The organism is Chromobacterium sp. CV08 (assembly GCF_051129845.1).
In the GTDB taxonomy this organism is placed as follows: domain Bacteria; phylum Pseudomonadota; class Gammaproteobacteria; order Burkholderiales; family Chromobacteriaceae; genus Chromobacterium.
In genome coordinates, this window is the sequence record NZ_CP150453.1 from 1,185,193 (window position 1) to 1,240,170 (window position 54,978).

At 66.8% G+C, this 54,978-nt stretch carries 58 protein-coding genes (2 of these 58 cut by a window edge); 36 read left to right on the forward strand and 22 right to left on the reverse strand.

What is annotated here, in order from left to right:
• Positions 1-219, forward strand: the 3' portion of a protein-coding gene (gene rpsT / locus WNM05_RS05560) for a 30S ribosomal protein S20 (RefSeq protein WP_101706965.1). The gene continues 45 nt to the left of window position 1, outside the view; the window shows 219 of its 264 coding nt (coding positions 46-264); its start codon lies beyond the left edge, outside the window; it ends in the stop codon at positions 217-219.
• Between the two features lie 223 nt (positions 220-442).
• Positions 443-1,516 (forward strand): phospholipase A, encoded by a 1,074-nt coding sequence (locus WNM05_RS05565; RefSeq protein WP_434633215.1) that lies wholly within the window; start codon positions 443-445, stop codon positions 1,514-1,516.
• A gap of 1 nt (position 1,517) precedes the next feature.
• Here the strand turns inward: WNM05_RS05565 and WNM05_RS05570 are convergent, their stop codons facing one another.
• The 3 genes from WNM05_RS05570 to fabI are packed head-to-tail and all read right to left on the reverse strand — an operon-like array spanning position 1,518 to position 4,412.
• Positions 1,518-2,672, reverse strand: a complete 1,155-nt coding sequence (locus tag WNM05_RS05570; RefSeq protein WP_434633218.1) for an acetate/propionate family kinase — start codon at positions 2,670-2,672, stop codon at positions 1,518-1,520.
• Entirely contained in the window at positions 2,669-3,604 is a 936-nt protein-coding gene (locus WNM05_RS05575) for a phosphate acetyltransferase (RefSeq protein WP_434633219.1), read from the reverse strand. Before WNM05_RS05575 ends, WNM05_RS05570 begins: the two co-directional genes overlap by 4 nt.
• A 10-nt stretch (positions 3,605-3,614) precedes the next feature.
• The gene (gene fabI / locus WNM05_RS05580) at positions 3,615-4,412 is read right to left on the reverse strand and encodes an enoyl-ACP reductase FabI (protein ID WP_434633221.1); all 798 of its coding nucleotides are present in this window, start codon (positions 4,410-4,412) and stop codon (positions 3,615-3,617) included.
• 219 nt (positions 4,413-4,631) lie between these two features.
• On the opposite strand from fabI, the gene WNM05_RS05585 reads away from it, so the two are divergent.
• The 6 genes from WNM05_RS05585 to WNM05_RS05610 all read left to right on the forward strand — a co-directional run bounded on the left by WNM05_RS05585 (position 4,632) and on the right by WNM05_RS05610 (position 10,904).
• Positions 4,632-4,895 (forward strand): FmdB family zinc ribbon protein, encoded by a 264-nt coding sequence (locus WNM05_RS05585; protein WP_434633222.1) that lies wholly within the window; start codon positions 4,632-4,634, stop codon positions 4,893-4,895.
• On the forward strand, positions 4,895-5,572 hold the full coding sequence (locus WNM05_RS05590) for a DUF502 domain-containing protein (RefSeq protein WP_434633224.1): 678 nt from the start codon (positions 4,895-4,897) through the stop codon (positions 5,570-5,572). Before WNM05_RS05585 ends, WNM05_RS05590 begins: the two co-directional genes overlap by 1 nt.
• Before the next feature lie 76 nt (positions 5,573-5,648).
• Positions 5,649-7,442, forward strand: a complete 1,794-nt coding sequence (gene aspS, locus WNM05_RS05595) for an aspartate--tRNA ligase (protein WP_434633226.1) — start codon at positions 5,649-5,651, stop codon at positions 7,440-7,442.
• Between the two features lie 324 nt (positions 7,443-7,766).
• Positions 7,767-8,381 carry a peroxiredoxin gene (locus WNM05_RS05600; RefSeq protein WP_434633227.1) on the forward strand — a complete coding sequence of 205 codons (615 nt, stop codon included), beginning with the start codon at positions 7,767-7,769 and terminating at the stop codon, positions 8,379-8,381.
• A gap of 115 nt (positions 8,382-8,496) precedes the next feature.
• Positions 8,497-9,693 (forward strand): GGDEF domain-containing protein, encoded by a 1,197-nt coding sequence (locus tag WNM05_RS05605; protein ID WP_434633229.1) that lies wholly within the window; start codon positions 8,497-8,499, stop codon positions 9,691-9,693.
• On the forward strand, positions 9,690-10,904 hold the full coding sequence (locus WNM05_RS05610) for a diguanylate cyclase (protein WP_434633231.1): 1,215 nt from the start codon (positions 9,690-9,692) through the stop codon (positions 10,902-10,904). Before WNM05_RS05605 ends, WNM05_RS05610 begins: the two co-directional genes overlap by 4 nt.
• A gap of 232 nt (positions 10,905-11,136) precedes the next feature.
• On the opposite strand, the gene WNM05_RS05615 is transcribed toward WNM05_RS05610, so the two are convergent.
• Positions 11,137-11,733 carry an arylesterase gene (locus tag WNM05_RS05615; RefSeq protein ID WP_434633233.1) on the reverse strand — a complete coding sequence of 199 codons (597 nt, stop codon included), beginning with the start codon at positions 11,731-11,733 and terminating at the stop codon, positions 11,137-11,139.
• Between WNM05_RS05615 and WNM05_RS05620 the strand changes: the two genes are divergently transcribed.
• Genes WNM05_RS05620 through WNM05_RS05630 form a run of 3 tightly spaced genes read left to right on the forward strand, consistent with a single transcriptional unit; the run spans position 11,732 to position 15,453 of the window.
• Positions 11,732-12,430 (forward strand): ABC transporter ATP-binding protein, encoded by a 699-nt coding sequence (locus tag WNM05_RS05620; protein WP_434633235.1) that lies wholly within the window; start codon positions 11,732-11,734, stop codon positions 12,428-12,430. The genes WNM05_RS05615 and WNM05_RS05620 overlap by 2 nt on opposite strands.
• Positions 12,427-14,889 (forward strand): ABC transporter permease, encoded by a 2,463-nt coding sequence (locus WNM05_RS05625; RefSeq protein ID WP_434633239.1) that lies wholly within the window; start codon positions 12,427-12,429, stop codon positions 14,887-14,889. Before WNM05_RS05620 ends, WNM05_RS05625 begins: the two co-directional genes overlap by 4 nt.
• A gap of 42 nt (positions 14,890-14,931) precedes the next feature.
• Positions 14,932-15,453, forward strand: a complete 522-nt coding sequence (locus tag WNM05_RS05630; RefSeq protein ID WP_434633241.1) for a DUF2946 family protein — start codon at positions 14,932-14,934, stop codon at positions 15,451-15,453.
• 28 nt (positions 15,454-15,481) lie between these two features.
• Here the strand turns inward: WNM05_RS05630 and WNM05_RS05635 are convergent, their stop codons facing one another.
• The 7 genes from WNM05_RS05635 to WNM05_RS05665 form a co-directional block, all read right to left on the reverse strand.
• Positions 15,482-16,735: a CynX/NimT family MFS transporter gene (locus tag WNM05_RS05635; RefSeq protein WP_434633243.1), complete on the reverse strand. Its 1,254-nt coding sequence runs from the start codon at positions 16,733-16,735 to the stop codon at positions 15,482-15,484.
• Between the two features lie 12 nt (positions 16,736-16,747).
• Entirely contained in the window at positions 16,748-17,440 is a 693-nt protein-coding gene (locus tag WNM05_RS05640) for a FadR/GntR family transcriptional regulator (protein ID WP_434633245.1), read from the reverse strand.
• A 78-nt stretch (positions 17,441-17,518) separates the two neighbouring features.
• Positions 17,519-18,988, reverse strand: a complete 1,470-nt coding sequence (fliD, locus tag WNM05_RS05645; RefSeq protein WP_434633248.1) for a flagellar filament capping protein FliD — start codon at positions 18,986-18,988, stop codon at positions 17,519-17,521.
• 221 nt (positions 18,989-19,209) lie between these two features.
• Positions 19,210-19,467: a hypothetical protein gene (locus WNM05_RS05650; RefSeq protein WP_434633251.1), complete on the reverse strand. Its 258-nt coding sequence runs from the start codon at positions 19,465-19,467 to the stop codon at positions 19,210-19,212.
• 42 nt (positions 19,468-19,509) lie between these two features.
• A complete protein-coding gene (gene modB, locus WNM05_RS05655; RefSeq protein ID WP_434633253.1) occupies positions 19,510-20,178 on the reverse strand; it encodes a molybdate ABC transporter permease subunit in 669 nt (222 codons plus the stop codon).
• Complete coding sequence (gene modA, locus WNM05_RS05660) at positions 20,175-20,903, reverse strand: molybdate ABC transporter substrate-binding protein (RefSeq protein ID WP_434633256.1); 729 nt, start codon at positions 20,901-20,903, stop codon at positions 20,175-20,177. The genes modB and modA overlap by 4 nt, the downstream gene beginning before the upstream one ends.
• Positions 20,904-21,036: 133 nt before the next feature.
• A complete protein-coding gene (locus tag WNM05_RS05665) occupies positions 21,037-21,675 on the reverse strand; it encodes a hypothetical protein (RefSeq protein WP_434633259.1) in 639 nt (212 codons plus the stop codon).
• Between the two features lie 220 nt (positions 21,676-21,895).
• Here WNM05_RS05665 and mltG point away from each other — a divergent pair, with 220 nt between their 5' ends.
• The 7 genes from mltG to WNM05_RS05700 are packed head-to-tail and all read left to right on the forward strand — an operon-like array spanning position 21,896 to position 26,955.
• Positions 21,896-22,888 (forward strand): endolytic transglycosylase MltG, encoded by a 993-nt coding sequence (gene mltG, locus WNM05_RS05670; RefSeq protein WP_434633262.1) that lies wholly within the window; start codon positions 21,896-21,898, stop codon positions 22,886-22,888.
• Positions 22,885-23,529, forward strand: coding sequence for a dTMP kinase (gene tmk / locus WNM05_RS05675; RefSeq protein WP_434633265.1), 645 nt, complete (start codon positions 22,885-22,887; stop codon positions 23,527-23,529). The genes mltG and tmk overlap by 4 nt, the downstream gene beginning before the upstream one ends.
• Positions 23,529-24,533: a DNA polymerase III subunit delta' gene (locus WNM05_RS05680; RefSeq protein ID WP_434633268.1), complete on the forward strand. Its 1,005-nt coding sequence runs from the start codon at positions 23,529-23,531 to the stop codon at positions 24,531-24,533. Before tmk ends, WNM05_RS05680 begins: the two co-directional genes overlap by 1 nt.
• A gap of 22 nt (positions 24,534-24,555) precedes the next feature.
• A complete protein-coding gene (locus WNM05_RS05685) occupies positions 24,556-24,933 on the forward strand; it encodes a PilZ domain-containing protein (RefSeq protein ID WP_434633271.1) in 378 nt (125 codons plus the stop codon).
• A 57-nt stretch (positions 24,934-24,990) separates the two neighbouring features.
• Positions 24,991-25,761: a TatD family hydrolase gene (locus WNM05_RS05690; protein WP_434633274.1), complete on the forward strand. Its 771-nt coding sequence runs from the start codon at positions 24,991-24,993 to the stop codon at positions 25,759-25,761.
• A gap of 13 nt (positions 25,762-25,774) precedes the next feature.
• Positions 25,775-26,164 (forward strand): hypothetical protein, encoded by a 390-nt coding sequence (locus WNM05_RS05695; RefSeq protein WP_434633276.1) that lies wholly within the window; start codon positions 25,775-25,777, stop codon positions 26,162-26,164.
• 14 nt (positions 26,165-26,178) lie between these two features.
• Positions 26,179-26,955 carry an MBL fold metallo-hydrolase gene (locus tag WNM05_RS05700; protein ID WP_434633279.1) on the forward strand — a complete coding sequence of 259 codons (777 nt, stop codon included), beginning with the start codon at positions 26,179-26,181 and terminating at the stop codon, positions 26,953-26,955.
• A 45-nt stretch (positions 26,956-27,000) separates the two neighbouring features.
• Here the strand turns inward: WNM05_RS05700 and WNM05_RS05705 are convergent, their stop codons facing one another.
• From WNM05_RS05705 to WNM05_RS05720, 4 genes are all read right to left on the reverse strand, one after another.
• Positions 27,001-27,465, reverse strand: a complete 465-nt coding sequence (locus WNM05_RS05705) for a CreA family protein (RefSeq protein ID WP_434633281.1) — start codon at positions 27,463-27,465, stop codon at positions 27,001-27,003.
• 78 nt (positions 27,466-27,543) lie between these two features.
• Positions 27,544-27,849 carry a chorismate mutase gene (locus tag WNM05_RS05710; RefSeq protein ID WP_434633282.1) on the reverse strand — a complete coding sequence of 102 codons (306 nt, stop codon included), beginning with the start codon at positions 27,847-27,849 and terminating at the stop codon, positions 27,544-27,546.
• A gap of 13 nt (positions 27,850-27,862) precedes the next feature.
• The gene (gene trpS / locus WNM05_RS05715) at positions 27,863-28,885 is read right to left on the reverse strand and encodes a tryptophan--tRNA ligase (protein WP_434633283.1); all 1,023 of its coding nucleotides are present in this window, start codon (positions 28,883-28,885) and stop codon (positions 27,863-27,865) included.
• Positions 28,886-29,112: 227 nt separating this feature from the next.
• A complete protein-coding gene (locus tag WNM05_RS05720) occupies positions 29,113-29,523 on the reverse strand; it encodes a nuclear transport factor 2 family protein (protein ID WP_434633286.1) in 411 nt (136 codons plus the stop codon).
• 103 nt (positions 29,524-29,626) lie between these two features.
• On the opposite strand from WNM05_RS05720, the gene WNM05_RS05725 reads away from it, so the two are divergent.
• Complete coding sequence (locus tag WNM05_RS05725; protein WP_434633289.1) at positions 29,627-30,379, forward strand: AraC family transcriptional regulator; 753 nt, start codon at positions 29,627-29,629, stop codon at positions 30,377-30,379.
• Here WNM05_RS05725 and WNM05_RS05730 read toward each other — a convergent pair.
• On the reverse strand, positions 30,278-30,562 hold the full coding sequence (locus WNM05_RS05730) for a hypothetical protein (protein ID WP_434633290.1): 285 nt from the start codon (positions 30,560-30,562) through the stop codon (positions 30,278-30,280). The genes WNM05_RS05725 and WNM05_RS05730 overlap by 102 nt on opposite strands.
• Positions 30,563-30,732: 170 nt before the next feature.
• On the opposite strand from WNM05_RS05730, the gene WNM05_RS05735 reads away from it, so the two are divergent.
• Complete coding sequence (locus tag WNM05_RS05735) at positions 30,733-31,089, forward strand: translation initiation factor Sui1 (protein ID WP_434633292.1); 357 nt, start codon at positions 30,733-30,735, stop codon at positions 31,087-31,089.
• 12 nt (positions 31,090-31,101) lie between these two features.
• Here the strand turns inward: WNM05_RS05735 and ppsR are convergent, their stop codons facing one another.
• Positions 31,102-31,923: a posphoenolpyruvate synthetase regulatory kinase/phosphorylase PpsR gene (gene ppsR, locus WNM05_RS05740; RefSeq protein ID WP_434633294.1), complete on the reverse strand. Its 822-nt coding sequence runs from the start codon at positions 31,921-31,923 to the stop codon at positions 31,102-31,104.
• Positions 31,924-32,202: 279 nt separating this feature from the next.
• On the opposite strand from ppsR, the gene ppsA reads away from it, so the two are divergent.
• Positions 32,203-34,590, forward strand: coding sequence for a phosphoenolpyruvate synthase (ppsA, locus tag WNM05_RS05745; protein ID WP_434633297.1), 2,388 nt, complete (start codon positions 32,203-32,205; stop codon positions 34,588-34,590).
• Positions 34,591-34,657: 67 nt separating this feature from the next.
• Here the strand turns inward: ppsA and WNM05_RS05750 are convergent, their stop codons facing one another.
• The 4 genes from WNM05_RS05750 to WNM05_RS05765 all read right to left on the reverse strand — a co-directional run bounded on the left by WNM05_RS05750 (position 34,658) and on the right by WNM05_RS05765 (position 40,233).
• Positions 34,658-35,311, reverse strand: coding sequence for a redoxin family protein (locus WNM05_RS05750; protein ID WP_434633298.1), 654 nt, complete (start codon positions 35,309-35,311; stop codon positions 34,658-34,660).
• Positions 35,312-35,418: 107 nt separating this feature from the next.
• Positions 35,419-36,744, reverse strand: a complete 1,326-nt coding sequence (locus tag WNM05_RS05755; RefSeq protein ID WP_434633301.1) for a dicarboxylate/amino acid:cation symporter — start codon at positions 36,742-36,744, stop codon at positions 35,419-35,421.
• Positions 36,745-36,886: 142 nt separating this feature from the next.
• Positions 36,887-37,489: a MarC family protein gene (locus tag WNM05_RS05760; protein ID WP_434633303.1), complete on the reverse strand. Its 603-nt coding sequence runs from the start codon at positions 37,487-37,489 to the stop codon at positions 36,887-36,889.
• Between the two features lie 146 nt (positions 37,490-37,635).
• Positions 37,636-40,233 (reverse strand): THUMP domain-containing protein, encoded by a 2,598-nt coding sequence (locus WNM05_RS05765; protein WP_434633306.1) that lies wholly within the window; start codon positions 40,231-40,233, stop codon positions 37,636-37,638.
• A 129-nt stretch (positions 40,234-40,362) separates the two neighbouring features.
• Here WNM05_RS05765 and mutY point away from each other — a divergent pair, with 129 nt between their 5' ends.
• From mutY to WNM05_RS05835, 14 genes are all read left to right on the forward strand, one after another.
• Positions 40,363-41,409 carry an A/G-specific adenine glycosylase gene (gene mutY, locus WNM05_RS05770; protein WP_434635121.1) on the forward strand — a complete coding sequence of 349 codons (1,047 nt, stop codon included), beginning with the start codon at positions 40,363-40,365 and terminating at the stop codon, positions 41,407-41,409.
• 92 nt (positions 41,410-41,501) lie between these two features.
• Entirely contained in the window at positions 41,502-43,706 is a 2,205-nt protein-coding gene (locus tag WNM05_RS05775; RefSeq protein ID WP_434633308.1) for a RelA/SpoT family protein, read from the forward strand.
• A gap of 218 nt (positions 43,707-43,924) precedes the next feature.
• The gene (gene deoC, locus WNM05_RS05780; protein ID WP_434633311.1) at positions 43,925-44,692 is read left to right on the forward strand and encodes a deoxyribose-phosphate aldolase; all 768 of its coding nucleotides are present in this window, start codon (positions 43,925-43,927) and stop codon (positions 44,690-44,692) included.
• Positions 44,693-44,797: 105 nt separating this feature from the next.
• Complete coding sequence (gene deoA / locus WNM05_RS05785; RefSeq protein ID WP_434633314.1) at positions 44,798-46,123, forward strand: thymidine phosphorylase; 1,326 nt, start codon at positions 44,798-44,800, stop codon at positions 46,121-46,123.
• 15 nt (positions 46,124-46,138) lie between these two features.
• Positions 46,139-47,356, forward strand: a complete 1,218-nt coding sequence (locus tag WNM05_RS05790; protein ID WP_434633317.1) for a phosphopentomutase — start codon at positions 46,139-46,141, stop codon at positions 47,354-47,356.
• A gap of 93 nt (positions 47,357-47,449) precedes the next feature.
• The gene (gene deoD, locus WNM05_RS05795) at positions 47,450-48,160 is read left to right on the forward strand and encodes a purine-nucleoside phosphorylase (RefSeq protein WP_434633319.1); all 711 of its coding nucleotides are present in this window, start codon (positions 47,450-47,452) and stop codon (positions 48,158-48,160) included.
• A 376-nt stretch (positions 48,161-48,536) separates the two neighbouring features.
• Positions 48,537-48,965 (forward strand): 50S ribosomal protein L13, encoded by a 429-nt coding sequence (rplM, locus tag WNM05_RS05800; RefSeq protein WP_101707011.1) that lies wholly within the window; start codon positions 48,537-48,539, stop codon positions 48,963-48,965.
• Between the two features lie 15 nt (positions 48,966-48,980).
• Positions 48,981-49,373, forward strand: coding sequence for a 30S ribosomal protein S9 (gene rpsI / locus WNM05_RS05805; protein ID WP_434633322.1), 393 nt, complete (start codon positions 48,981-48,983; stop codon positions 49,371-49,373).
• 136 nt (positions 49,374-49,509) lie between these two features.
• Positions 49,510-50,538, forward strand: a complete 1,029-nt coding sequence (gene argC / locus WNM05_RS05810) for an N-acetyl-gamma-glutamyl-phosphate reductase (protein WP_434633324.1) — start codon at positions 49,510-49,512, stop codon at positions 50,536-50,538.
• A gap of 121 nt (positions 50,539-50,659) precedes the next feature.
• The gene (gene erpA / locus WNM05_RS05815) at positions 50,660-50,992 is read left to right on the forward strand and encodes an iron-sulfur cluster insertion protein ErpA (RefSeq protein ID WP_370448048.1); all 333 of its coding nucleotides are present in this window, start codon (positions 50,660-50,662) and stop codon (positions 50,990-50,992) included.
• A gap of 66 nt (positions 50,993-51,058) precedes the next feature.
• Entirely contained in the window at positions 51,059-51,916 is an 858-nt protein-coding gene (locus WNM05_RS05820; protein WP_434633327.1) for a CheR family methyltransferase, read from the forward strand.
• 105 nt (positions 51,917-52,021) lie between these two features.
• Positions 52,022-53,278: a D-amino acid dehydrogenase gene (locus tag WNM05_RS05825; RefSeq protein ID WP_434633329.1), complete on the forward strand. Its 1,257-nt coding sequence runs from the start codon at positions 52,022-52,024 to the stop codon at positions 53,276-53,278.
• Positions 53,279-53,337: 59 nt separating this feature from the next.
• A complete protein-coding gene (locus WNM05_RS05830) occupies positions 53,338-53,718 on the forward strand; it encodes a group II truncated hemoglobin (RefSeq protein WP_434635123.1) in 381 nt (126 codons plus the stop codon).
• 69 nt (positions 53,719-53,787) lie between these two features.
• Entirely contained in the window at positions 53,788-54,075 is a 288-nt protein-coding gene (locus WNM05_RS05835) for a hypothetical protein (protein ID WP_434633330.1), read from the forward strand.
• A gap of 58 nt (positions 54,076-54,133) precedes the next feature.
• Here the strand turns inward: WNM05_RS05835 and WNM05_RS05840 are convergent, their stop codons facing one another.
• Positions 54,134-54,493 carry a dihydroneopterin aldolase gene (locus tag WNM05_RS05840; RefSeq protein ID WP_434633332.1) on the reverse strand — a complete coding sequence of 120 codons (360 nt, stop codon included), beginning with the start codon at positions 54,491-54,493 and terminating at the stop codon, positions 54,134-54,136.
• 84 nt (positions 54,494-54,577) lie between these two features.
• On the opposite strand from WNM05_RS05840, the gene plsY reads away from it, so the two are divergent.
• On the forward strand, positions 54,578-54,978 hold the 5' portion of the coding sequence (gene plsY / locus WNM05_RS05845) for a glycerol-3-phosphate 1-O-acyltransferase PlsY (RefSeq protein WP_434633333.1). The gene runs 220 nt beyond the window's last position; only the first 401 of its 621 coding nucleotides appear in the window; the start codon lies at positions 54,578-54,580; its stop codon lies off the right edge, out of view.

Below are 54,978 nucleotides of genomic sequence, written 5' to 3' on the forward strand. Positions count from 1 at the left end.
AAGCAGCGCGCGCATAACGCCAGCCTGCGTACTGCGTTCCGTACCGCAGTGAAGAAAGTGCTCAAGGCAATCGAAGCCGGCGACAAGGCCGCCGCTCGCGTGGTGTTCCAGGCTTCCGAGAAAATCATCGATCGCATCGCCGACAAGGGCGTGTTCCACAAGAACAAGGCCGCTCGTCACAAGAGCCGTCTGTCCGCCCAGATCAAGGCCATGGCCTGATCTAGCCAGCCCAGGCTGCAAGAATACGCAAAGGCTCCGCATCGCGGGGCCTTTTGTGTTTCCGACAGGCGGTTCCGGGCGGCGAGCCCGCCGGGCGGCCAGTTGCCGTCCGGCCGGGCCTGGCCTTGAAATCACGAAGCCCCGCGTCTCGCGTCCCGTATCCGGACGGTCCGGCCGCGCCGCTCGACCAAGATTTTGAACAGGCTCTTGCCATGGAGAACGAATGAAATCGGTTTTCCTGCTGTGCCCGCTGCTTGTCGCGCCGGTTCTGGCGCATGCGGCGGAAGAGGGGGCGCTGGCGCCGCTGCGCCAGTGCCGAGACATCGCCGCCGCGGGCGCCAGGCTGGCCTGTTTCGACGCGCTGGCGGCCAAGCTGGCCGCCGAGGAGGCGGGAGCCGGGGCGGCGGACGCGCAGACGGCCAAGGCGCTGGTGGCCGAGGCGGCCGCCGTCTCGCCGGCAGCCGCCGCTGCGCCGGTTCCGGCGCCGTCGACGCCGCTGGCCCTGGATTGGGATCTGGACCGCGACGACAAGCGCGGCACCTTCATACTGCGCGGCTACCGTTCCAACTATGTCCTGCCCGCCTGGTACCAGCATGATCCGAATGCGACGCCCAGCTCGCCCAGCCGCGGCGCGACGACGCTGTTCGGCGGCGATCTGCAGCATACCGAGGCCAAGTTCCAGCTGTCGTTCAAGACCAAGGTGTGGGAAAACGTCGGCGGCACGCCGCTGGACCTGTGGGCGGCCTACACCCAGCTGTCGCATTGGCAGGCGTACAACAAGGGCCAGTCGGCGCCGTTCCGCGAAACCGACTACGAGCCGGAGCTGATGGCGACGCTGCCGCTGGGCTGGCATTGGGGCGATTGGCGGCTGCGCATGGCCGGCCTGGGCCTGGTCCATCAGTCCAACGGCCAGTCCGATCCGTTGTCGCGCAGCTGGAACCGGGTGTACGCGATGGCGGCACTGGAGAACGGCAACCTGACGCTGAGCGCCCGGCTGTGGCGGCGCCTGAGCGAGAAGGCCGCCGACGACGACAATCCCGACATCGTCGACTACATGGGCCACGGCGACCTGCGCGCCAGCTACCGCCTGGGCCAGCAGCAGTTCTCGGTGCTCGGGCGGTGGAACCCGTCCACCGGCAAGGGCGCGGCCCAGCTGGACTGGACCTTCCCGCTTGCCGGCCGGCTGCGCGGCTATGTGCAGGCCTTCGACGGCTACGGCGAGAGTCTGATCGACTACAACTACCGCAGCCGCGGAATCGGCATAGGCCTGATGCTGAACGACTGGCTCGGTTTCTGATTCAGCTCAGCAAGGCCCCGGCCTGGCGCGCCATCTCGCCTTCCTCGTCGGTGGCCAGCACATAGGCCGGCAGCCGGCTGCCGGCGGTGGTCAGCCGGCGGGCGTGGGCCAGATTGGCGGCGTGGTCCGGCTCGAAGCCCAGCCAGCCCAGTTGCTGCAGCACGCGGGCGCGGACCTCGGCCGAGTGTTCGCCTATGCCGGCGGTGAAGACCAGGCCGTCCAGGCCGCGCATCGCCGCGGCCAGGCTGGCCACCTCGCGCGCGACGCGGTAGCAGAACAGCTCCACCGCCTCGCGCGCCGCCGGCAGATCGCTGGCCAGCAGCTCGCGCATGTCGGCCGAGACGCCGGACACGCCGAGCAGGCCGGAATTCTTGTACAGCTCGCGCCTGACGTCCTTGACCCCCATGCCCTCGTGCTCCTGCCAGTACAGGACCACTTCCGGGTCCAGCGCGCCGGGGCGCGTGCCCATCATCAGCCCGTCCACCGCCGAGAAGCCCATCGTCGACGCGACGCTGCGGCCCGATTCGATCGCGCAGGCGCTGGCGCCGCTGCCCAGGTGGCAGACCACCGCCTTGCCGCGTGCCAGGCCGATCTCGGGCAGGCGCCGCGCGATGGCGGCGTAGGACAGGCCGTGGAAGCCGTAGCGGCGCACGCCCTCGTCGTGCCAGTGGCGGGCGATGCCGAAGCGGGTGGCCACCTCGGGCTGGCCGGCGTGGAAGGCGGTGTCGAAGCAGGCGATCTGCGGCAGCCGCGGGTCCAGCCGGGAGAAGGCGTCCACCACTTCCAGGCTGACCGGCTGGTGCAGCGGCGCCAGCGCGATGTAGTCGTCCAGCGCCGCGCGCACCTCGGCGTCTATGCGCACCGGCTCGCTGAAACGGCTGCCGCCGTGGACGACGCGGTGGACCAGCGCCTGCGTCTGCAGTCCCTGGTCGGCCAGGCCGTTCAGCATCGCCGCCAGCGCGGTGGCGTGCTCGGCGTCGTCGAGGCCGCGTTCGGCCAGCGGCCGGCCCTGGGCGTCGTCCAGCCGCAGCCGGGCGTCGCGGCTGCCGAAGCGGTCGACGATGCCGCGCACCAGCAAGCTGCCGCCGTCCGGCGTGAAGGCGCGGAACTTCAGCGTGGCCGAACCGGCGTTGACGGCCAGCAGGCATTTGCTCATGGCCGGGCTCCGGTTTGCCGGCGCTGGTGCGCCAGCAGATTGGCGATGGCGCTGGAGGCCAGCCGGCCGCTGGCGTCGTCGGCGCGGCTGGTCAGCACCATCGGCACCCGGGCGCCCATCACGATGCCGGCCGAGGCGGCGTGGGCCAGATAGGTCAGCTGCTTGCCCAGCATATTGCCGGCTTCGAGGTCCGGCACCAGCAGGATGTCGGGATCGCCGGCCACCGGCGAGACGATGCCCTTGCTGTCGGCGGCCTCGCGCGAAATGGCGTTGTCGAAGGCCAGCGGGCCGTCCAGCACCGCGCCGGTGATCTGGCCGCGGTCGGCCATCTTGCACAGCGCGGCGGCGTCCAGCGTCGAGCGCATCGACGGATTGATGGTCTCCACCGCCGCCAGGATCGCGACCTTGGGCACGGCGATGCCGAGCGCGTGGGTCAGGTCTATCGCGTTCTGGCAGATGTCGCGCTTGGTGGTTAGGTCCGGTTCGATATTGACGGCGGCGTCGGTGATGAACAGGTAGCGCGGATAGCTTTCGACCTTCATCACCCAGATGTGGCTGATGCGGCGGTCGGTGCGTATGCCGGTCTCGCGCGCCAGCGCCGCGCTCATGAATTCGTCGGTGTGCAGGCTGCCCTTCATCAGGATGTCGGCGTAGCCGTCGCGCGCCAGTTGCACCGCATGCTCGGCGGCGGCGTGGCTGTGCTCGACGTCTATGCATTCGAAGCGCTTCAGGTCGATCTCCAGCTCGTCGGCCAGCTTTTGCAGCTTGGCCAGCGGCGCGACCAGGATAGGCGTGGCGATGCGGCTGTCGGCGGCCTCCACCGCGCCCAGCAGCGATTCGCGGCTGCACGGGTGGGCCACCGCCATCGGCAGCGCGCCCAGCGCGCGCGCCTGTTGCAGGATGTCGTCGAAGGCGTGTTCGTCGTGGGTCATCTCGCTCTCCTCAGGCCTTGATGTGGTGGCCGCCGTCGACATAGATGGTCTGACCGGTCAGGCCGCTGGCGGCGTCGGAAATCAGGAAGGCGCAGACGGTGCCGACCTCCTCGATGTCGACCAGGCGGTTTTGCGGCGCGCGGGCGATCGCATCCTCGATCAGCTGGTCGAAATGGGCGATGCCGGAGGCGGCGCGCGTCTTTAGCGGACCGGGCGACACCGCGTGCACGCGTATGCGCTTCGGGCCGAGTTCATTGGCCAGATAGCGGCTGACGCCTTCCAGCGCCGCTTTGACCGGACCCATGATGTTGTAGTTTTCCACCACTTTGTCGGCGCCGTAATAGCTCATCGTGATCAGGCTGCCGCCGTTCTTCATCAGCGGCTCGGCCAGCCGGGCCATCTCGATGAAGGAATAGCACGACACCCGCATCGCCTGCTGGAAGCCGGCGAGCGAACAGTCGACGACCCGGCCATGCAGGTCTCCGACCGGGCAGTAGGCGATGGAGTGGATGATGAAGTCCAGCCGCCCCCACAATCTGTCGATTTCGGCGAACACATGCTCCAGCTGTCCCGGCGCCTCCACGTCCAGCGGCAGCACCAGCGGCGCCTGCAGCTGCTCCGCCAGCGGCCGCACATGCGGCTCGGCCTTGGCGTTCAGATAGGTGACCGCGCATTCCGCGCCCAGCTGGCGCAGCACGCTGGCGCAGCCGTAGGCGATGCTGTTCTCGTTGGCGATGCCGACGATCAGTCCCTTCTTGCCGGCGAGGATGTTGCGAATGCTTTCCATCTGACCTTCTTGGTAAACCATTTGGACCTCCGGAGATAGCGTTGCGGAACGATGCTGCGGACAGCGGTGTAAGTTTGTATTGCCGTTTCAGTCGGATATAATGGGGGGTTTGCGAGTCCGGCCACTTGAGTTTGAAACCGGGCGGCCGCATCTGTACAGTCAAGATTGCACGGCGCGTTTGCGCGTGGTGCAGTGCAGCACGTATTATGCCATCGTGGTCAATTGGCGGGAAATAAAGCTATGCCGATCTATGAATATCGTTGCGGCGCCTGCGGCGTCGCCAAGGAACATCTGCAGAAACTGAGCGACGCTCCGGTGGCCGCCTGCCCGGAATGCGGCAGCGCAGACTACCGCAAGCAGCTGTCCGCCGCCGGTTTCCAGCTGAAGGGTTCGGGCTGGTACGCCACCGACTTCAAGGGCGGCGCGTCCTCGTCCCCGTCCTCGTCCGGCGATTCCGCCTCTTCCGGAGGCCATAGCTGCGGCACCGGCTGCGGTTGCAACTGATGTCGGTCTCCCCGCAGATCAAGATGACTCTGAAGGGCTATTTGATCGCCGGCCTGCTGATCTGGTTGCCGCTGGCGATCACCCTATGGGTGCTGAACCTGATCATCGGTTCGCTGGACCAGACGCTGACGCTGCTGCCGCGCGAGCTGCGCCCGGAGGCGCTGTTCGGCGTGCACATCCCCGGACTCGGCGTGGTGTTCGCCGTGCTGGTGGTGATGGGCACCGGCATGCTGGCCGCCAATGTGCTGGGCCGGCGGCTGGTGGAGTTCTGGCACGGTCTGCTGTCGCGCACGCCGGTGGTCAGCTCGATCTACAACAGCGTCAAGCAGGTCAGCGACACGCTGCTGTCCGATTCCGGCAACGCGTTCAAGAACGCGCTGCTGGTGCGCTGGCCGCACCAGAACGCCTGGACCGTCGCCTTCCAGACCGGCACGCCGGCGCAGGACATCCAGCGCCACGCCGAGAATGGCGAGGAACTGGTCAGCGTCTACGTGCCGACGACGCCGAACCCGACTTCGGGCTATTTCATCGTGGTGCCGCGCAGCGACACCCGTCAACTGAACATGAGCGTCGACGAAGCGCTCAAGTACGTCATCTCGATGGGGGTGGTGGTGCCCAATCCGCCGCCGGAGGCGCAGCGCCCGCGCCTCAATGACGAACATAATCGGCAGGGCTAGACCGCCACCCTGTCTAGCCCCTAAACGCCTACTCCCTATCCGGGAGCTTCACGAATTCAATAAAAAGGTTTACCTAATGCGTACCGATTACTGCGGACTTATCGACAAGAAATATCTCGGCCAGACCGTGACCGTCAAAGGCTGGGCCCACCGTCGTCGCGACCACGGCGGCGTGATCTTCATCGACCTGCGCGACCGCGAAGGCCTGGTGCAGGTGGTGATCGATCCGGACACCCCGGAAGCGTTCAAGCTCGCAGACAGCAGCCGCGGCGAGTACGTGCTGTCCATCAGCGGCATCGTGCGCGAGCGTCCGGCCGGCACCGCCAACAGCAAGATGATTTCCGGCGAGATCGAGATCCTGGCCAAGGAAATCGAGATCCTGAACGCCGCGGCCACGCCGCCGTTCCAGATCGACGACGAGAACCTGTCCGAGAACGTCCGTCTGACCAACCGCGTGATCGACCTGCGCCGCCCGGCGATGCAGAAGAACCTGCGTCTGCGCTACAAGGTGGCGATGGGCGTGCGCAACCATCTGGACAAGCAGGGCTTCATCGACATCGAAACCCCGATGCTGACCCGCTCCACCCCGGAAGGCGCCCGCGACTACCTGGTGCCGTCCCGCGTGCATCCGGGCGAGTTCTTCGCGCTGCCGCAATCGCCGCAGCTGTTCAAGCAGCTGCTGATGGTGGCTGGCTTCGACCGCTACTACCAGATCACCAAGTGCTTCCGCGACGAAGACCTGCGCGCCGACCGCCAGCCTGAATTCACCCAGATCGATATCGAGACCTCGTTCCTGAACGAGGATCAGATCATGGACATCACCGAAGGCATGACCCGCGAGATCTTCCAGGATGTGCTGGGCGTGACGCTGCCGACCTTCCCGCGCATGACCTACGGCGACGCGATGTTCTACTACGGCTCCGACAAGCCGGATATGCGCGTTTCGCTGAAATTCACCGAACTGACCGATGTGATGAAGTCGGAAGAGTTCAAGGTGTTCCGCGGCGCCGCCGACATGGCGAACGGCCGCGTGGTGGCCCTGCGCGTGCCGAACGGCGCGTCGTTCAGCCGCAAGGAAATCGACGACTACACCCAGTTCGTCGGCATCTACGGCGCCAAGGGTCTGGCCTACATCAAGGTCAACGACGCGAGCAAGCTGAACGAAGAGGGCCTGCAGTCCCCGATCGTGAAGTTCCTGTCCGCCAACGGCCTGAAGGAAATCATAGCCCGCACCGGCGCGCAGAACGGCGACATCGTCTTCTTCGGCGCCGACAAGGCCAAGGTGGTCAACGAGGCGATCGGCGCGCTGCGCATCAAGATCGGCCACGAGCACGGTCTGGAAAACGGCTACTTCGTCAAGGAATGGCGTCCGCTGTGGGTGGTGGACTTCCCGATGTTCGAGCACGACGAGGAAGCCGACCGCTGGACCGCCTGCCACCATCCGTTCACCAGCCCGAAGCCGGGCCACGAGGACCTGATGGCCACCGATCCGGGCGCCTGCCTGGCCCGCGCCTACGATATGGTGCTGAACGGCTGGGAAATCGGCGGCGGCTCGATCCGTATCCACCGCGCCGAGATCCAGGAGAAGGTGTTCGGCGCGCTGAAGATCAGCCCGGAAGAGCAGCAGAACAAGTTCGGCTTCCTGCTGGACAACCTGAAGTTCGGCGCGCCGCCGCACGGCGGTCTGGCCTTCGGCCTGGACCGTCTGGTGACGCTGATGTGCGGCGCGGAATCGATCCGCGACGTGATCGCCTTCCCGAAGACCCAGCGCGCCCAGTGCCTGCTGACCAATGCGCCGAACGCGGTCGACGACAAGCAGCTGCGCGAGCTGAACCTGCGCCTGCGCCAGAAGGCCGAGCCCAGCGCCTGATCCTGACGGCCGGACGGGCAATGAAAACGGACACCGAGGTGTCCGTTTTTTTTGAGTCCCGCGTCCGGTGGAAGGCCGGCCGCTTCGGCGGCCCCTGACGGCTGTCGGCTTGAAACTTTGATGCTTCATCCCCATCTGTCGGGGTAGCCCCCGCCTGGCCGGGGCGGCGCCCGCATTCCGCAATTGCAAAACTTTATCGCAACGATATCGATTTACAATTTGCCGGACCCGGACGCAGTGCTTTATAAAACTCCGCAATCCACGGCGTTTTTCGATGCCCGATCAGGGAAACGCTGTCATATCAAGACCTTTAAGGAGATCCAAATGGCCGTACTCGTTGGCAAGCAAGCCCCGTTCTTCGCTGGTGAAAAGACTTTCTCCGCCGTGCTGGGCAATGGCGAGATCGTAGACAACTACTCCTTCAAGCAAGCCACTGCCGGCAAGTACGCCGTGGTGTTCTTCTACCCGCTGGACTTCACCTTCGTCTGCCCGTCCGAACTGATCGCTTTCGACCATCGTCTGGAAGAGTTCAAGAAGCGCAACGTTGAAGTGATCGGCGTGTCGATCGACAGCCAGTTCACCCACGCCGCATGGCGCAACACCCCGGTGGACAAGGGCGGCATCGGCCAAGTCGGCTACACCCTGGTCGCCGACATCCAGCACGAACTGTGCAAGACCTACGACGTTGAAGCCGACGGCGGCGTCGCCTTCCGCGGCTCCTTCCTGATCGACCGCTCCGGCGTGGTGCAGCACCAGGTCGTCAACAACCTGCCGCTGGGCCGCAACATCGACGAAATGATCCGCATGGTCGACGCGCTGCAGTTCACCGAAGAGCACGGTGAAGTGTGCCCGGCCGGCTGGAACAAGGGCAAGAAGGGCATGAAGCCGTCCGCCGAAGGCGTGGCTTCCTACCTGGCCGAGAACGCCCAGCAGCTGTAATCCGCCCGCCGGATCGACGCTGTACGCACCCCGCCCGCTTCGCGCCGGCGGGGTGTTGTTTTATCTGCCGCCCCCTATAAAGAACAGATGGTTAGCTCAGGCATGAGGGGCGGGAGTGCATACGAGTCGATGGTGGATGGTGGAGCGGGAATCCCGATTGCTGGTGATGCGGGCCACCGGAGAATGCCTGCCCTATGCCTTTCCCGGCGCGCTGGTGCTGCTGATATTGCAATGGGGCCATGCGCCGACGACGGGGCTGCTGTGCTGGGGTTTGCTGATCTACCCGCTGCTGGCGCTGGAGTATCTGATCATCCTGCTGGCCCGCCGCTGCGACGACGACGGCCGCATCAATGTCCTGTATCGCGCCTTTGTCGTCAGTCTGCTGGCGACCGGCATGGCCTGGGGCAGCTCGGCCTGGCTGATGATGCGCGACGAAGATCCCACCTACGCCCTGGTGCTGATGCTGTGGATGCTGGCGGTCAGTTCGGTGCAGGGCGCCTTGCTGATAGGGCGGCGCAGCCTGTTCTACCTGTTCGAGGGCCTGCAGTGGCTGTTGCTGCTGTCGCGGCTGTTCGCGTCAAACGACAGCCTGCTGCACTGGGTCGGCGGATCGACGCTGCTGTTTCTCGGCGTGTTGACCCAATACACCGGCAAGCTGCATCGCTTCCTGGCGGAGTCGATCAGGCAGCGCGTCGACAATCAGCTGCTGTCGCGGCGGCTGGGCGAGGAAAGCGCCAAGCTGGACGACTGGAATGCCCAGCTGGAAACGCAGAACGCCGAGCTGGACGCCACGCTGTTGAGGATACGCGAGCTGGCGGTGCGCGATCCGCTGACCGGCGTGTTCAATATGCGGGCGCTGATGTCCGAGCTGGAGGGCCTGCGGCAGCGCGCCGAGGAGCAGGGGGCGACGTTCTCGCTGTCCATCATCGATCTGGACTACTTCAAGCGCATCAACGACCAATGCGGCCATCCGACCGGCGACGAGGTGCTGCAGCAACTATGCCGGATCGTCGACGCGACGCTGAGGCCGGGCGAGGTGTTCGGCCGCTACGGAGGCGAGGAGTTCCTGCTGGTGGCGTCGGATTGCAGCGGACGCGAGCATTTCCAGCGGATGAACACGCTGCGCGCCTCCATCGCCGGTTTCGATTGGTCGCCGGTGACCGGTTCGCTGCCGGTGACGATATCCTGCGGCGTTGCCAGTTGGCGCCCGGGCACCGATCTGAAGCTGATATTGCAGCGGGCGGACCAGGCGCTGTATCTGGCCAAGGCGCAGGGGCGCAACCGCGTGTGCCCCGAAACGGAGGCGGCATGAAGTGGCTTGAGCACGAGCCCATCGTCTTCGGCCGCCAGGAGGCCGAACTGGCGCGTGAAACGGTGGCGATGCTGAGGCAGTCGGTCAGGGACGCCTTCGTCGTCATCCCCTTTTTCGCGTATCTGATGTATCCGCACGTGCCCTGGCAGCGCGGCCTGGTCTGGACGCTGTGCTTCCTGGCCGAGGAGCTGTGGCTGGGCAGGCTGTGCGCGCGCTTCGGCCGCGAGGTGCTGCCAGTGATGGAGACCTGGGGCCGCTATCTGGAGGTCAGGGACATCCTGCTGGCGAGCAGCATGGCGTGGCCGACCATCATGTGGCTGATGCTGCCGGACCAGGAGGGGCCGTACCGCATGGTGGTCCTGTTGTGGCTGGTCGGCGCGTTCGCGCTGGCCTGTTTGTTGCTGGCGCCGTGCCAGGACCTGCTGCGAGGCTACATCGTCGGCTATTGGGCCTACCCCTTTTATCGGCTGTACCACGAAGGCGGCAATCTGTATCTGGCGATTCTGATCGGCTGCGTCATCTATATGCTGGTGCAGTGGGAGTTCCTGCAGAGCTTCCATCTGCAGTTGCAGGATACCGCCGACCTCAGCGAGCGCAACGAGAGCATGCTGGCCTCGGTCCGCGCCCTGCACCGCGACAGCATGGCCAAGAAGACCTTGCTCGAGCAGCGGCAGCACCAGCTCCAGGGCGCGCTGCAACATATGAAGAAGCTGGCGGAGAGCGATTCGCTGACCGGCTGCTACAACCAGCGCGCGCTGCGCGAGCGGCTGGACCGGTGCGCCGAGGACAGCCTGGCCAGCGGACGCCCCTGGGCGCTGGCGATGCTGGACCTCGATTACTTCAAGAAGGTGAACGACACCTTCGGCCACCAGGTCGGAGACAGCGTCTTGTGCCAGACGGCGAAGCTGATCGAGAGCCGGCTGCCGGACGGCGCGATACTGGCGCGCTACGGCGGCGAGGAGTTCGCGGTGCTGATGCCGGAGCGGGACGGACTGGAGCTGTTGAGCCTGATGGAGGAGATCCGCGCCTTGCTCAGCACCTCCAGCCTGGACGACCTGCCGGTCGGTCGGGTGCAGACGATGTCGGTCGGCGTGGCCGGCTGCCTGCCGGGGGAGCCGGTGCGGCAATGCCTGAAGCGCGCCGATATCGCCTTGTACCGGGCCAAGGAAGGCGGCCGCAACCGGGTCTGCCTGGCGGTGGACGAGATCTAGCGGGACCGGATTCGTCTTCGGCGCGACGCGCGAAACGGCCGCAGCCGGAGCGCAGCCCGCATCGCGAGCGGCGGGAGCCGCGTCGAAATCCCTTTCGTGCTTGTGCCGAACGCCATGGCTGAACGGACAGTGCGGCGCCCCGGCGTCGCTGCGGCCGGGCGCCGATGGCGGTATTATTATGCTGAAAGGATATTTTCTGTTCCGCGCCGTATGCGTCAAATAAACTGTTCGATTATTTCACTGGCAGTTTCGCCTTGACCGTGCGCATCATGGTGTCCTGTTTCTCGGCGCGCGGATGCAGGCCGTCCGGCTGGAAAGCCGACAGCTCGCCGGCGAAGCCCTGCACCAGCAGCGGCACGTAGGGCAGGCGGTTGGCGCGGGCGACATCGTCGTAGACGGCGCGGAACTCGGCGCCGTAACGGGGGCCATAGTTGGGGGGCAGCGCCATGCCGACCAGCAGCACCTTGATCCGGCGCGCGCGCGCCAGGTCGACCATGCTCTGCAGATTGCGGCGCATCTCGGTCATAGGCAGGCCGCGCAGGCCGTCGTTGGCGCCCAGCTCCAGCACCAGCACGTCGGGTTTGTGGCGGGCGAGCGCCTCGGGCAGCCGGGCGAGGCCGCCGGCGCTGGTTTCGCCGGACTGGCTGGCGTTGACGACCCGGTGGCGCGGCGCCAGTTCGCGCGAGAGCAGCGCCACCCAGCCCTGGCTCGGCGCCAGGCCGTAGCCGGCCGACAGGCTGTCGCCGAATACCAGGATGGTGGCGGCGCAGGCGGGCAGCTGCCACAGCAGCAACAAGGGGACGAGCATTTTGCAGACGATAGAGCGCATGAACAATCCAGTGAAGAAGGCGGCGGTGCTGGCCGCCAGCGAGTTGGCGAAACAGGTCCATTTCCGCGGCGACGTGCTGCACATCCTGCGCAGCGCCTCGCTGACGCTGTATCCCGGCGAAAGCGTCGCCATCGTCGGCACCTCGGGCTCGGGCAAGTCGACGCTGCTGTCGCTGCTGGCCGGCCTCGACCATCCCAGCGACGGCGAGGTGGCCTTGTTCGGCCAGCCCTTGTCGCGGCTCAGCGAGGACGCGCGCGCGCAGTTGAGGCGGGACCGCGTCGGTTTCGTGTTCCAGAATTTCCAGCTGCTGCCGCAATTGACCGCGCTGGAAAACGTCATGCTGCCACTGGAGCTGGCCGGGCGCAACGATGCGCGCGAGGCCGCGGAGCTGATGCTGGAGCGTGTCGGCCTGGCCGCGCGCCTCGGCCATTATCCGCGCCACCTGTCCGGCGGCGAGCAGCAGCGGGTCGCGCTGGCGCGCGCCTTCGTCATCCATCCCGGACTGCTGTTCGCCGACGAGCCCACCGGCAATCTCGATCCGCACACCGGCCGCCAGATCATAGACCTGCTGTTCCAGCTGAACGCCGAGCAGCACACGGCCCTGGTGCTGGTCACCCACGACAACGAGCTGGCCAGCCGCTGCGACGCCATCTACCGGCTGGTCGACGGCAAGCTGAACGGAGCGCGCGCCGGATGACGCCGACCGGACGGATCATCCTGGTGCTGCGCTTCATCCGCCGCGAACTGGTGGCCGGGGAGCTGACGATACTCGGCCTGGCCCTGCTGGTGGCGGTAGCGGCGATGAGCAGCGTGGCCTTCTTCTCCGACCGGGTGGAAAAGGCGTTGACGACCCAGGCCACCCAGCTGCTGGCCGCCGACCTGGTATTGAGCGGCAACGAGCCGGCGCCGGAGGCGGTACGCGCCGAGGCGCGTCGCCGGGGCCTGGCGATGGCCGACAACATCACCTTCCCGTCCATGGTCTTCGCCGGCGGCCAGGCGACGCTGGCGCAGTACAAGGCGGTCAGCGCCGGCTATCCGCTGCGCGGCGAGACCTCGGCGCGGCTGGCCGACGGCAGCGAGCCCAGCGGCCGCTTGCAGCCGGCGCCCGGCACCGCCTGGGCCGACGCCCGGCTGATAGGCCGGCTGAAGCTGAAGCTCGGCGACAGCATCAGCGTCGGCAACGCCAGCCTGAAGCTGAGCGGCGTCATCCTGCGCGAGCCGGACGGCAGCATGGACATCTACAACTTCGTGCCGCGGCTGATGTTCAACAGCGCCGACCTGCCGGCCACCGGCCTGGTGCAGCAGGGCAGCCGCATACGCTGGCGGCTGCTGTTCTCCGGCGAGGACCGCCGGATCGCCGACTTCCGTCACTGGCTGGGCCGGCACAAGCCGGCCGGCGCCAGGCTGGAAAACGTCGAGGAGATGCGGCCGGAGATCCGCACCGGCCTCGAGCGGGCGAGGCGCTTCCTCGGGCTGGCCGCGATGCTGACGGTGGCGCTGGCCGCGTCGGCGGTGGCCCTGGTGGTCAGGCGCTATCTGCAGCGACACTGGCAGCAGGTGGCGGTGTTGCGTTGCCTGGGTCTGGGCTCCGGCGAGGTGTGGGGCTTGTTCGTCAGCCTCTTTCTGTTGCTGGGCCTGCTGGCCGGCCTGTTCGGCACCTTGGCCGGCTTCGGCGTGCAACTGGGCTTGATGCGGCTGTTCAGCGGCTATGTCGGCGAGATGCTGCCCGATCCGGGCGCGCTGCCGTGGCTGATAGGCCCGCTGGCGGCGCTGCTGCTGCTGGCCGGACTGGCGCTGCCGCCGTTGATGGGCATACGCGACGTTTCGCCGGCGGCGGTGCTGCGCCGGGAATTGCCGCCGACTCGACAGGGCTTGATCGCGCCGGTGCTGGCGCTGGCCACGCTGCTGGGGCTGGCGTCGTGGCAGGTCGGCGAGTTCTCGCTGGCCGGCTGGCTGCTACTGGCGATGCTGGCCTTTCTCGCCGTGTCGGGCGCCTTGGCGCTGGGCCTGGTGTGGGCGCTGCGTCGGCTGCCGCGCGGCGGCAGGGTAGGCTGGCGCTTCGGCATCGCCAACCTGGCCAGGCGTCGCTGGCTGGCGGTGCTGCAGATCGCCTCGCTGTCGGTCGGGCTGATGGCGCTGCTGACGCTGACCGTGGTGCGCGACGACCTGATCGGCGCCTGGCAGCGCAGCGTGCCGGCCGACGCGCCGAACAAATTCGTCATCAATATCCAGTCCGGCCAGCTGGACGCCTTCCGCGACGCGTTCGCGTCCCAGGGGCGGCCGGTGCCCGAGTTGGCGCCGATGGCGCGGGCGCGGCTGATCGCGATCAACGAGCAGCCGGTGCGGCCGGCCGCCTACGACAGCGAGCAGGCGCGGCGGCTGGCCGAGCGCGAGTTCAACCTGTCCTGGCGCGCCGAGCCGCCGCCGGGCAACCAGGTGGTGGCGGGGCGCTGGTGGGAAGAGGGCAGGCGGGTGAAGCCGCAGTTCTCGGTCGAGCGAGGCCTGGCCGACAAGCTGGGCATACGGCTGGGCGACACGCTGGCTTTCGATCTGGCCGGCACCACCTACCGCGCGAAAGTCAGCAGCCTGCGCGAGGTGCCGTGGGACAGTTTCCGCGTCAACTTCTTCGTCATCGGCACGCCGGGCCAGTTCCGCCAACAGCCGGCCAGCTGGATCACCAGCTTCCGGCTGGAGCCGGCCGACGAGGCTTTCGCCAATCAACTGGTGGAGCGCTTCCCCAATCTGACGGTGATAGACGTCGGCAGCATCCTGGCCGAGGTCAGGGCAATGGTGGACAAGCTGACGCGGGGCATCGAGGCGATGTTCCTGCTGGCGCTGGCGGCCGGCGTGCTGGTCCTGTGGGCGTCGCTGACCGCGACGCGGGACGAGAGGCTGGCCGACGTCGGCCTGATGCGGGCGCTGGGGGCGTCGCGCCGCCAGGTGCGCAGCGTGGTGCTGGCCGAGCTGGTGTGGCTGGGCGCGGTATCCGGCCTGCTGGCGGCGCTGGGGGCGATGGGCATAGGCGTGCTGGCTTCGGTGAAGCTGTTTTCGCTGCCGGTGCTGCTCAATTGGTGGCTGCTGCCGCTGGGCATGGCCGGCGGCGTGCTGGTGGTGACGCGGACGCCGCCGCTGACGGTGCTGCGGGCGGTATCCTAGCCGGACAATGAACAAGCGGGGAAAACCGCGGGAGAAACAAAGATGGACGCGATGGTGTTGGCCGCTATGGCCAAGTGGCCGAACGTGCCGGCGGTGTTCGGCTGGCTCAGGCTGGACGCGCGCGGGCAGTGGTGGATCAAGGACCAGAGGCTGCGCCATGAGGCGATGGCCGATTTCTTCAACCGCAATTACAGCCGGGACGGCCAGGGGCGCTGCTATGTGCAGAACGGGCCGCAGAAAGTGTATGTCGAGCTGGACGCGGCGCCGCTGGCGGCGCGGCGCACGCCCGGCGGCTGGCGCACGCAGCCCTGCGACGACGGCGCCTCGCCGCGCGCCGCCTGGCTGACGCCGGACGGCATGCTGTTGCTGGAGATAGGCGGCGAGCTGACCGCGCTCGACGACCGCGACCTGCCGGGCCTGCTGGAGGAGGCGCTGCCCGGATGGGACGGCGACATGGCGGCCTTGCCGCCTGCCCTGCGACTGGACGGGGCCGCCTTGCCGTTGGGCCGGGAGACGCTGCCGGCGCTGCTGGCGCGCTACGGCATCGTCTCCCGGCCCAGGTGAACGAAGCCCGCCATCCGGCGGGCCGAAGTCAGACGGGCTGCGCCCGGACGCCGACCAGCCGCTTGCGGCCGGCCAGTATGCCGACGCAGAAGGCGGTGGTGGCGATCAGGCTGAAGAGCACCGCCAGCGGCCAGGCGGCGTGGCTGTGGCCGCGGATCAGGCCGACGGCGAACGGACCCATCGAGGCCAGCATATAGCCTATGCCCTGCGCCATGCCGGACAGGCTGGCCGCCACGTGCTGATCCGGCGAGCGGTGGGCCAGCAGGCTCAACGCGGTGCTGAACAGGCCGCCCTGGCCGAAGCCGAGCAGCGCCGCCCAGACGATCAGGCCGTCGGTCGGCGCGTACAGCATGCCCAGGAGGCCGGCGATCACCATCAGCAGCGTGGCGGCGATGGGCGGCCGCTGGTCGCGGCAGCGGTGGGCCAGCATCGGCACCAGCAGCGAGGCGGGCACCTGCACCATCGTCGACAGCGACAGCATCAGCCCGCCCTGCATCGCGCTCAGGCCGCGGTCCATCAAGATCGACGGCAGCCAGCCGAACACGATGTAGGCCAGCGACGACTGCAGGCCCATGAACAGCGTCACCTGCCAGGCCAGCGGGTCGCGCAGCAGGCCGTCCACCCGCCAGCGGCCCTGGGCGGCGGCGTGGCGGGTGCCAAGCTGCGGCCACCAGACCGCCAGCGCCAGCACGGCGGGCAAGGCCCACAGCGCCAGCGCCGGGCGCCAGTCGTGGCCGAAGGCCTCCGCCGTCGGCACCGTCAGGCCGGCGGCCAGCGCCGCGCCCAGGCACAGCGCCATCGTATAGACGCCGGTCATCAGGCCGGCGCGGCTGGCGAAGTCGCGCTTGACGATGCCGGGCAAGAGCACGCCGATCACGCCTATCGAGGCACCGGCCAGCGCCGAGCCGGCAAACAGGCCGAACGGGCCCAGCTGGGTGCGCAGCACGATGCCGGCGGCCAGCGCCAGCAGCACCGCGGCAATGGTCTTCTCGCTGCCCAGCCGGCGCGCCAGCCGCGGCGCCAGCGGTCCGAAGACGCCCAGGCAGGCCACCGGCAGCGTGGTCAGCAGGCCGGCCAGCGGCGGGCTCAGGCCGACGTCGCGGCTGACCATGGCCAGCACCGGCGCCAGGCTGGACAGCGCCGGACGCAGGTTCAGGCCGACCAGCACCAGGCCCAGCAGCAACAGCAGCGCCCGGGCGCGGCCGCCGGCCAGCGAGGCTGCCGGGGCCTCGTCGTCGATCAACAGTTCGTCGGCGATCGGTTTGGACCGATTCTCTTCCATCGTGCTTCCTTCTTATCGTGGCGTGTCCAGCAGCCGGGCCAGCGTGGCCAGCAGCGGACGGGTAATGGCGGCGGCGGCGGCGCCGGCCTCGTCGGGACGGCGCGCGCGTATCGCGTCGAAGATGGCGGCGTGCGCCGCCAGGTCGGGGTCGGGCAGGGCCTCGTCGCGTATCGAGTCCTGCACGCTCTGACGCACCGCATGCGAGAAATAGCGGTACAGGCCGGACAGCGCCTGGTTGCCGCAGGCGTCGGCGATGGCGACATGGAAGTCCAGATCGCGCTCGGCATAGCTTTCCGGCGTTTCGTCGGCCTGAGGCCGGCCGAGTCGCTCCAGCGCCGCGGCGATCCGCGCGAGCCCGGCATCGCCGGCGCGTTCGGCGGCCAGCCGGGCCGCGCTTTCCTCCAGCAGGCAGCGCACCTCCAGGTGCTCGCGCAGGCTGGCGCGGCTGATCGCGCGCATCGCCTCGCCGGGATTGACGACGGCGCGCACATAGGTGCCGTCGCCCTGGCGGACTTCCAGCAGGCCGGCGTACAGCAGCACGCGCACCGCCTCGCGGACGGTATTGCGGCTGATGCCCAGTTCCTCTGCCAGTTCCGGCTCGGTCGGCATGCGGCTGCCGACCGGCCAGCGTCCGCCGGCCAGCTGGGCGCCCAGGCTTTCCAGCGCGATGTCGACCAGCGAGCGTTTGGCGGCGGCGGGATTCATCGTTCGGCTCCGAAACATCCAATCATCCGATGAATTTTACCGGCAAACGCCGGGAAGGGCAAAAATCAGGAAAAGGGTTCAGGCGACGGCGGAGAAACCGGTGCTGGACAGGCCCAGCCCCTGGCCGACCAAGAGCGCGTTCAGCGCGTACGGCGCGCCTATCGAGTACACCAGCGCGTACATCGCGAGGCCGCTGATCTGCTGGGCCGACAGCAGGCTGTTGCCGGACGGGTAGTTGAGCAGGTTCTGCAGATTGAACGGGAAGGTGTTCGGCGTCTGGGGCGTGTGGATCACCAACTGCCGGTTGCGCTGCTGGGCCTGCAGCGCGCGGCTCTCGTTGACCAGCGAGCCGCCGCCCTGCGAGGTGTAGCTGTTGGCCAGCGCGTTCAGCGACTGGGCCGCCGTGTACAGCAGGTTGGCCGTGCCGCTGGAGTCGCCGTTGTACGCCGCCTGCAGCGAGCCGACGTTCAGGCTCAGCGTGCCGCCCAGCCCGTATTGCGCCGGGCTCTGGTAGCTCAGGCCGATCTGGCTCAGTAGGGTCAGCAGCGAGCTGCCGTTGCTGTAGCTGTTCTGCGCCTGCTGGTTCAGCATCTGCGGCAGCATCGCGGCGATCGGGTCGTTGCGCGGCGCCACCTGGTTGCCGAGCAGGCTGTTGATCGATCCCTGGGCGGTGTTGAAGGCGCTGGCCAGAGACTGGGCGTTGCTGTTCAGCAGGCCGAAGTCTATGTTGACGGCGATGGTGCTGCTGCCGGTCGCCAGCAGATTGGCCGACACGCCGCTGCCCAGCTGTATGCCCGAATTGCCGGCGCTGGAGCCGGACGCGCCGTTGACGGTGTAGCTGGCGTTCTGCGCGGCCTGGGTCTGGGTCAGGTTCTGGCCGCTGCCGACCGCCTGGGTCTGGTCGAAGGCCAGCCGCGACAGGCCGCTCTGGTCGGTGTTGTTGCCGTCGTTGTCGCTGACGGTGATGCGGAAGTTGTTGCTGGCCCCGGTGCTGGCGGCGCTGATCTGCAATTGGTAGGCGCCGGACGAGTTCTGCACCACATTGGCGACGACGCCGGCGCCGGCGCCGTTGATCGCGCTGGCGATGCCGGACAGCGTGCCGTTGCTGATGCTGACGGTCACCGGCGTGTCGTTGGCGGTGAAGCTGCTGGCCGAGGTCGAGCTGGTGTAGGCGTAGCTGCCGGTGGTGATGGTCAGGCTGCCGGTGCCGACCGAGGTGCTGCCGGTATCGGACAGCGTGAAGCTGGTGGCGGCGCTCTGCGCCTGGGCCAGTTGCGACACCGAGAGCTGGTAGCTGGCGTTCTGCGCGCCGGCCGAAGTGCTGACGCTGGCCACCGCCGGATTGCTGCTGGTGGCGGTGCCGCCGCCGTACTGGTTGGCCGGAGAATAGATCTGCTGCAGGCTGCTCTGGAAGGTGCCGAGGATGGACATCAGCTGGCCGAGATTGGACAGCTCCACCTGTATCGGGTCGGCCGGCGCCGCGCTGGCGGCGCTGGATGCGCTGCCGGTCGAGCCCAACAGCAATCCGCTGGACAACAAACTGCTCAAGTTCGGCAGCAAACTGTCGAAAGACGAAAGACTGGAGTTGTATCCGGACAGCGAGTTCATTGCCAACACTCACAAGCCACATCTTGTTGAAGTGTAGTTCAGACAATGAAAGTCATTGCTTATTCAGCGTTTTTTCCACGCGGAATCGCATATCCGCGCGCGGATTTTGGCGTCCGCGCGACAGGGCATGGCGCCAGGCGCCATGCCGTCGGGCCGGGCGTTTACTTGGCGGCCGCGTCCTTCACGCATTTCTTGGTGAAGCTCTGCTTGGCCGCGCCGGCCAGTTTCTTCTCGGCGGCCTTGGCGTCGCAGGCGGCCTGGGCCGCGGCGGCGGCGTCCTTTTCGCATTTCTTCAGGAAACTTTGCTTGGCGGCGCCGGCCAGTTTCTTTTCGGCGGCCTTGGCGTCGCAGGCGGCGTCGGCCAGCGCCAGATTGGCGCTGAACAGAGCGAGTACGGCGAGCAGCAGCGATTTACGCATGGTTTGGTTTCTCCGGTGGTGGGCCCGCGAGCGGGCGGAAAGCTATTCGTTTTTCCTGGCGTTCAGCCAGTAAACGGCGGTCAGCGCCGCCAGTGAAAACAGCAGCAGCAGCAGGGCCAGCCGGTGGGCGGATCCGTAATCGGCCTGCTCCACCTGATTGTACAGCGCGATCGAGATCACCCGGGTCTCGCCGTCGATATTGCCGCCTATCATCAACACCACGCCGAATTCGCCGACGGTGTGGGCAAAGCCGAGACAGGCCGCGCTGAGCACGCCGCTGCGGCAGGACGGCAGGATCACGTGGCGCATCCGCTGCCAGCGATTGGCGCCCAGCAGCCTCGCGCTTTCCAGCTCTTCCTGCCGCACCGCGCGGAAGCTGGCCAACAGCGGCTGCAGCACGAAGGGCAGCGAGTACAGCACCGAGGCGATCACCACGCCCTGGAAGGTGAAGGCGAGGCCGGGCAGGCCCAGCGCCTCGGTCATCTTCCCCAGCGGACCGTGCGGGCCGAAGGCCAGCAGCAGGTAGAAGCCGAGCACCGTCGGCGGCAGCACCAGCGGCAGCATCGCCGCCGCCTCGGCCAGCGGCCGCAGCCGCGAGCGGCTGCGCGCCAACCACCAGGCGGCCGGCACGCAGAGCAGCAGCAGCAGCAGCGTGCTGACGCCGGCGAGCCGCAGCGTCAGCGCGATCGCGCCCCAATCCTGCGCATTCACGGCTTGAAGCGATAGCCGGCCTGGGCCATCAGCGCGCGCGCCTGTTCGCCCTTCAGGAAGGCCATCAGCGCGGTCGCGGCCGGCGTCGGCTTGATCTGCAGCGCGTCCTGGCGTATCGGCTGGTGCAGTTTCTCCGGCACCAGCCAGTAGCGGTCGCGTATCCCTTGTTCCAGCAATTGCGAATAGGCGACGAAGGCGAAGTCGGCTCCGCCGACTTCGGCGAACTGCATGGTCTGGCCGATATTGTCGCCGGTCAGCAGCTTGGGCTTGACCGCCGCGTCCAGCTTCAGGGCGCCCAGCGTTTCCATCGCCGCGCGGCCGTAGGGCGCGGTGGCCGGATTGGCGATGGCCAGCTTGGCGAAACCGCCGTTGCGCAAGGCCGCCTCGCCGGCGTCGCCGCGTTTCTTGCTCCACAGCGCCAGCTGGCCGTAGGCGTAGGTGAACTGGCTGCCCGGCTGGCCGACGCCGGCTTTCGCCAGCTCGGTCGGCCTCTCGTCGTCGGCGGACAGGAAGACGTCGAACGGGGCGCCCTGGCGTATCTGCGCCGCCAGCTTGCCGGAGGCGCCGGCGCTGGCCTTGATGTCGTGGCCGGTGGCGGCCTTGAACGCCACGGCGATCTTGTCCAGCGTTTGCTGGAAATTGCTGGCCACCGCCACCGAGACGGTATCGGCCAGCGCCAACGACGGCAGGATCAGGCAGAGCAGGGCAAGGTTCAAGCGTCGCATGCGGCGGGGCTCCATAATGATGGTTGTGGCATTATGCGGCCAAAAACACCATGCCAGCGATGGCTTGCGTCAAATTTTGTCGCCGCGGCCGCCCGATCGGACAACGATGGGCGATTGCGGCAAAATGGCTGGGCTAGCTTGCCGCCAGCGTGTCGTCGGTGTACTGAAGCAACTGTTGCCAATCGCAGACCAGCAGATCCTGCCAGCCATCGCCGCCGGACGCGTCCAGCTGGGGACGGGGGCCCCGCAGATTGACGCTGCCGGCCAGCAGCCTGCCGTCCATCGAGTCCTCAAGCTGGACGATGCTGGAAACCTGTTCCAGATAGGCGCCGATGCCGCGGGTCAGCGGTTCGAGTTCGACGGCGGGCCGCGTCGGCTTCAGCGGCAGCGGAGCGGCGTCGCCGCTATTGCCGCGCAGCACCAGCCGCAGCCGCGCGATCGCCGGGCCGGCCTCTTCGGCCTGGGGCATGGCGGGCAGCCAGCCGCGCAACAGGGTCTGCAGGCGCAGATTGAGGCCGTTGCCCGGGGAGGTTGAACTCAACAGCCAGCGGCCGTCGCGGTTGCGTTCCAGCAGCCACAGCGGTTCAAGCAGCAAGGCGCGGTAGGCGCCCGGCAGTTGCGCGGACGCGGCGCAGAGGAATTGCCGGTTGTGCCGTCCCTGGCGGAAGGCCTGCTGAGGCGCGCCGTAGCCGGGGCGCTGGCTGAGCCGGGCGACCCGGCACAGCTCGCCCCAGGCTACCAGCGCGCATCCAAGATTGAAGAACGGTTTCATCGTCGTCAGCCATGATCGGGTGCGGCGGTCCGGACTACGGTCCGGAATGCGGCGTGTTTGATCGGGGGATATAACGGAAACATAGGCAAAAGCCGGCGCGCTATTGTTGATGTGGAGCAACTTATAGGGAATGCGGCCAGTGCGGCCTGGCATGTCGTACAGGCGGCTTGCTGGTATGATTCCGCCTTTGCCGCGCGGCGGTGAGATCACGAACCAGGTTATGAGAAGACTTTCCGGCTTTTTACTATTGCTGCTGCTGTGCCTGGCGGGCTGGCTGGCCTGGGCCGCGCTGTTGCCGGTCGAGCTGCCGGCCGGCGGCTACAAGCTGCTGGTGGGCCCAAACCGCACGATGAAGCAGATCGCCCGCACGCTGGAGCAGGATGGCGCGATACGCAACCGGCAGTTGCTGGTGGCGCTGGCGCGGCTGGACGGCGCCGACAGGCGGATCAAGGCCGGCCTCTACCGTTTCCAGGGGCCGCAGTCGATGCTGGACGTGTTGCTGCGCCTGAGCCAGGGGAAGCCGGACGAGGCCAGCCTGACGACGATAGAGGGCTGGACCTTCCGCCAGTTCCGCCAGGCGCTGGACCGCAGTCCCGACATCGTCCACGAAGCCCGCGCGCTCAGCGACGCCGAGCTGATGCGCCGGCTAGGCGCGCCGGACGCCAGCCCGGAAGGCCTGTTCTTCCCCAGCACCTATCTGTTCACGCCCGGCGTCTCCGACATGGACCTGTACCGCCAGGCCTTCTCGACGATGCAGCAACAGCTGGCCGCCGCCTGGGCCGCGCGCAAGCCCGAGCTGCCGTACCGGACGCCGTACGAATTGCTGACGATGGCCAGCCTGGTCGAGAAGGAAACCTCCAGCGAGGCCGATCGTCCAATGGTGGCGGCGGTCTTCGTCAATCGGCTGAAAAAGGGCATGCGGCTGCAGACCGATCCGTCGGTGATCTACGGCATGGGCGATCGCTATCAGGGCAATATCGGCAAGGCCGACCTGCGCCGCGATACGCCGTACAATACCTATACCCGCGCCGGCCTGACGCCGACCCCGATCGCGATGCCGGGCAAGGCGGCGCTGTACGCGGCGGCCCAGCCGGCCGAGACCGACGCGCTGTATTTCGTCGCCCGCGGCGACGGCAGCTCCCAGTTTTCCAGCACCCTGGAGCAACACAACCAGGCGGTGCGCAAATACATCCTGAAGAAAGGCCAGCAATGAGCAGCGCGCAGCAGGTCCGGCCCGGCCGTTTCATCACGCTGGAAGGCATAGACGGCGCCGGCAAGAGCACCCATCTGACCTTCATCGCCGACTGGCTGAAGCGGCACGATGTCGATGCCGTGTTCACCCGCGAGCCGGGCGGCACGCCGCTGGGCGAGCAGATCCGCGAACTGCTGCTGGCGCCGGCCACCGTCGCCTCGCTGGACGCCGAGACCCTGCTGGCCTTCGCCGCGCGCCAGCAGCACATCGCCGACGTGATCGCGCCGGCGCTGGCCGCCGGCCGCTGGCTGGTGTCCGACCGCTTCACCGACTCGACCTACGCCTTCCAGGGCGGCGGCCGCGGCGTGCCGTACGAGCGCATCCGCGCGCTGGAGGACTGGGTGCAGCGCGGTCTGCAGCCGGATTTGACGCTGTTGTTCGACCTGCCGACCGAAGTGGCGGCCGGGCGGATGGCCGGCACCCGGGTGCCGGACCGTTTCGAGCAGGAGGCCGCCGATTTCCACCGCCGCGTGCGCGCGGCCTATCTGCGCCGGGCCGAGGAGGCGTCGCAACGCATCGTCGTGCTGGACGCCGGCCGGAGCATAGACGACATCCAGGCCGACATCGCCGTCCACCTGGGCAAGTTGCTGGAGCGAGGCTGATGCTGTATCCGTGGCAGAGCGATGACTGGACGCGGCTGTCCGCCGAGCGCGAGCGGATGCCGGGCGCCTGGCTGTTCACCGGCGGCGCCGGCATCGGCAAGCTGGCCTTCGCCGAGCATCTGGCGCAGTCGCTGCTGTGCGAGAGCCCGGCCGCCGGCCACCAGCCCTGCGGTCAGTGCCAGGGTTGCCGCTGGCTTGCCAGCGGCAGTCATCCGGACTTCCGTCGCCTGTCGCCGTTCGTCGACGAGGACGAGGAGGGCAAGGAGGCCAAGACCACGCGCAAGCTGCCGCAGATCAAGATAGAGGCGGTGCGCGAGGTGATAGATTTCGCCCATCTGACCGCGCACCGCGCCGGCCGCCGCGTGATCCTGGTCGAGCCGGCCGAGAACCTGAACCTGGCCGCCGCCAACGCGCTGCTGAAGATATTGGAGGAGCCGCCGGAGGCGGTGCTGTTCCTCTTGGTATCGCATGCGCCGCAGCGGCTGCTGCCGACGATACGCAGCCGCTGCCGCCAGTTCGCGCTGACCCGCCCCGCCGCGCCGGCCGCGCTGGCCTGGCTGAGGGAGCAGGGCGTGGCCAACGCCGAGGTGGAACTGGCGCACAACGGCGGCGCGCCGCTGTTCGACCACGATCCCGAGCTCGCCGCGCTGCGCGGCCAGTTTGTCCGCGGCCTGGGCCAGCCCAGCTTCGCCGGCATGCTGCAATTGGCGGAGCTGGCCGACAAGAACAAGCAATTGTCGCTGCTGCAGCCGCTGTCCTGGCTGCAGAAATGGCTGCATGATCTGGCGGCGCTGGGCCTGGCCGGCCGCGTCCGCTATTATCCAGATCAGGAGAAGGCGCTTGCGTCGCTGGCTGCGCGCAGCGACGCCGTCCAGCTGATGGCCTGCCAGCAGGCGCTGGCCGCGCTGGCGCCGTTCGCCCAGCACACCTTGAATCCCCGCCTGCAGCTGGAGGCGGTATTGATGGATTACCTGAAGATCTTCGCCGGCGCCAAGTCCGGCTGAGAACGTTAAAGGGGCCCGCCGCATGGATGCCGCCAACAACCGGCCGGATCTGAACAATCCCAATCGCCCCGGCGTGCTGTCGCTGCATATCAAGGAGCGCAGCGCGCTGTTCGCCGCCTATATGCCCTTCGTCCGCAACGGCGGCATCTTCATCCCGACCAACAAGGAGATGCAGCTCGGCGAGGAGGTCTTCCTGCTGCTGACGCTGATGGAAGACCCGCAGCGCATCGCGGTGCAGGCCAAGGTGGTGTGGATCACGCCGGGCGGCGCCAACAACAGCCGGGTGCAGGGCGTGGGCGTCGAGTTCGTCGCCGGCGATGCCGGCAAGCAGGCCAAGGACAAGATAGAGAGCCTGCTCGGCGGCGTGCTCAATTCCAGCCGCCCGACCCATACGATGTGAGGCCGGGCCGGCGCTCGTGATATCCTGTAGGCCGGATTCACGTTTTCGCCGCAGACCATGCTGATCGACTCCCACTGCCACATCAATTTTCCCGATCTCGCCGAGCGCATGCCCGAGGTGCTGGCCAATATGCGCCAAAACCAGGTGACGCATGCGCTGGTGATAGGCGTCAGCCGGCCCAAGTACCCGCAGGTGCTGGCGCTGGCCGAGGCCCAGCCCAATCTGTACGCCACCGTCGGCGTCCATCCGGACGATCCGGAGGCCGAGGAATACAGCGAGGACGAACTGGTCGAGCTGGCCGCCCATCCTAGAGTGGTCGGCATAGGCGAGACCGGCCTCGACTACCACTGGTGCAAGGGCGATCTCGCTTGGCAGCACCAGCGTTTCCGCACCCATATCCGCGCGGCCAAGCGCGTCGGCCTGCCGCTGGTGATCCATACCCGGGAGTCGGCTGAGGACACGATACGCATCATGCGGGAAGAGCATGCCGAGCAATGCGCCGGCGTGATGCATTGCTTCACCGAGACCTGGGAAGTGGCGGAAGCGGCGCTGGCGCTGGGCTTCTACATCTCCTTCTCCGGCGTGGTGACGTTCAAGAACGCCAAGCAGGTGCAGGAAGTCGCGCAGAAGGTGCCGCTGGACAGGATGCTGATCGAGACCGATTCGCCGTATCTGGCGCCGGTCCCGTTCCGCGGCAAGATCAACGAGCCGTCCTATGTGCGCCATGTGGCCGAGTTCATCGCCCAGCTGCGCGGCATTTCTCTGGACGAGGTGGCCGCGGCCACCACCGACAATTTCTTCCGCCTGTTCGCCAAGGCGGAGCGCTGAAACGGAGGCTGCGATGCGGCGGTTCGCGTCTTGTCTGGGCTTTATCGGTCTGCTGGCCGCCGCCGCGGCGTCGGCCAACTGCGTCAATCTCGGCGATCGCAGCTATTGCGCGCCGCAGGGCGGCCAGGCGGTGCTGCATCAGGGCTTGCCGTATTGCGGCGCAGGCGCCTGCGTCGTCGACGAGTTCGGCAATCTGTTCTGCTCGCCGTATCCCGGCGGCGGGGCGATACGCGCCGGCGGCGGCTTCTATGCCGGACCGGGCATGTGCCTGCTGGGGCCGGACGGCAGTCCGCACTGCGCGGCGACGCCGGGCGGCAGCTGCAATATCGCGCCGGGCGGCCAGGTGGTCTGCGACGGCGGTTCGGTCGCGGTGCCGGCGGTGCGGCCTCAGCCGTGCCGGTGACGATGGAGAGGCCCGTGAATACGCTGGAGGTCACCATCCTCGGTTGCGGCTCCAGTTCCGGCACGCCGGCGATAGGTTGCCGCTGCGCCACCTGCCTCTCGGACGACAGCCGCAACCGGCGCACCCGCGCCAGCGCCTATGTGCGCGTCGGCGAAATGGGTTTTTTGATCGACACCGGTCCCGACCTGCGCCAGCAGGCGCTGCGCGAGGGGCTGTCCCGGCTGGACGCGGTGCTGTACACCCACCCGCACGCCGACCACCTGAACGGCATCGACGACCTGCGGGCCTTCTGCTATCTGAAGCAGGGGCCGATCTCGCTGTACGGCAACGACTTCACCATGTCCAATATCCGCGAGCGTTTCGGCTACGCCTTGCTGCCGCCGTCCAGGATGTGGGACAAGCCGGTGCTGCTGCCGGAAACGGTGAGCGGGCCGTTCCGCCACCAGGGCGTCGAGCTGACGCCGATTCCGCTATTGCACGGCAGTTGGCCGTGTCTGGGCTGGCGCATAGGCAATATGGCCTGGCTGACCGACCTGTCGCAGATACCCGACGACAGCCTGCCCTTGCTCGAGGGCCTGGAGCTGCTCTTCCTCGACTGCCTGAATCCCGATCCCTATCCGTCGCATCTCAGCGTCGACGAGGCCCTGGCCTGGGCCGCGCGGCTGGGCGCGCGGCGCACCGTGCTGATCCACATGACGCACAGGCTGGAATACCATGCGCTGAGCGCGCAGTGTCCGCCCGGCGTCGAAGTCGGATTTGACGGCTGGAAGGCCACGCTGCTTATGGGATGATGGGGGTAATGCTATAAAACATGATTTTTATCAATAGCTTACCATCTATTTTTTCACCGGGATCTTTTGGTCCAGCACCGCCACCGCGGTGATGGCGTTGTCCGGGCTGCCGTCGACCAGCTTGTCCGAGTAGGTCAGATAGGTCAGCACGTTTCGCTTGGCGTCGACGATGCGCACCACCCGCACATGCTTGAACACGAAGGACGCACCTTCCTTGAACACCTGTTCCTGCGGCGGAATCGGCTTGCCGAAGCGTATCGCGCCGACCTGGCGGCAGGCGACCGAGAAGCGCGACGGGTCCTTGGCCAAACCCATCGCCCCCTTGTAGCCGCCGGTCTTGGCGCGCGACACATAACAGGCGACGCCCTGCACCGACGGGTCGTCGAACGCTTCGACGATCACCTTGTCGTTCGGGCTGAGCAGCTTGAAGGTGGTCGACACCTCGCCGACCTCTTCGGCGAGCGCCGGCGCGGAGAAAAGAGCGAGCAGCAGCAGGGCGGTCTTGTTCATCGATTCATTCCTCGTGGCTTCGGCGGCCGCGCGGCGGCCGCCATGTCATCCGCATTGTAGGGAAAGCGGCCCGCCGCCTCAATCGGTCGCCGCGCGGGCGCGGAAGGCCGCCATCTCGTCGGCGACGAAGTGCGCTATCATCGTCCGGTAGACCGCCGCCGTCAGCGCGGAGTCGGCGCCCAGCTCGCCGGCCAGCCGCTCGACGCGGCGCATCACCTGGTCGACGCGCCTCCCGCCCTCCACCTCTTCGCGGCTGTGCTTGAACGCCGCCGCCTGGCGCACATAGATGCCGCGCTCGGCGATCAGCGCCACCAGCTTGCGGTCGACGCGGTCTATCTGTTCCCGGACTTCGTCCAGGTTTTGGCACTGGTAGACATGCTCCATGTCGGACTCCGGCTCAGTAGTAGTTCAGGCCCATCGCCGCCTTCACCTCGGCCAGTGTGCGCGCGGCCACGTCGCGGGCGCGGCGGGTGCCCGCCTTCAACATCTCCAGCACCGCCGCCGGATCCCGGGCGTACTGCTCGCGGCGCGCGCGGATGGGTTCCAGCAGCGTCTGCAGGCAGTCTTCCAGCTGCTGCTTGATCACGGTGTCGCCGAGGCCGCCGCGGCGGTAGTGCGCCTTCAGTTCGGCCACCCGCTCGCGATCCGGGTGGAAGGCGTCCAGATAGGTGAACACCACATTGCCCTCCACCTGGCCCGGATCGGCCACGCGCAGGTGGTTCGGGTCGGTGTACATCATCTTGACCGCCTGGCGGATCTCGTCGGGGCCGGCGGACAGCGTCAATGCGTTGCCCAGCGATTTCGACATCTTGGCCTTGCCGTCTATGCCGGGCAGGCGCGCGCCGATCTCCGGCACCACCGCCCTGGCTTCGACCAGCACCGGCTGGTCCACGCTGGCGTTGAAGCGGCGAACGATCTCGTTGGTCTGTTCTATCATCGGGATCTGGTCGTCGCCGACCGGCACGATGGTGGCCTTGAAAGCGGTGATGTCGGCGGCCTGGGCGGCCGGGTAGGTCAGGAAGCCGGCCGGGATGTCGCGCTCGTAGCCGCGCTGCTTGATCTCGTCCTTGATCGTCGGATTGCGCTCCAGCCGCGCCACCGTCACCAGGTTCAGGTAGTAGGACGCCAGCTCGGTCAGCTCCGGCACCAGGCTCTGGATGAAGATGGTGCTTTTGGCCGGATCGATGCCGACGGCCAGGTAGTCCAGCGCCACCTGCAGCACGTTGTCGCGCACTTTCAGGTAGTTGCCCATATTGTCGGTCAGCGCCTGGGCGTCGGCCAGCAGCAGGAACTGTTGGCAACGGTCCTGCAGGATGACGCGGTTCCTCAGCGAGCCGACGTAATGGCCCAGATGCAGCTGGCCGGTGGTCCGGTCGCCGGTCAGGATGATGTCTTGCGGGCTGATGGTGTCCAGATTCATGCCTATCTCCGTCTGATTGGGGAGGAGACCGACAAGGTGGACTGGGAGTGACCGCCAAAAACTAAACCCGGTGCGCCTTGTCGGCAGCCTCCGGGTTTGATTGCATATGCGTTCGCCGGCGCCGCCTAGGAGAGGCGCCACCACCAGAATCGGATTGCGAATGCGGGTGCGGTTTTCATCGTTTCATCAAACCACGGCGCCGCGCGCCGCGTCAAGCCCCATCGTCGTCATTGGCGGGAGCCCAGGTCGCGGTCGGCGGCCGGGCCCGCCAGCTGGCGGGTCAATTCGTCGCAGGCGGTGATCCTGCCGCCGCGCAGCGTGATGTGGGCCTGTACCTGGAACAGCGCGGTTTTCCCGTCCTTCTTGGTGACGCGAACCCGATGATGGGTCAGCACGCAGTCGTGGTCCTGGGCGACGGCCAGGAAGTAGACTTCCATTTTTTCGACGACTTCGCGCTGCGCGCGCAGATGGCGCTTGAAACCGGCGAGGTCCAGCTCGTGGCCGTCGACGCGCTGGCGGTAGTCCGGGGCGATGTAGCGGGCGACGCTGTCGTCGTCGACGCGGCCGGCTTCGATCAACTGTGAGAACATGCCGCGGACGATGGCGAGATTGTCGGGCGCTGGAATGGTGGTGCTCATGTCGGCGGTCTTCGGCGATGGGGCGATGCCGACACTGTAGGGGCTTTACCGCGTGATGCGTTAACGGCAAAGTATCAATTATTGTCGTGATCGGATCATTGTTGTGAGTGTCGCGAACTGCCCGCTGCATTGCCTGGCGATGCGGGGAATATCGGATGGCGGCGTCGCCAGCCATGCCCACGATGTCGGCCAGCTGATCTATCTGCGCCGCGGTGCGATGCTGTGCCAGAGCGAGACGATGCGCTGGCTGATGGTGGCCGGGCAGATAGGCTGGATTCCCGCCTGCATCGCGCACAGCGCCGAGCCGGTGGCCGAGCTCGACGGCGTGATGGCCTATGTCGACGGCGCCGAGTATCCGCAGTTGCCGGCCGAGGCGACGGTGATGCCGGCCGGCGGGATGATGGGCATGCTGCTGGAGCGTCAACTGAGTTACGAGACCGAGCCGTGGACCGGCAGGCGGCAGCGGCTGGCCGCGGTGATCGTCGACGAATTCTTGCGCTTGGCGCCGTTGCCGCAGCAGTTGCCGCTGCCCGGCGAGCCGCGCTTGCGCCGGCTCTGCCTGCGGATGCTGGCCGCGCTGGAGCGGCCGTGGTCGCTGGACGGGCTGGCCGCCGCGCATGGCTTTTCGCGCGCCGGCCTGACGCGTGCCTTCGTACGCGATACCGGCCTGTCGTTTGGTCGCTGGCTGAGCCAGGCGAGGATGTTGGCCGCGGTGCAGCTGCTGAACGGCGGCGTCGATGCCGGGGCGGTCGCCTTACAGGTAGGCTACCAGTCCCAGAGCGCGTTTGGCGCCGCGTTCCGTCGTCATCACGGCATGGCGCCGGGCGAATTCCTGCGTGGTCAGCGACGGGAATGAGATCGACGGCGAGCCGCCGATGGCGGGCTGCTGGTTTTGCAGCAGCCGGCGCAGCAGCATCTCGGCGAATTCGCGCTGGGCTTCGTCGCCCGGACGGGCGCCGGCCTCGACGCCGTTGACCTGCCGCTGCGGCGACGGGCGCGGCGGCGTGAACGGCGGACGGTGGGGGTCGGGGATGTTCATCGTCGGCAATCTGGCGTGGTGGTTTCCTTCTTTGAGAGCGCTTGGTTTCTATCGTTCTGATCAGGCTGGGAAATTTACAAATAAACAATGGGATAGCGATTGATCCGCCAGGGCCCGAATGGCATGAAAGGCCGCGGGGCGGGGCGGACGCGCAGCATGGGGAACGTTAAATGGCAACAGGGAAGAGCGGCGGTCTGGTGTATTCGACCGAGCATGGCAGGATGTGTCCGACGTGTCGGCAGCCGGAAGCGCAATGCGTGTGCGGGAAGACTGCGCCGCCGGCCGGAGACGGCGTCGCGCGGGTGTCGCGCGAGACCAAGGGCCGCGGGGGCAAGGCGGTGACGGTGGTGAAGGGCCTGCAGCTGGACGCAGACGGGTTGGCCAAGCTGGGGAAGCAGCTGCGCGCGCGTTGCGGCAGCGGCGGCACGGTGAAGGACTGGACGCTGGAGATTCAGGGCGACCACGTGGAAATCGTGATCGCCGAGCTGGTCAAACTGGGTTTCAAGGCCAGGAAGGCCGGCGGCTGACCGGCCGCGGGATCAGAACTTCCTGCCCAGCGACGCCTTGTGCATGATGGTGGAGGCGATCTCCTCGATGGACTTGTGGGTGGTGCTGATGAAGGGCACGCCGTGGTGGCGGAACATCGATTCCGCCTCGTTGACCTCGCGCCGGCAGTTGTCCATGCTGGCGTACTTGGAGTCGGGCCGCCGCTCGGAGCGGATATTGTGCAGCCGCGCCGGATCGATGGTCAGGCCGAACATCTTGTCCTTGAACGGCAGCAATATCTTCGGCAGCGTCGGGCTGCCTAGGTCTTCCGGCGTCAGCGGATAGTTGGCGGCGCGGATGCCGTATTGCAGCGCCAGATACAGGCAGGTCGGCGTCTTGCCGGAGCGGGACACGCCGACCAGGATCACGTCCGCCTCGTCCAGGTCCTTCAGCTTGACGCCGTCGTCGTGGTTCAGCGAGAAGTTGACCGCCTCGATGCGGTGATCGTACTTCTCCTCGTTGACCATGCCGTGGGCCTTGCCCACCGTCAGCGAGGCCTTCTGGCCGATCTCGTCCTCCAGCCGGCCGATGAAGGTTTCGAAGAAGTCTATCAGCACCACGTCGTCCAGCCGCAGCGCCTCGCGGACTTCCGGATTGACGATGCTGGTGAACACCAGCGGGCGCAGATGGTCGCGCTCGGCGGTTTCGCGTATGCGCTGGGCCAGCGCGCGCGCCTTGTCTACGGTATCGACGAAAGGCACGGTTTCGCGAATGAAATCCAGCGTGTCGAACTGGGTCAGCAATGTGTGGCCCAGCGATTCGGCGGTGATGCCGGTGCGGTCGGAGATGAAGAAGGCGGAGCGGCGGTGGGACATGGGACACCTTGCGAAGTGAATTCGGTTCCGTCGAAGTGTATACCGAGCAGGGCGACGCCGAAACCGGGGCGGGAGCGGGATTTGCTTCATGTAATCATAAAATTACATGATATTGACATAAATCGGATGGTGTTTTCAGAATCAACTGATTGATTGCATTGGGCTTGGCGGCGGGGCTGTCGCAAAAAATCTTGTGCAGCGCAAAAGTTGCTACGCAATTGGCACGTAATTCGGCTAGAATGCGGCCCATCGTCCCAATCCAACACAGGAAGTGAAGTGATGGCAGAGAACTACGTCATCTGGTTCGAGAAACTGCGCATGACCGACGTGGAAGAGGTAGGCGGCAAGAACGCTTCCCTCGGCGAAATGATCAGTCAGCTGGCCGGTTCCGGCGTGCGAGTGCCGGGCGGTTTCGCCACGACGGCGCAAGCCTACCGCGATTTCCTCCAGCACAACGGCCTGGCGGACCGCATCAGCGCCGCGCTGGCCAAGCTGGACATCGACGACGTCAGCGAGCTGGCCCGCGTCGGCAAGGAAATCCGCCAGTGGATCATCGACACCCCGTTCCCTGCCAAGCTGGACGCCGACATCAAGGAAGCCTGGGACAAGATGGTGGCCGATGCCGGCGGCGCCGACATCTCGGTGGCCGTCCGCTCCTCCGCCACCGCCGAAGATCTCCCCGACGCCTCGTTCGCAGGCCAGCAAGAAACCTTCCTGAACATCCGCGGCCTCGACAACGTCAAGGACGCGATGAAGCACGTCTTCGCCTCGCTGTACAACGACCGCGCGATCTCCTACCGCGTGCACAAGGGCTTCGCCCACGACGTGGTGGCGCTGTCCGCCGGCGTGCAGCGCATGGTGCGCTCGGACATGGGCGCGGCCGGCGTGATGTTCACCATAGACACCGAATCCGGCTTTGAAGACGTGGTCTTCATCACCGCCTCCTACGGCCTCGGCGAGACCGTGGTGCAGGGCGCCGTGAACCCGGACGAATTCTATGTGCACAAGCCGACGCTGAAGGCCGGCCGTCCGGCCGTGCTGCGCAAGACCATGGGCTCCAAGCTGATCAAGATGGAGTTCACCGACGCGTCGCAGGCCGGCCGCTCGGTCAAGACCGTCGACGTGGAGCCGGCGCTGCGCAAAGCATTCTCGATCAACGACGCCGAAGTGGCGGAACTGGCCCAGTACGCGCTGATCATCGAAAAACACTACGGCCGCCCGATGGACATCGAGTGGGGCCGCGACGGCGTCGACGGCAAGCTGTACATCCTGCAGGCGCGTCCGGAAACCGTTAAGTCGCAGGAAGACCGCAAGGACACGCTGCGCCGCTACCGCCTGAACGGCAAGTCCGAGATCCTGTGCGAAGGCCGCGCGATCGGCCAGAAGATAGGCCAGGGCACCGTGCGCACGATACGCGACGCGTCCGAGATGGATCAGGTCAAGCCCGGCGACGTGCTGGTGACCGACATGACCGACCCGGATTGGGAACCGGTGATGAAGCGCGCCGCCGCCATCGTGACCAACCGCGGCGGCCGCACCTGCCACGCCGCCATCATCGCGCGCGAGCTCGGCATTCCGGCCGTGGTCGGCTGCGGCGACGCGACCCGCGTGCTGAAGGCCGGCATGCAGGTGACCGTGTCCTGCGCCGAGGGCGACACCGGCAATATCTACGACGGCCTGCTGGACGTCGAGGTCATCGATCTGGAACTGGACAAGATGCCGAAGGCGCCGGTCAAGATCATGATGAACGTCGGCAACCCGGAGCTGGCCTTCGACTTCGCCCAGCTGCCGAACGAGGGCGTGGGCCTGGCGCGGATGGAGTTCGTCATCAACCGCCAGATCGGCATCCACCCGAAGGCGCTGCTGGAGTTCGACAAGCTGAGCCCGGAGCTGAAGGAAACCATCGCCGACCGCATCGCCGGCTACGCGAGCCCGGTGGACTTCTACGTCGACAAGATCGCCGAGGGCGTGTCCACGCTGGCGGCGGCCTTCTATCCGAAGAAGGTCATCGTGCGGATGTCGGACTTCAAGTCCAACGAGTACGCGAACCTGATCGGCGGCCAGCTGTACGAGCCGCACGAAGAGAACCCGATGATAGGCTTCCGCGGCGCCGCCCGCTATGTGGCCGAGTCGTTCCGCGACTGTTTCGAGCTGGAATGCCGCGCGATCAAGAAGGTCCGCGACGTGATGGGCCTGACCAATGTCGAAGTGATGATTCCCTTCGTCCGCACGCTGGCCGAGGCCGAGAAGGTCGTCGAGATCCTGGCCGACAACGGCCTGAAGCGCGGCGACAACGATCTGCGCCTGATCATGATGTGCGAGCTGCCGACCAATGCGGTGCTGGCCGACAAGTTCCTCGAGCACTTCGACGGCTTCTCGATCGGCTCCAACGACATGACCCAGCTGACGCTGGGCGTGGACCGCGATTCCGGCGGCCCGATCGCCTCGACCTTCGACGAGCGCAACGAGGCGGTCAAGGCGATGCTGCACATGGCCATCCAGGCCTGCCGCAAGCACGGCAAGTATGTCGGCATCTGCGGCCAGGGCCCGTCCGACCATCCGGATTTCGCCAAGTGGCTGGTGGAGGAGGGCATCGAAACGGTGTCGCTGAACCCGGACACCGTGGTGGAGACCTGGCTGTATCTGGCCAAGGAGTTGAACGGCTGAACGGCCGTTCGCCGCCGGCTTGAGGAAAAACCGCCCGGAAACGGGCGGTTTTGCTTTGTCGGCGGCCTCAGTCGCCCGCTTGCTGCCGCGACTGCTCTATTTGCCGCGCCTTCTCCAGCAGCCGCTCGGTGCCCTGTTCGCGCTCGCTCTCCTGCTGCTGGCGGGCCTCGGCCGCTTCGCGCTCGGCCTCCAGCGCCTGTTGCTCGCCGGCGCTCAGCAGCGCGTCGATGGCGTCGAAATCGAAGAAGTCGCGGGTATTGGCCAGCCGTTCCGAGTAATGCACCACATTGTTGGTGTCGGCCAGGATCACCGACGGCGAGGTGTAGCCGCTGAGCGGGTATTCGGTGATCAGCACGCCATAGCGCTTGTGGAAGTCGCGGCCGCGCAATGTGGACAGCAGCGCGATGCTGGGCAGGCCGTGCTCGTGGCGGGCGCGCGCCAGCGACGACGGCGAGTCGACGCTGATGACGATCAGCTTCAGATGCGGCCAGCGGTCCAGGAAGCGCCGGGTTTCGCGCAGCAGGTACAGGCCGCCGTGCTCGTCCTCGTCGACCGACAGCAGCGTGACGATCAGCTTGGGCGTGTGGGAGAAGCCCTCCAGCGCGGCATCCCGCTTCTGGTCGTCGACCAGCATGAAGCTGGGCAGATAATCGCCGGCGCGCGGAAAGTCGCCTATCACCGGAAGCATTTCGTCGCCGTATTGCACCCAGAAGTCGTTCATGGCTGGGTCCTCCTTATGTTTTCATCGTGGACCAGGCTAGGACAAAAGCAAGAAATCCGTTCTAGGTGCAACGAAAAACCCGCCTGGCGGCGGGTTGTTGTGGCGGATCAGCGGGCCTGCAGCGCAGGCTCCGGCATGGCGTCGCGCCTGTCCTTCGGCGGCGCAGGCGGCTCCGAGCCCTCCAGCACCTGGCGCATCCGCTCGACGTCCAGCGCCTTTTCCCAGCGGGCGACCACCACGGTGGCGACGCCGTTGCCGATCAGATTGGTGATGGCGCGCGCCTCGGACATGAAGCGGTCTATGCCTATCAGCAGCGCCAGGCCTTCGACCGGCAGCTTGCCGCCCAGCGTCGCCAGCGTCGCGGCCAGCGTGATGAAGCCGCCGCCGGTCACCGCCGCCGCGCCCTTCGAGGTCAAGAGCAGCACGCCGATGATGGCCAGCTCCTCGCCCAGAGACAGGTTCACATTGGTGGCCTGGGCGATGAAGATCGCCGCCATCGTCAGGTAGATCGACGTGCCGTCGAGGTTGAACGAGTAGCCGGTCGGCACCACCATGCCGACGACGGGCTTCGAGCAGCCGAGGTTTTCCAGCTTCTTCATGATGCCGGGCAGCGCCGATTCCGACGACGAGGTGCCGAGCACCAGCAGGATCTCCTCCTTGATGTAGACCAGGAAGCGCCACAGGCTGAAGCCGGACAGGCGGGCTATCGTGCCCAGCACGACGAAGACGAAGGCGAAGCAGGTCAGGTAGACGCAGGCCATCAGGAAGCCCAGCTGCTTCAGCGAGCCGATGCCGTACTTGCCTATGGTGAAGGCCATCGCGCCGAAGGCGCCGATCGGGGCCAGCTTCATCAGCATATTGATCACGCCGAACAGCGCGTGGGAGAACTCGTCCAGGATGTGGACGATGGTCTTGCCGTTGTCGCCCATCTTGGTCAGCGCCAGGCCCAGCAGCACCGAGAAGGTCAGCACCTGCAGGATCTCGCCGCTGGCGAAGGCGCCGACGACGGTGTCCGGGATGATGTGCAGCAGGAAGTCGACGGTGTTCATTTCCCTGGCGCCGGCGGTGAACTTGGCGATGTCCTTGGAATGCAGCGTGTGAGGGTCGATGTTGAGGCCGGCGCCGGGCTGCAGCAGATTGACGACGATCAGGCCGATGAGCAGCGCCAGCGTCGTCACCGCCTCGAAGTAGAACAGCGCCTTGACGCCGACGCGGCCCACTTCCTTCATGTCGCCCATCTTGGCGATGCCGACGACGACGGTGGCGAAGATGATGGGCGCGATCATCATCTTGATCAGCTTGATGAAGGCGTCGCCCAGCGGTTTCATCTTGGCGCCGAGGTCCGGCGCGAGGGTGCCGAGCGTGACGCCCAGCGCGATGGCGATCAGCACCTGCACGTACAGGCGCGAAAAGAACGGAGTCTTGGTTTGCATGGTTCTCCCGACTGGCGTTGATTGCATGGCGTGTGGACTCTGCGGTCCATTTTCAAGGCGATGCTAACAACTGCGATCAGCCGGGAGCATTGTCGATATCCCTATCGGGGATAACCCTGATGCGCTATCCGCTTTGAATGCTTCAGTTCAACTGCTTCAGATAGGAGGCGAAGCCGCTGAGCAGCATCTCCACCGAGATCGCCGTCAGCACCAGGCCCATCAACCGTTCCAGCGCGGTGATCGCCTGTTCGCCCAGCAGCCTCTGCAGCCGGCTGGAGAACAGGAAGGTGACGGTGGTGACCAGCATGCAGATGGTCAGCGCGCCCATCCATTCCAGCATACGGCCCGGTTCGCGGGTGGACAGCAAGAGCACGGTGGCCATCGCCGACGGGCCGGCGATCAGCGGGATGGCGATGGGCACGATGAAGGGCTCGCCGTGCAGCTTGTCGCCGCCGAACACGCTGCCTTCGCCGGGGAAGATCATCTTGATCGCGATCAGGAACAGGATCACGCCGCCGGCGATGCGCATCGATTCGTCGGTCAGATGCATCAGTTCGAGGAAGTTGCGGCCGAACAGCATGAAGATGGTCAGCACCAGGAAGGCGATCAGGCATTCGCGGTAGACGACGCGGCGGCGGCGTTCGGGCTTGACCTGCTTCAGCGCGGCGATGAACAGCGGGATGTTGCCGAGCGGATCGGTGATCAGGATCAGCAGAATGGTGGCGGACAGGAAGGAGGTTTGCATTTGGGTGTGGCCAGGGTGGTTCCGGCCGCGATTATCGCATGCCGCCAGAATGGCGGCGAGCGCGGATGCGACTGAAAATTAACCGTTTTCGCGGCGAGCGGGCGAAAAAATGCCGCCCGTTCGGGCGGCATGTCGTCGTCGGACGCTTATTGCTCGTCGGAGGACTCGGCCTCGTCTCCTGCCGCGTCCTTCTGCTTGCGCGCGCTGCCTTCGACCATATTGATGACGAACAGCCGGCATTGCAGCGAGCCGTTGTACAGCGGCGTGCGGCGTTTCGGCGCCAGGTGGATCAGTTTGCCCAGGCGCAGGTCGCCGCTGAACAGGCAGGCGGTCCAGCCGGCGAAGTGGGCCTTCAGCCAGTCGCCCAGCTCCGGATACCAGGCGGCCAGCTGATCCTGCTCCTCCAGCCTCACGCCGTACGGCGGGTTGCTGACGATCAGGCCGTGCTCGGCGTGCGGGCGGGTGTCCGCCACGTCGGCCGCCGACAGCTCTATCAGGCCGGCCAGGCCGGCGCGCTCCAGATTGGCGCGGGCGATGTTGATCATGCCCTGGGCGCGGTCGGAGCCGCGTATCGGCAACGAAGCCGCCGGCAGCTCGGCCTTGCGGGCGTCCAGCTGCAGCTTTTCCCAGGCGGCGGAGTCGAAGCTCAGCAGCGCCTCGAAGCCGAAGCGGCGCGAGCGGCCCGGCGCGCGGTTCAGCGCGATGTCGGCGGCCTCGACCAGGAAGGTGCCGCTGCCGCACATCGGGTCCAGCAGCGGCTGGCTGCCGTCGTAGCCGGCCAGCATCAGGATGCCGGCGGCGAGGTTCTCGCGCAGCGGCGCCTCGCCGGTCTCTTCGCGCCAGCCGCGCTTGAACAGCGGTTCGCCGCTGGTGTCCAGATAGATGGTCGCCTTGTCGGCGGAGAGGAACACGTTTACGCGGACGTCCGGATGGCGGGTGTCGACGCTGGGTCGGCCGTGCTGGGCCTGACGGAAGCGGTCGCAGATCGCGTCCTTCACCGTCAGCGCGATGTAGTCCAGGCTCTTGACGCGGGCGGAGATGCCGTCGGCCTTCAGCTTGATGGTGCGGGACACGTCGAACCAGCGCGGCCAGTCCACGCCCATCGCCAGCCGGTAGATGTCCTGCTCGGCGCGATAGTCGCCATGGGCCAGGCGCAGCAGCACGCGGCTGGCGGTACGGCAGTGCAGGTTGGCCGACATCATCAGCCGCGCGTCGCCGGCGAAGGCCACGCCGCCGTCGGTCGCCTCGATGTCGCCGGCGCCCAGCGCCAGCAATTCGTCGGCCAGAACCTGTTCCAGGCCGCGCGGGCAGGGGGCGAACAGCGCCAGCCGGCTGTCCTGGCGGTGGGTGATCACGTTTTCGGCGCGGGGGGCCGGCGCGTGGCCGTGGCCGCCGTCGTGCGGACGCTGTTCGAAGCCGCGGCGAGGCTGGTCCATCCGGTGCGATTCGTTCAGCGGCTGCAGGCCGCGCGCATGGTGCTCGGGCCGGCTGTCGCCGCGCTTGGCGAACAGCTTGCGCGGGGCGCCGTCGTCGTCGGACGGGCGCGGGTCGCGTGCCTGCCATTGCGGTTTGTCGTCGCGGCGGAAGCGATTGTCGCGCTCGCCGTCCTCGCGTCGGGCGAAAGTCTTGCGCGGACCGTCGTCGCGGGAGGCGCGCTCTTCGCGCGGCTGCCATTGCGGCTTGTCGTCGCGGCGGAAGCGGTTGTCGCGCTCGCCGGCCTCGCGTTTGGCGAACAGCTTGCGCGGGGCGTCGCCGTCGTCGGACGGGCGCGGGTCGCGTGCCTGCCATTGCGGCTTGTCGTCGCGGCGGAAGCGATTGTCGCGCTCGCCGTCCTCGCGTCGGGCGAAAGTCTTGCGCGGACCGTCGTCGCGGGAGGCGCGCTCTTCGCGCGGCTGCCATTGCGGCTTGTCGTCGCGGCGGAAGCGGTTGTCGCGCTCGCCGGCCTCGCGTTTGGCGAACAGCTTGCGCGGGGCGTCGCCGTCGTCGGACGGACGCGGGTCGCGGGCCTGCCATTGCGGTTTGTCGTCGCGGCGGGATTCGCCTTCGGCGCGCGGCGGGAACGGGCGCGGCGGCGCATCTTCGGTATGCAGCGGCTTGCGGCCGGACGGGCCGCGGTCGCGGCTGTAGCGCTTGTCCTGCGGCGCGCCGTCGCGGCGGGTGTCGGAAGCGCGTTCGGCGCCGTCGGGCAGCGGCTTGCGATTGGAGGGACCGCGGTCGCGGTCGTAACGACGCTCCTGGCCGGCGTCAGGCTGGCGCTTGTCGAAACGGCGGTCGTCCTGGCGCGGCTGCCAGGCCGGCTTGTCGCCGTCGCGCTTGAAGCGCTGGCCGTCGCCGCGCTCGTCGGCGCGCTTGTCGAAACGGCGGTCGTCCTGGCGCGGCTGCCAGGCCGGCTTGTCGCCGTCGCGCTTGAAGCGTTGGCCGTCGCCGCGCTCGTCGGAACGTTTGTCGAAGCGGCGGTCGTCCTGGCGCGGCTGCCAGGCCGGCTTGTCGCCGTCGCGCTTGAAGCGCTGGCCGTCGCCGCGCTCGTCGGAACGTTTGTCGAAGCGGCGCGGCTCCTGGCCGGGCTTCCAGTCCGGCTTGCCCGGGCCCGGACGCTGGCCGGAGTAGGGCGCGCGCGGCTTGCCGTCCCGCGGCTGATTCTCCGGGGCGTTCGGGTTTCCGCCTGCCGGCGAGTTGGCCGCGCGTTCACGGCTGGTTTGATCGCGGCGCTGGCTGGCGCGTTGGCGGGAGCGGAAACTGGACATGAAACGACCTCGAATGGGCAAGCTAAAATAAGTAATCCTTTAATTTTAACGTATTTGGCCGCCGCCTGCTTGGTGGCGCTGCGGCTTTCCGCTACCATAACCGGTTCGATTCGATGATGGATTGCGATGTTGCACAGCGATTTCGCCACCCGGCTGGTGGCCTGGCAGCGGCGGCATGGCCGCCACGACCTGCCTTGGCAGGTGAAGGATCCGTACCGGGTGTGGCTGTCCGAGATCATGCTGCAGCAGACCCAGGTGAAGAGCGTGCTGGACTACTACCCGCGCTTCCTGGCCCGTTTCAACGATGTGGCGGCGCTGGCCGCCGCGCCGGTCGACGACGTGCTGGCGCAGTGGAGCGGCCTGGGCTACTACAGCCGGGCCCGGAATCTGCACAAGGCGGCGAGGATGGTGATGGACGAGTTCGGCGGCGCGTTTCCGGCCGAGCGCGAACGGCTTGAGCGGCTGCCCGGCGTCGGGCGTTCGACCGCCGCGGCGATTTCCGCCTTCGCCTTCGGCCGACGCGAAACCATTCTGGACGGCAATGTCAAACGGGTGCTGGCCCGCTGCTTCGGCGTGGACGGCTTCCCCGGCGACAAGGCCGTGGAAAAGCGGATGTGGGCGCTGGCCGAGGACATTCTGCCGGCCGACGCCACCGACATCGGCCCGTATGTGCAGGGACTGATGGATCTGGGCGCGACGGTGTGCAGCCGCGGCAAGCCGGCCTGCACCGTCTGTCCGATGGTCGACGGCTGCGTGGCGGCGCGCGAGGGCCGCACCGGCGAACTGCCGACGCCGCGGCCGAAAAAGACGGTGCCGACGCGGCACACGGCGATGCTGCTGGCGCGGCACGGCGACAAGGTATGGCTTCAGCGCCGGCCGCCGACCGGCATCTGGGGCGGATTGTTGTCCTTGCCCGAGTTCGGCACCACATTCGAGATAGAGGACTGGCTGCGGCAGGCCGGCGACGGCGACATGCTGCCCGCCTGGCCGGAGCTGGAACATGTATTCACCCATTTTCGCCTGATCATCACGCCTCAACCGGTCCGCATCGACCGTCTGACGGCGGCCGGCGTCGCCGAGGCCGATGGCCGGTGGCTGGACATCGATCAGGCTGTCGACGCCGGCGTGCCGGCGCCGGTGCGCCGCCTGCTGTTGAGGCTGGCGGCGAACGATTGAAGGGGGCAGGCCAGTCCTGTCCGCGTGGCCCATCCGATGGCCGGGCGAGCCCGGCCGTGGTTAAGACGGCGAGTCCGTCCAGATAGACAGATATGGTTTCCGTAGTCCGCACCGTTGCCGATACCCTGGCCGACGCCGCCGATCCGGCGCGCTGGCTCGAACATATGTCCGCCGCCTTCCCCGCCGAGGACGGCGCGCTGCTGGCGCGCGCCTTCGACGCCGCGCGCGAGCTGTACGCCGGCAAGACCGTTCCGGCCACCGGCGAAGACCTGTTCGGCCACGCGGTCGCCGCGGCCGCCATCGTCGCCGACCTCAACCTGTTGCCCGACGCCATCGTCGCGACGCTGTTGTTCGCCGCGCCGGACTATCGCGCCGACTGGCAGGCCTGGCTGACGGAAACCTTCAACGCCACGGTGGCGATGCTGGTCGACGGCGTCGGCGGCGTCCGCCGCATCACCGAGTTCGCCCGCATCGACAGGATGGCGACGCCGGAGGATTGCGCGCGCCAGGCCGAGACCATGCGCAAGATGCTGCTGGCGATGGTGGCCGACATCCGCGTCGTGCTGATCAAGCTGGCCTGGCGCACCCAGACCATGCACTACCTGGCCAATGTGGCCGACGAGGCGGTGCGCCGCCGCATCGCCGGCGAGACGCTGGAATTGTTCGCGCCGCTGGCCAACCGGCTGGGCGTGTGGCAGATCAAGTGGGAGCTGGAGGACCTGGGCCTCAGGCACACCGAGCCGGACACCTACAAGAAGATCGCCAAACTGCTGGACGAGCGCAGGCTGGAGCGCATCGACTACATCGAGCGGGTGCTGGACATCCTGCGCGGCGAGTTGAAGAGCGCCGGCGTCAGGGCCGAAGTCGCCGGCCGGCCCAAGCACATCTATTCCATCTGGAAGAAGATGAAGAAGAAAAAGCTCGATTTCAGCGAGCTTTACGACATCCGCGCGGTGCGCATCCTGGTGGACAAGCTGCCGGACTGCTACACGGCGCTGGGCATCATCCACGGCATGTGGCAACCGATACGCGGCGAGTTCGACGACTACATCTCGCATCCGAAGGCCAACAACTACCGCAGCCTGCACACCGCGGTGGTCGGTCCGGAGGACAAGGCGCTTGAGGTGCAGATCCGCACCTTCGAGATGCACGAGCACGCCGAGTTCGGCGTCGCCGCGCACTGGCGCTACAAGGAGGGCGGCAAGGGCGACGCCGCCTACGAGGAAAAGATCTCCTGGCTGCGCCAGTTGCTGGACTGGCGCGAGGAGATGTCGGACCGCGAGGGCCTGGCCGAGGCGTTCAAGACCGAGCTGTTCGCCGACACCATCTACGTGCTGACGCCGCAGGGCCGCGTGCTGGCGCTGCCGCAGGGCGCGACGCCGATAGACTTCGCCTACGCGATCCATTCCGGTCTCGGCCACCGCTGCCGCGGCGCCAAGGTCGAGGGGCAGATCGTACCGTTGTCGACGCCGCTGCAGAATGGCCAGCGGGTCGAGGTGCTGACGGCGAAGGAGGGCGGGCCGTCGGTGAACTGGCTGCACGACGGCTGGGTCAAAAGCCACAGGGCGATCTCAAAGATACGCCAGTACATCCGGCTGCAGAACGCCGACACCGTCCGCGAGACCGGCAAGGCGTTGTTCGAGCGCGAGCTGTCGCGCCGGCCGCACATCCAGCCGAATCTGCAGCAACTGGCGGAGAAGCTCGGCTACGACAAGCTCGACGAAGTCTACGGCGCGCTGGGCCACGGCGAGCTGACCACCCGCGCCGTCAGCAACGCGATCACCAGCTTCGCGCCGCCGCCTACGCTTGAGGTGCTGCCGGAGAGCCTGGTCAAGGCCAGCAAGGGCGGGCACGACGCCGGCGGCGTGCTGATCGAGGGCGTCGACAATCTGATGACGGTGCTGGCCAAGTGCTGCAAGCCGGCGCCGCCGGACCAGGTGATGGGCTTCGTGACCAAGGGCCGCGGCATCTCGATACACCGCAGCAGCTGCCTGACGCTGAAGAAGCTGTCGCAGGAGGTGCCGGAACGGCTGATCGCGGCGGAGTGGGGCGAGCAGAAGAGCAGCGTGTTCCCGATAGACATCGAGGTGATCTCGCAGGACAGGCCGGGCCTGCTGCGCGACATCTCCGACGTGCTGTCGCGCGAGAAGCTGAACCTGATAGGCGTCAACACGCTGGCGCGCGACATGCGCAGCCGGCTGCGGCTGACGGTGGAGGTGCGCCAGGTGCAGGACATCAGCCGCGTATTGTCGCGGATGATGGAGCTGTCCGGCGTGCAGGAAGCGCGTCGGGTATAGGCCGGATGACGACGGGACCGGCCGGGATGTCCGCGTGGCGGCCATCCCGGCCGGTTCGGCTTTTGGGCGACGTCGCGCCGGCGGTTTGCGTTTGAGCAAGCCGGCGCGATTCGCGATTTGCTTTCACGTGAAGAAATTTTCATAATCATTCTTCTCCCGGGCAAGCATGGCGTCATGCCGACGCGGCCTGGCCCGGGAGGATTCCGAGAGAGAACGACATGTCTGCATTGATTGAAGCCGCGCGCCGCGCGCTGTCCCTGATGGACCTGACCACCCTCAACGACGACGACACCGACGAAAAAGTGATCGCCTTGTGCCGCAAGGCCAAGAGCCAGGACGGCACCGTGGCCGCGATGTGCGTCTACCCGCGTTTCGTGCCCGTCGCCAAGAAGGCGCTGCGCGAGGCCGGCTGCCCTGAGGTGTTGGTGGCCACCGTCACCAACTTCCCGCACGGCAACGACGACATCGCCATCGCGGTCGCCGAGACGCGCGCCGCCATCGCCTACGGCGCCGACGAAGTGGACGTGGTCTTCCCGTACCGGGCGCTGATGGCCGGCAACGGCGACGTCGGCTTCGAGCTGGTCAAGGCCTGCAAAGAGGCCTGCGGCGACAAGCTGCTGAAGGTGATCATCGAAAGCGGCGAGCTGAAGGACGCGGCGCTGATCCGCGAGGCCAGCGAGATCTCCATCCGGGCCGGCGCCGACTTCATCAAGACCTCCACCGGCAAGGTGCCGGTCAACGCCACGCTGCCGGCGGCCGAGACGATGCTGGCGGTGATCAAGGAACAGGGCGGCCGCTGCGGCTTCAAGGCGGCCGGCGGCGTCAAGAGCGCCGCCGAGGCGGCCGAGTACCTGGCGCTGGCGGCGAGGCTGCTCGGCGAAGGCTGGGTGGACGCCCGCCATTTCCGCTTCGGCGCGTCCAGCCTGCTGGCCAATCTGCAGATCGAGATCGCCGGCGGCGTCGCCAAGCCGAGCAGCGCTTACTGATCGAATCAAGCATACGCGGGTTTACCGCACTCTGGCCGGGCGACTCCCGGCCGCTCCCCGGTGGCGCGTTTGCCGTGCCGCCGGGACACAGGCAGGGAGATTGCCATGTTTTTGCCGCAGGAAATCATACGCAAGAAACGCGACGGCCAGACGCTGTCGCAACAGGACATCCAGCAATTCGTCGCCGGCATCACCGATAACAGCGTCGCGGACAGTCAGATCGCCGCGCTGGCGATGGCCATCTACTTCAACGGCATGGAGCTGGACGAGAACGTCCACCTGGCGCTGGCGATGCGCGACTCCGGCCGCCGCATGCACTGGAAAGACCTGGACCTGCCGGGCCCGGTCGTCGACAAGCACTCGACCGGCGGCGTCGGCGATGTGGTGTCGCTGATGCTCGGGCCGATGGTCGCCGCCTGCGGCGGCTTCGTGCCGATGATCTCGGGCCGCGGTCTCGGCCATACCGGCGGCACGCTGGACAAGCTGTCGGCGGTGCCCGGCTACAATCCGTTCCCGGAGCCCGAACTGTTCCGCAAGGTGGTCAAGGACGTCGGCGTGGCCATCATCGGCCAGACCTCCGACCTGGCGCCGGCCGACCGTCGCTTCTACGCGACCCGCGATGTCACCGCCACCGTCGAATCGATCGCGCTGATCACCGCGTCCATCCTGTCGAAGAAGCTGGCGGCGGGCCTGGACGTGCTGGTGATGGACGTCAAGGCCGGCAGCGGCGCCTTCATGCCGACGATGCAGAAGTCCATCGAGCTGGCCGAGCGCATCGTCAAGGTCGGCAACGGCGCCGGCGTCGCGACCACCGCGCTGATCACCGAGATGAGCCAGCCGCTGGCCTCCACCGCCGGCAACAGCATAGAAACCCGCGAGGCGGTGCGCTACCTGAACGGCGACGAGCGCAATCCGCGCCTGCACGAGGTGACGATGGCGCTGTGCGCGCAGATGCTGATAGGCGGCAAGCTGGCCGCCGACGAGACCGACGCCCGCGCCAAGCTGCAGGCCGGGCTGGATTCCGGCCGCGCCGCCGAGATCTTCGGCCGCATGGTGACCGCGCTGGGCGGTCCGGCCGACTTCATGGAAAACTACGATCGCCACCTGGCGCCGGCGCCCATCGTGCGCCCGGTGTTCGCCGACCGCGCCGGCTATATAGCCTCGATGGACACCCGCGGCATCGGCATGGCGGTGTGCGCGCTCGGCGGCGGACGCCGTCTGGCCTCCGATGTGCTGGATTTCCGCGTCGGACTGTCGCAGTTCGTCGAACTGGGACAGAATATCGGCAGGGACACCCCGCTGATGATGATCCACGCCGCCGACGAGGCGAGCTTCGAAGACGCGGCGCGCCGCGTCAGGGCCGCCATCCGCGTCGACGATGCCGCGCCGTCCGAGCTGCCGCTGGTCTACCAGATCATCCGCGGCGAATAAGGCCGGGGAGGCATCATGAAACGCGCAATCATTCTGATACTGGACTCGTTGGGCATAGGCGCGGCGGCCGACGCGCCGAAGTTCGGCGACGCCGGCAGCAACACGCTGGGCCATATCGCGATGGAGGCGGCCGCCGGCCGCGCCGACGTCGGCCGCAGCGGTCCGTTGAGGCTGCCCAATTTGTCGAAAGTCGGCCTGGCCCACGCTTGCCGGCTGTCGTCCGGCTATTTCCCCGAAGGCATGGATACGGCCGAGCCGGTGGCCGCCTACGGCTACGCCCGCGAAATCTCCAGCGGCAAGGACACGCCGTCCGGCCACTGGGAGATCGCCGGCGTGCCGGTGCTGTTCGACTGGGGCTACTTCAGCGAGCACGACGACAGCTTCCCGCGGGAGCTGCTGGACGCCATCGTCGAGAAGGCCGGCCTGCCGGGCTATCTGGGCAACTGCCACGCATCCGGCACCGAGATCCTGGACCGCCTGGGCGAGGAGCACATGAAGACCGGCAAGCCGATCTTCTACACCTCGGCCGATTCGGTGTTCCAGATCGCCTGCCATGAAGAGACCTTCGGCCTCGACAAGCTGTACGCGCTGTGCAAGATCACCCGCGAACTGTTGGAGCCTTACAACATCGGCCGCGTGATCGCCCGGCCGTTCATCGGCGAGGGCCGGGGCAAGTTCGCCCGCACCGGCAACCGCAAGGACCTGGCGGTCGAACCGCCGGCGGACACGGTGCTGAAGAAGCTGGCCGACGCCGGCGGCGACGTGGTGTCGATCGGCAAGATCGCCGACATCTACGCCCACGTCGGCATCACCCACAAGCACAAGGCCACCGGCTTCGATCAATTGTGGGACGCGACGCTGACGGCGATGGACAGCCACAAGGACAAGCCGGCCATCATCATGGCCAACTTCGTCGACTTCGACTCCAGCTACGGCCACCGCCGCAACACCGCCGGCTACGCCGCGGCGCTGGAGGAGTTCGACGCCAGGCTGCCGGAAGTGATGGCGGCGCTCGGCGACGACGACATCCTGATCCTGTCGGCCGACCACGGATGCGATCCGACCTGGCCGGGCACCGACCACACCCGCGAGCACATCCCGGTGCTGTGTTACGGCAGGAAGGTCAAGGCCGGTCCGATAGGCGAGCGCGCGACCTTCGCCGACATCGGCCAGAGCGTGGCCGCCCACCTGGGCCTGCCCAGAATGGACTACGGCGAGTCCTTCCTGGACTGACGCCGCCGCACCGGGCCGCCGCGCGCGGCCCGGCGTCGTTTTCCCCGTCCGGGCGAACCGGGCGGGAACAGAATCATCTAGAGGAGACCTTTAATGGCAACCCCGCATATCAACGCCAAAGACGGCGCCTTCGCCGAAACCGTACTGATGCCCGGCGACCCGCTGCGCGCCCAGCTGATCGCCGAGACCTTCCTCGAAGGCGCCGAGCTGGTCACCAATGTGCGCAACGTCTTCGGCTACACCGGCACCTACAAGGGCAAGCGCCTGTCGGTGATGGCGCACGGCATGGGCATCCCGTCGGCCAGCATCTACACCACCGAGCTGGTCAAGGACTACGGCGTCAAGAACATCATCCGCATCGGCTCCTGCGGCGCGGTGACGCCGGACATCAAGCTGCGCGAGCTCTTCGTCGCGATGGGCGCCTCGACCGACAGCAAGGTCAACCGGATGCGCTTCAACGACCACGACTACGCCGCCATCGCCGACTACACGCTGCTGCGCACCGTCGTCGACACCGCCGCCGAGCAGGGCAAGAAGATCACCGTGGGCAATGTGTTCTCCGCCGACCTGTTTTACGGCGTGCAGCCGAACATGCTGGACGTGCTGTCCAGGATGCAGGTCAACGTGATCGAGATGGAGCTGGCCGGCATCTATAGCGTGGCCGCCCAGTACGGCGCGCGCGCGGTTGGCATCCTGACCGTGTCCGACATTATCCCGACCGGCGAGGCCACCAGCGCCGAGGAGCGACAGACCTCGTTCCGCGACATGATGGAAGTGGCGCTGGACGCTGCGATCAAGCTGTAAGCCACTGAAAGTCATGAAAAAACGGACGCTTCGCGGCGTCCGTTTCCGCATCGCGGAACGGAGTGTGGCATGCGCGCAAATCGTTTATCGTGCAGTGCACAAAAAGTGCTTGCCTAATCCCGATGGGATACCGATAATCGTTAGTGCATCAGGGCGTTGCGCACTGCGGCGCCTTGGTGTTGTCTCCTCCATCCTCCTTCTTATAGGTGGAACTTGGCGCAACACGCATCAGCGTTGCGCTTTTTTTTTGGCCGTTTCCGGCCCGGATTCCGCCGTTTGTCGCCTTGTGGAAATCTGTTGTGTCACAAGGGTTTGACAGCACACCGGCCACTGCACTAGAATCCGTAACTTTCAAGAATTACGATGGAAGAGTTCCATGAAGACCTTTTCTGCCAAGCCGCATGAGGTAAAGCGCGAATGGTATGTGGTCGACGCCGCCGATAAGGTGCTGGGTCGCCTGGCTGCCGAAATCGCCCGCCGCCTGCGTGGCAAACACAAGCCGGAATTCACTCCGCACGTTGACACCGGTGACTTCATCGTCGTCGTGAACGTCGAGAAGCTGCGCGTAACCGGCACCAAGGCCCAAGACAAGAAGTACTACCGTCACTCCGGTTACCCGGGCGGTATCTACGAACGCACCTTCACCGAACTGCAAAACCAGTTCCCGGAACGCGTTCTGGAAAAGGCCGTCAAGGGTATGCTGCCGAAGGGCCCGCTGGGCTACGCCATGATCAAGAAGCTCAAGGTGTACTCCGGTGCCGAGCACCCGCACTCCGCCCAACAGCCCAAAGTGCTGGAAATCTGATTTTAAGGCATAACAATGAACGGTAAATACTACTACGGCACCGGCCGTCGCAAGAGCTCCGTTGCTCGCGTGTTCATGCAAAAGGGTTCCGGCCAGATCATCGTTAACGGCAAGCCGGTTGACGAGTATTTTGCCCGCGAAACCGGTCGCATGGTGATCCGCCAGCCGCTGGTGCTGACTGAAAACCTCGAATCCTTCGACATCAAGGTCAACGTGGTTGGCGGCGGTGAAACCGGCCAGGCCGGCGCGATCCGTCACGGCATCACCCGTGCCCTGATCGACTTCGACACCGCGCTGAAAGCTGCGCTGTCGGCCGCTGGTTACGTTACCCGCGACGCCCGTGAAGTCGAGCGTAAAAAGGTCGGTCTGCGCAAAGCACGCCGCGCCAAGCAGTTCTCCAAGCGTTAATCGCCGGATTCTGCCGCAGAAAAAACCGCCTGGCCTCTGGCCCGGCGGTTTTTTTATGTTGCGGCGCACTTGCCGCGGCCGTCCACACTGCCTAAACTGTCGCCTTTGCGACATTTTTTTATATAAAGGGCTGGCCATGATCAAGGTTGGGATCGTCGGGGGCACCGGTTACACCGGCGTCGAGTTGTTGCGTTTGCTGGCCAAGCATCCGCAGGCCCGCGTGACGGCGGTGACCTCGCGCAAGGACGCGGGCATCCGCGTCGACGAGATGTTTCCCAGCCTGCGCGGCCGCATCGATCTGGCGTTCACGACGCCCGACGAGGCCGGGCTCGGCGATTGCGACGTGGTGTTCTTCGCGACGCCGAACGGCATCGCGATGCAGGAGGCCGCCGCGCTGCTGGACGCCGGCGTCCGGGTGGTGGACCTGGCGGCCGACTTCCGCATCAAGGACGTGTTCGAGTGGGAGAAATGGTACGGAATGCCGCACGCGGCGCCGCAGCTGGTCGCCGACGCCGTCTACGGCCTGCCGGAAATCAACCGCGAGGCGATACGCACCGCCCGGCTGGTCGCCAATCCGGGCTGCTACCCGACGGCGGTGCAGCTGGGTTTCCTGCCGCTGATCGAGGCCGGCGTCGTCGATGCGGCCAGTCTGATCGCCGACTGCAAGTCCGGCGTGTCCGGCGCCGGCCGCAAGGGCGAGATCGGCGCCCTGCTGGCCGAGGCCGGCGATTCCTTCAAGGCCTACGGCGTGGCCGGCCACCGCCATCTGCCGGAAATCCGCCAGGGCCTGGCGCGGGTGGCCGGCAAGCCGGTCGGCCTGACTTTCGTGCCGCATCTGACGCCTATGATACGCGGCATCCACGCGACGCTGTACGCGCGGCTGTCCAAGGATGTCGATCTGCAGCAGCTGTTCGAGCAGCGCTACGCGAACGAGGCCTTCGTCGACGTGCTGCCGGCCGGCGGCCATCCCGAGACGCGCTCGGTGCGCGGCGCCAATCTGTGCCGCATCGCGGTGCACCGTCCGCAGGGCGGCGACACCGTCGTGGTGTTGTCGGTGATAGACAATCTGGTCAAGGGCGCGGCCGGCCAGGCGGTGCAGAACATGAACCTGATGTTCGGCCTGCCTGAGGCGGACGGCCTGGATGTGGTGCCGCTGTTGCCGTGATCGCGGGGCGTAGTCTTGAACGCTCGCCATTCGCCCCGATATCCGACTAAAATGGTGGGTGAATGGCCGCCATCGGCCCGATTGAATTGCGAGGTTACACATGACAGAAGCTGCTACCGAAATGCCGAGCCCGATCAACTTCACCGAAAGCGCTTGCGCCAAGGTGCAGGATCTGATCGCCGAAGAGGGCAATCCCGACCTGAAACTGCGCGTCTTCGTCACCGGCGGCGGCTGTTCCGGTTTCCAGTACGGTTTCACTTTCGACGAGATCGCCAACGAGGACGATACCGCGATCGAGCGCCAGGGCGTGACCTTCCTGGTCGACCCGATGAGCTACCAGTACCTGGTCGGCGCCGAGATCGATTATCAGGAAAGCCTGGAAGGCTCGCAGTTCGTGATCCGCAATCCGAACGCCACGACCACTTGCGGTTGTGGTTCTTCATTCTCGGTGTGATACTGACAGTGGTAAGAATCCAGGCCCGGGCACTTGCCCGGGCCTTTTTGCTGTGGAATCCAGGACATGAACAAACTGCCGCCGGTGGTATTGCCCAAGATTGAATTCAGTCGGGAATTCGCTTTCAGCGACGCCGACTTCGAGCGCATACGCAAGCTGATCTACAAGGAAGCGGGCATTTCGCTGAATCCGTCGAAGAAGGACATGGTGTACGGCCGCCTGGTGCGCCGCATCCGCGAACTGAAGCTGCCCGGCTTCGCCGCCTATGTCGACTTCCTGGAGTCGGTCAGCGGCAAGCGCGAGTTCGAGCAATTCGTCAACGCGCTGACCACCAATCTGACCTTCTTCTTCCGCGAGGAGCACCATTTCCCGATTCTGGCCGAGCACCTGAAGAAGAAAGCCGCCGCCGGCGGCGAGCTGGCCATCTGGTGCGCGGCCTCTTCGACCGGAGAGGAGCCGTATTCGCTGGCGATCACCGCGCTGGAGGCTTTTCCGGGCGCATCGAAGCCGAATGTCTCGGTGCTCGCCACCGACCTCGACACCAGCGTGCTGGAAACCGGCCGCAAGGGCATCTATCCGGCCGACAAGATCGCCCGGCTGCCGGCCGGCCACGCGGTCAAGTATTTCGACAAGCTGCCGGACGGCAGCTACCAGGCCAAGCAGGTGCTGCGCAATATGATCACTTTCCAGCGGCTCAATCTGATCGAGAGCAACTGGTCGGTGCGCAAGCAGTTCGACGCGATCTTCTGCCGCAACGTGATGATCTATTTCGACCGCGACACCCAGTTCGGCGTGCTCAAGCGCTTCGCGCCGCTGTTGAAGCCGGACGGCCTGCTGTTCGTCGGCCATTCTGAAAACTTCTACTTCGCCTCCGATTATTTCCATCTGCGCGGCAAGACCGTGTACGAGCACGCCAAGAAATAGCCTGTTTGTCAGACAAAACAGTCGCCGCGGCGGCCATTTGCCTTTAACATGCCGGCAGGAACGGGCAAGCGAGTCTTGCCCGTTGTCTTGTCTGATGGAGGCGTAATGCGTGTGGCAGTACTCGGAGCCGGCGTCGTGGGCGTGTCCACCGCCTGGTTCCTGGCCAGGATGGGGCATCAGGTGGTGGTGTTGGAGCGGGCCTGCGGCGCGGCGCGCGAGACCAGCTTCGCCAATGGCGGCCAGCTGTCGGTCAGCCAGTCGGAGCCGTGGGCCGGTCCGAGCGCGCCGTGGCAGGTGCTGCGCTGGCTGTGGCGCGACGATGCGCCGCTCTTGTTCCGGCCGCGAATGGACGCGGCGCAGTGGCGCTGGATCGTCGGCTTCCTGCGCGAGTGCCTGCCGGGCCGCTCGATCGAAAACATGCGGCAGATGGTGGCGCTGGGCTTGTACAGCCGGGACGCGATGCGGCAGCTGCGCGACGAGACCGGCATCGCCTACCGCCGGCTGTCGCGCGGGATTCTCAGCCTGCATTACGACGCCGGCCAGTTGCGCCACGCCGAGCGCTCGGCCGAGCGCCTGCGCCGACTCGGCGTCGACAAGCGTTTGCTGAGCCCGGAGCAGGCGCTGGCGCTGGAGCCGGCGCTGGCGACGGCGCTGCCGTCCCTCGCCGGCGCCAGCTGGTGTCCCGACGACGCCTCCGGCGACGTCCATCTGTTCACCTGCGGGCTGGCCGCCGCGGCCGCCGGCCTCGGCGTCGAGTTCCGTTACAATACCCGGATCAATGCGCTGGAAACGGCCGCGGGAGAGGTGTCCGCCGTGTCGGTGACCGGACCGGACGGCGCCTACCAGCGGGTGACGGCCGACGCCTACGTGCTGGCGCTGGGCAGCCATTCGCCGCTGCTGGCGGCGCCGCTGGGCCTGAGACTGCCTGTCTATCCGGCCAAGGGCTACTCGGCGACGGTGCCGGTGAAGAGCCTGGCCGCCGCGCCTATGGTCAGCATCACCGACGACGCGCACAAGCTGGTGTTCAGCCGGCTGGGGGACGACCTGCGCATCGCCGGCACCGCCGAGCTGTCCGGCTACTCGTCCAGTCTCGATCCAGCGCGCTGCCAGGCGCTGATCCGGCGCGGCCGGGCGCTGTTCCCCGACGCCTGCGACTGGGACGCCGCGCGCTTCTGGAGCGGCCTGAGGCCGGCGACGCCGGGCAATGTGCCGCTGATAGGCGGAACGCGCATAGGCAGGCTGTATCTGAACACCGGGCACGGCACGCTGGGCTGGACCGAGGGCGCCGGCTCCGGCCGGGCCCTGGCGGAGATCATCAGCGGCCTCAGGCCGCAACTGGACTTTTCCTTCTGCGGCCGGTGACGGCGGCGGAGATCATCGCCGGCGCCGCGCGCCGGCATCTGGAGAACGAGTTGAGCGAAGTGCAGGAAATGACGCCGTACCAGCTATTGGGCGGCGAGGGCGTGGTGCGTTGGCTGACGGACCGATTCTACGACATCATGGACAGCGAGCCGGCGGTCAAGCCGCTGCGCGACATGCACCCGGAGGACCTGTCCGGTTCGCGGCAGAAACTGTTCATGTTCCTGTCCGGCTGGCTGGGCGGGCCGTCCTTGTACATGGAGGCCTTCGGCCATCCGCGTTTGCGCATGCGCCACATGCCGTTCGCCGTCGATGAGGACGCCCGCGACCAGTGGATGTTGTGCATGCGGCGGGCGGTGGGCGAACTGCTTGTGGAGGAGTGGTTGAAGGACAAGCTGCTGGAAGCTTTTTACAATACCGCGGACTTCATGCGCAATCGCTGAAATCAGCGGCGGTCTTGACGCCGGCGCCGCTTTGTCCATGATGAAAGTGTCTAGGACCGGAGTTTCGCCATGGCGCGCCGCCCGCTGCTGCTGCTTGCCGTCATGCTGGGAAGCCAGGCCGCCGGCGCGGCCTGCCTGCCGCAGGCCATGATGTGCGCGTCGCCGCGGGATCGGGAGGTGCTGCGGCAGGACAGGGAGCCGCAAGGCCTGCAGCTGGGGCCGGTGCGGCTGGAGCAGGACCCCGACGGGCACGCGCTGAGGTTGGCGCCGAACGTCGATCTGGGCAAGCGTACCCATCTGTCGGTCAAGATGCACAACAAGGACGTCGGCCTGAAGCTGAAGTTCAATACCGACTGAACGCCTGTCCGCGATCCTTTCGAGAAAAGACCGTGAACAGGCCTGGGCCTGCGGGCGCTCAGTGCGGCCGGTGGCCGCGCTCTATCTGCACGCCGACATGCTTGACGCCGGGCAGTATGCCCAGCTTGGTGACCGCCACCTTGACCCACGGCGCGCCGAATTCCTCGCGCACCATCTTGGCGATATGCTCCGCCAGGGCCTCCAGCAGCAGGAAATGCTGTTCTTCCAGCGATTGGCGCAGACGCTCGACGACGACGCCGTAGTGTATGGTGTCGCCGATATTGTCGCTGTGGCAGGGCGTGTCGCTGGGAATGCCGATTTCCAGGTCGATTTCTATGGTCTGGGCGGTTTTGCGCTCCCAGTCGTACACGCCGATCACGGTGTCGGCGCGCACTTCGCGCAGGAATATGATGTCCATCTGTCTGTCAGGTGGTTGGGCTTTGGCGCCCGATACCGTAAAATCCGAAGCTTCCCATTCTAATGCAACGGATACCGCTCCACCATGACCACGACCGCATTTGCCTTTGTGCTGGCCGCCTATCTGATCGGTTCATTGTCCTTCGCCGTGATCGTCAGCAAGGCGATGGGCATGGCCGATCCGCGCAGCTACGGCTCCGGCAACCCCGGCGCCACCAATGTGCTGCGCAGCGGCAAGAAGCTGGCCGCGGCGCTGACGCTGCTCGGCGACGGCGTCAAGGGCTGGGTGGCGGTGGCGCTGGCCTCCTGGCTGGGGCCGCGCTACGGCCTGGGCGAGCAGGGCATCGCGCTGTGCGCGCTGGCTGTGCTGTTCGGCCATATGTGGCCGGTGTTCTTCGGCTTCAAGGGCGGCAAGGGCGTGGCGACCGCGGTCGGCATCCTGTTCGGCATCAATGGCTGGCTGGCGCTGGCGGCGCTGGCCACCTG

Coding starts and splice junctions, on each gene's coding strand:
- deoD (WP_434633319.1), top strand. CDS start 47,450: ATGGCAACCCCGCATATCAACGCCAAAGACGGCGCCTTCGCCGAAACC.
- WNM05_RS05610 (WP_434633231.1), top strand. CDS start 9,690: ATGAAGTGGCTTGAGCACGAGCCCATCGTCTTCGGCCGCCAGGAGGCC.
- WNM05_RS05635 (WP_434633243.1), bottom strand. CDS start 16,735: ATGGAAGAGAATCGGTCCAAACCGATCGCCGACGAACTGTTGATCGAC.
- WNM05_RS05640 (WP_434633245.1), bottom strand. CDS start 17,440: ATGAATCCCGCCGCCGCCAAACGCTCGCTGGTCGACATCGCGCTGGAA.
- WNM05_RS05775 (WP_434633308.1), top strand. CDS start 41,502: ATGGTTTCCGTAGTCCGCACCGTTGCCGATACCCTGGCCGACGCCGCC.
- WNM05_RS05820 (WP_434633327.1), top strand. CDS start 51,059: ATGAACAAACTGCCGCCGGTGGTATTGCCCAAGATTGAATTCAGTCGG.
- WNM05_RS05620 (WP_434633235.1), top strand. CDS start 11,732: ATGAACAATCCAGTGAAGAAGGCGGCGGTGCTGGCCGCCAGCGAGTTG.
- ppsR (WP_434633294.1), bottom strand. CDS start 31,923: ATGTCCCACCGCCGCTCCGCCTTCTTCATCTCCGACCGCACCGGCATC.
- WNM05_RS05565 (WP_434633215.1), top strand. CDS start 443: ATGAAATCGGTTTTCCTGCTGTGCCCGCTGCTTGTCGCGCCGGTTCTG.
- aspS (WP_434633226.1), top strand. CDS start 5,649: ATGCGTACCGATTACTGCGGACTTATCGACAAGAAATATCTCGGCCAG.
- WNM05_RS05680 (WP_434633268.1), top strand. CDS start 23,529: ATGCTGTATCCGTGGCAGAGCGATGACTGGACGCGGCTGTCCGCCGAG.
- WNM05_RS05755 (WP_434633301.1), bottom strand. CDS start 36,744: ATGCAAACCAAGACTCCGTTCTTTTCGCGCCTGTACGTGCAGGTGCTG.
- WNM05_RS05825 (WP_434633329.1), top strand. CDS start 52,022: ATGCGTGTGGCAGTACTCGGAGCCGGCGTCGTGGGCGTGTCCACCGCC.
- WNM05_RS05730 (WP_434633290.1), bottom strand. CDS start 30,562: ATGAACATCCCCGACCCCCACCGTCCGCCGTTCACGCCGCCGCGCCCG.
- modA (WP_434633256.1), bottom strand. CDS start 20,903: ATGCGACGCTTGAACCTTGCCCTGCTCTGCCTGATCCTGCCGTCGTTG.
- deoC (WP_434633311.1), top strand. CDS start 43,925: ATGTCTGCATTGATTGAAGCCGCGCGCCGCGCGCTGTCCCTGATGGAC.
- WNM05_RS05710 (WP_434633282.1), bottom strand. CDS start 27,849: ATGGAGCATGTCTACCAGTGCCAAAACCTGGACGAAGTCCGGGAACAG.
- WNM05_RS05630 (WP_434633241.1), top strand. CDS start 14,932: ATGGACGCGATGGTGTTGGCCGCTATGGCCAAGTGGCCGAACGTGCCG.
- WNM05_RS05760 (WP_434633303.1), bottom strand. CDS start 37,489: ATGCAAACCTCCTTCCTGTCCGCCACCATTCTGCTGATCCTGATCACC.
- trpS (WP_434633283.1), bottom strand. CDS start 28,885: ATGAATCTGGACACCATCAGCCCGCAAGACATCATCCTGACCGGCGAC.
- rplM (WP_101707011.1), top strand. CDS start 48,537: ATGAAGACCTTTTCTGCCAAGCCGCATGAGGTAAAGCGCGAATGGTAT.
- mltG (WP_434633262.1), top strand. CDS start 21,896: ATGAGAAGACTTTCCGGCTTTTTACTATTGCTGCTGCTGTGCCTGGCG.
- WNM05_RS05790 (WP_434633317.1), top strand. CDS start 46,139: ATGAAACGCGCAATCATTCTGATACTGGACTCGTTGGGCATAGGCGCG.
- WNM05_RS05685 (WP_434633271.1), top strand. CDS start 24,556: ATGGATGCCGCCAACAACCGGCCGGATCTGAACAATCCCAATCGCCCC.
- WNM05_RS05840 (WP_434633332.1), bottom strand. CDS start 54,493: ATGGACATCATATTCCTGCGCGAAGTGCGCGCCGACACCGTGATCGGC.
- WNM05_RS05615 (WP_434633233.1), bottom strand. CDS start 11,733: ATGCGCTCTATCGTCTGCAAAATGCTCGTCCCCTTGTTGCTGCTGTGG.
- deoA (WP_434633314.1), top strand. CDS start 44,798: ATGTTTTTGCCGCAGGAAATCATACGCAAGAAACGCGACGGCCAGACG.
- WNM05_RS05650 (WP_434633251.1), bottom strand. CDS start 19,467: ATGCGTAAATCGCTGCTGCTCGCCGTACTCGCTCTGTTCAGCGCCAAT.
- WNM05_RS05575 (WP_434633219.1), bottom strand. CDS start 3,604: ATGACCCACGACGAACACGCCTTCGACGACATCCTGCAACAGGCGCGC.
- WNM05_RS05705 (WP_434633281.1), bottom strand. CDS start 27,465: ATGAACAAGACCGCCCTGCTGCTGCTCGCTCTTTTCTCCGCGCCGGCG.
- WNM05_RS05570 (WP_434633218.1), bottom strand. CDS start 2,672: ATGAGCAAATGCCTGCTGGCCGTCAACGCCGGTTCGGCCACGCTGAAG.
- fabI (WP_434633221.1), bottom strand. CDS start 4,412: ATGGTTTACCAAGAAGGTCAGATGGAAAGCATTCGCAACATCCTCGCC.
- tmk (WP_434633265.1), top strand. CDS start 22,885: ATGAGCAGCGCGCAGCAGGTCCGGCCCGGCCGTTTCATCACGCTGGAA.
- WNM05_RS05835 (WP_434633330.1), top strand. CDS start 53,788: ATGGCGCGCCGCCCGCTGCTGCTGCTTGCCGTCATGCTGGGAAGCCAG.
- ppsA (WP_434633297.1), top strand. CDS start 32,203: ATGGCAGAGAACTACGTCATCTGGTTCGAGAAACTGCGCATGACCGAC.
- WNM05_RS05720 (WP_434633286.1), bottom strand. CDS start 29,523: ATGAGCACCACCATTCCAGCGCCCGACAATCTCGCCATCGTCCGCGGC.
- WNM05_RS05600 (WP_434633227.1), top strand. CDS start 7,767: ATGGCCGTACTCGTTGGCAAGCAAGCCCCGTTCTTCGCTGGTGAAAAG.
- WNM05_RS05750 (WP_434633298.1), bottom strand. CDS start 35,311: ATGAACGACTTCTGGGTGCAATACGGCGACGAAATGCTTCCGGTGATA.
- WNM05_RS05690 (WP_434633274.1), top strand. CDS start 24,991: ATGCTGATCGACTCCCACTGCCACATCAATTTTCCCGATCTCGCCGAG.
- rpsI (WP_434633322.1), top strand. CDS start 48,981: ATGAACGGTAAATACTACTACGGCACCGGCCGTCGCAAGAGCTCCGTT.
- erpA (WP_370448048.1), top strand. CDS start 50,660: ATGCCGAGCCCGATCAACTTCACCGAAAGCGCTTGCGCCAAGGTGCAG.
- WNM05_RS05765 (WP_434633306.1), bottom strand. CDS start 40,233: ATGTCCAGTTTCCGCTCCCGCCAACGCGCCAGCCAGCGCCGCGATCAA.
- WNM05_RS05695 (WP_434633276.1), top strand. CDS start 25,775: ATGCGGCGGTTCGCGTCTTGTCTGGGCTTTATCGGTCTGCTGGCCGCC.
- WNM05_RS05590 (WP_434633224.1), top strand. CDS start 4,895: ATGTCGGTCTCCCCGCAGATCAAGATGACTCTGAAGGGCTATTTGATC.
- argC (WP_434633324.1), top strand. CDS start 49,510: ATGATCAAGGTTGGGATCGTCGGGGGCACCGGTTACACCGGCGTCGAG.
- WNM05_RS05625 (WP_434633239.1), top strand. CDS start 12,427: ATGACGCCGACCGGACGGATCATCCTGGTGCTGCGCTTCATCCGCCGC.
- WNM05_RS05585 (WP_434633222.1), top strand. CDS start 4,632: ATGCCGATCTATGAATATCGTTGCGGCGCCTGCGGCGTCGCCAAGGAA.
- WNM05_RS05735 (WP_434633292.1), top strand. CDS start 30,733: ATGGCAACAGGGAAGAGCGGCGGTCTGGTGTATTCGACCGAGCATGGC.
- WNM05_RS05665 (WP_434633259.1), bottom strand. CDS start 21,675: ATGAAACCGTTCTTCAATCTTGGATGCGCGCTGGTAGCCTGGGGCGAG.